This is a genomic window from Sphingomonas sp. QA11 (genome assembly GCF_028473665.1).
GTDB lineage: Bacteria > Pseudomonadota > Alphaproteobacteria > Sphingomonadales > Sphingomonadaceae > Sphingomonas > Sphingomonas phytovorans.
On record NZ_CP098774.1, the window covers coordinates 278,913 to 336,583 of the forward strand.

At 66.3% G+C, this 57,671-nt stretch carries 47 protein-coding genes; 19 read left to right on the top strand and 28 right to left on the bottom strand.

From position 1 onward, the window contains the following. The first annotated feature begins 84 nt into the window (after positions 1–84). The 5 genes from NDN01_RS01415 to NDN01_RS01435 all read left to right on the top strand — a co-directional run bounded on the left by NDN01_RS01415 (position 85) and on the right by NDN01_RS01435 (position 4,863). The gene (locus NDN01_RS01415) at positions 85–852 is read left to right on the top strand and encodes a class I SAM-dependent methyltransferase (protein WP_272625358.1); all 768 of its coding nucleotides are present in this window, start codon (positions 85–87) and stop codon (positions 850–852) included. Positions 853–992: 140 nt separating this feature from the next. Beyond that, on the top strand, positions 993–2,345 hold the full coding sequence (locus tag NDN01_RS01420; protein ID WP_272625359.1) for a M48 family metalloprotease: 1,353 nt from the start codon (positions 993–995) through the stop codon (positions 2,343–2,345). Further along, positions 2,342–3,088: a DsbA family protein gene (locus tag NDN01_RS01425; protein ID WP_272625360.1), complete on the top strand. Its 747-nt coding sequence runs from the start codon at positions 2,342–2,344 to the stop codon at positions 3,086–3,088. The genes NDN01_RS01420 and NDN01_RS01425 overlap by 4 nt, the downstream gene beginning before the upstream one ends. Positions 3,089–3,154: 66 nt before the next feature. Beyond that, positions 3,155–4,090, top strand: coding sequence for an ABC transporter ATP-binding protein (locus NDN01_RS01430; protein WP_272625361.1), 936 nt, complete (start codon positions 3,155–3,157; stop codon positions 4,088–4,090). Then, positions 4,087–4,863 (top strand): ABC transporter permease, encoded by a 777-nt coding sequence (locus tag NDN01_RS01435; RefSeq protein WP_272625362.1) that lies wholly within the window; start codon positions 4,087–4,089, stop codon positions 4,861–4,863. The genes NDN01_RS01430 and NDN01_RS01435 overlap by 4 nt, the downstream gene beginning before the upstream one ends. Positions 4,864–4,895: 32 nt before the next feature. Here the strand turns inward: NDN01_RS01435 and NDN01_RS01440 are convergent, their stop codons facing one another. Both NDN01_RS01440 and NDN01_RS01445 read right to left on the bottom strand, forming a co-directional pair. Continuing rightward, on the bottom strand, positions 4,896–6,770 hold the full coding sequence (locus tag NDN01_RS01440) for a CocE/NonD family hydrolase (protein WP_272625363.1): 1,875 nt from the start codon (positions 6,768–6,770) through the stop codon (positions 4,896–4,898). Between the two features lie 315 nt (positions 6,771–7,085). Continuing rightward, complete coding sequence (locus NDN01_RS01445) at positions 7,086–7,748, bottom strand: FABP family protein (RefSeq protein ID WP_272625364.1); 663 nt, start codon at positions 7,746–7,748, stop codon at positions 7,086–7,088. Positions 7,749–7,977: 229 nt separating this feature from the next. Between NDN01_RS01445 and NDN01_RS25930 the strand changes: the two genes are divergently transcribed. Continuing rightward, positions 7,978–8,733 carry a glycine zipper 2TM domain-containing protein gene (locus tag NDN01_RS25930; protein WP_443025184.1) on the top strand — a complete coding sequence of 252 codons (756 nt, stop codon included), beginning with the start codon at positions 7,978–7,980 and terminating at the stop codon, positions 8,731–8,733. A 136-nt stretch (positions 8,734–8,869) separates the two neighbouring features. After that, positions 8,870–9,826, top strand: coding sequence for a hypothetical protein (locus NDN01_RS01455; protein WP_272625365.1), 957 nt, complete (start codon positions 8,870–8,872; stop codon positions 9,824–9,826). Between the two features lie 72 nt (positions 9,827–9,898). Here NDN01_RS01455 and NDN01_RS01460 read toward each other — a convergent pair whose 3' ends face one another. Continuing rightward, positions 9,899–10,123 carry a hypothetical protein gene (locus tag NDN01_RS01460; protein WP_272625366.1) on the bottom strand — a complete coding sequence of 75 codons (225 nt, stop codon included), beginning with the start codon at positions 10,121–10,123 and terminating at the stop codon, positions 9,899–9,901. A 160-nt stretch (positions 10,124–10,283) separates the two neighbouring features. Between NDN01_RS01460 and NDN01_RS01465 the strand changes: the two genes are divergently transcribed. From NDN01_RS01465 to NDN01_RS01485, 5 genes are all read left to right on the top strand, one after another. Beyond that, the gene (locus NDN01_RS01465) at positions 10,284–11,015 is read left to right on the top strand and encodes a response regulator (RefSeq protein WP_272625367.1); all 732 of its coding nucleotides are present in this window, start codon (positions 10,284–10,286) and stop codon (positions 11,013–11,015) included. Next, positions 11,012–12,331, top strand: coding sequence for an ATP-binding protein (locus NDN01_RS01470; RefSeq protein ID WP_272625368.1), 1,320 nt, complete (start codon positions 11,012–11,014; stop codon positions 12,329–12,331). Before NDN01_RS01465 ends, NDN01_RS01470 begins: the two co-directional genes overlap by 4 nt. A 97-nt stretch (positions 12,332–12,428) precedes the next feature. After that, entirely contained in the window at positions 12,429–13,127 is a 699-nt protein-coding gene (locus NDN01_RS01475) for a carbonic anhydrase (RefSeq protein WP_272625369.1), read from the top strand. Next, the gene (locus NDN01_RS01480; protein ID WP_272625370.1) at positions 13,124–14,632 is read left to right on the top strand and encodes a SulP family inorganic anion transporter; all 1,509 of its coding nucleotides are present in this window, start codon (positions 13,124–13,126) and stop codon (positions 14,630–14,632) included. Before NDN01_RS01475 ends, NDN01_RS01480 begins: the two co-directional genes overlap by 4 nt. A gap of 156 nt (positions 14,633–14,788) precedes the next feature. After that, on the top strand, positions 14,789–15,604 hold the full coding sequence (locus tag NDN01_RS01485) for a TorF family putative porin (protein ID WP_272625371.1): 816 nt from the start codon (positions 14,789–14,791) through the stop codon (positions 15,602–15,604). 46 nt (positions 15,605–15,650) lie between these two features. Here the strand turns inward: NDN01_RS01485 and NDN01_RS01490 are convergent, their stop codons facing one another. From NDN01_RS01490 to NDN01_RS01515, 6 genes are all read right to left on the bottom strand, one after another. Next, positions 15,651–17,348, bottom strand: coding sequence for a hypothetical protein (locus NDN01_RS01490; RefSeq protein ID WP_272625372.1), 1,698 nt, complete (start codon positions 17,346–17,348; stop codon positions 15,651–15,653). Between the two features lie 183 nt (positions 17,349–17,531). Next, positions 17,532–17,897 carry a hypothetical protein gene (locus NDN01_RS01495; protein ID WP_272625373.1) on the bottom strand — a complete coding sequence of 122 codons (366 nt, stop codon included), beginning with the start codon at positions 17,895–17,897 and terminating at the stop codon, positions 17,532–17,534. 60 nt (positions 17,898–17,957) lie between these two features. Beyond that, the gene (locus NDN01_RS01500; RefSeq protein WP_272625374.1) at positions 17,958–18,713 is read right to left on the bottom strand and encodes a hypothetical protein; all 756 of its coding nucleotides are present in this window, start codon (positions 18,711–18,713) and stop codon (positions 17,958–17,960) included. Then, a complete protein-coding gene (locus NDN01_RS01505) occupies positions 18,710–19,594 on the bottom strand; it encodes a S8 family peptidase (RefSeq protein ID WP_272625375.1) in 885 nt (294 codons plus the stop codon). Before NDN01_RS01505 ends, NDN01_RS01500 begins: the two co-directional genes overlap by 4 nt. 27 nt (positions 19,595–19,621) lie before the next feature. Then, the gene (locus NDN01_RS01510) at positions 19,622–21,826 is read right to left on the bottom strand and encodes a JmjC domain-containing protein (protein WP_272625376.1); all 2,205 of its coding nucleotides are present in this window, start codon (positions 21,824–21,826) and stop codon (positions 19,622–19,624) included. A gap of 239 nt (positions 21,827–22,065) precedes the next feature. Further along, positions 22,066–22,527: a hypothetical protein gene (locus NDN01_RS01515; RefSeq protein ID WP_272625377.1), complete on the bottom strand. Its 462-nt coding sequence runs from the start codon at positions 22,525–22,527 to the stop codon at positions 22,066–22,068. A gap of 390 nt (positions 22,528–22,917) precedes the next feature. Here NDN01_RS01515 and NDN01_RS01520 point away from each other — a divergent pair, with 390 nt between their 5' ends. Then, the gene (locus NDN01_RS01520) at positions 22,918–24,117 is read left to right on the top strand and encodes a GGDEF domain-containing protein (RefSeq protein WP_272625378.1); all 1,200 of its coding nucleotides are present in this window, start codon (positions 22,918–22,920) and stop codon (positions 24,115–24,117) included. A 34-nt stretch (positions 24,118–24,151) separates the two neighbouring features. Here NDN01_RS01520 and glpX read toward each other — a convergent pair whose 3' ends face one another. From glpX to NDN01_RS01540, 4 genes are all read right to left on the bottom strand, one after another. Further along, positions 24,152–25,117 carry a class II fructose-bisphosphatase gene (glpX, locus tag NDN01_RS01525; RefSeq protein WP_272625379.1) on the bottom strand — a complete coding sequence of 322 codons (966 nt, stop codon included), beginning with the start codon at positions 25,115–25,117 and terminating at the stop codon, positions 24,152–24,154. A 96-nt stretch (positions 25,118–25,213) separates the two neighbouring features. Further along, on the bottom strand, positions 25,214–25,969 hold the full coding sequence (locus tag NDN01_RS01530) for a glutaminyl-peptide cyclotransferase (protein WP_272625380.1): 756 nt from the start codon (positions 25,967–25,969) through the stop codon (positions 25,214–25,216). Then, a complete protein-coding gene (gene dapD / locus NDN01_RS01535) occupies positions 25,966–26,790 on the bottom strand; it encodes a 2,3,4,5-tetrahydropyridine-2,6-dicarboxylate N-succinyltransferase (protein WP_272628451.1) in 825 nt (274 codons plus the stop codon). Before dapD ends, NDN01_RS01530 begins: the two co-directional genes overlap by 4 nt. Beyond that, the gene (locus tag NDN01_RS01540) at positions 26,790–27,452 is read right to left on the bottom strand and encodes a pyrimidine 5'-nucleotidase (RefSeq protein WP_272625381.1); all 663 of its coding nucleotides are present in this window, start codon (positions 27,450–27,452) and stop codon (positions 26,790–26,792) included. Before NDN01_RS01540 ends, dapD begins: the two co-directional genes overlap by 1 nt. Positions 27,453–27,665: 213 nt before the next feature. On the opposite strand from NDN01_RS01540, the gene NDN01_RS01545 reads away from it, so the two are divergent. Next, the gene (locus tag NDN01_RS01545; protein WP_272625382.1) at positions 27,666–28,664 is read left to right on the top strand and encodes an LLM class flavin-dependent oxidoreductase; all 999 of its coding nucleotides are present in this window, start codon (positions 27,666–27,668) and stop codon (positions 28,662–28,664) included. A gap of 21 nt (positions 28,665–28,685) precedes the next feature. Here NDN01_RS01545 and NDN01_RS01550 read toward each other — a convergent pair whose 3' ends face one another. From NDN01_RS01550 to NDN01_RS01560, 3 genes are all read right to left on the bottom strand, one after another. Then, entirely contained in the window at positions 28,686–29,993 is a 1,308-nt protein-coding gene (locus tag NDN01_RS01550) for a sensor histidine kinase (protein WP_272628452.1), read from the bottom strand. 155 nt (positions 29,994–30,148) lie between these two features. Further along, positions 30,149–30,814, bottom strand: a complete 666-nt coding sequence (locus NDN01_RS01555; protein WP_272625383.1) for a response regulator transcription factor — start codon at positions 30,812–30,814, stop codon at positions 30,149–30,151. Positions 30,815–30,848: 34 nt separating this feature from the next. Then, positions 30,849–31,154 (bottom strand): PepSY domain-containing protein, encoded by a 306-nt coding sequence (locus tag NDN01_RS01560; protein WP_272625384.1) that lies wholly within the window; start codon positions 31,152–31,154, stop codon positions 30,849–30,851. A gap of 138 nt (positions 31,155–31,292) precedes the next feature. Between NDN01_RS01560 and NDN01_RS01565 the strand changes: the two genes are divergently transcribed. After that, entirely contained in the window at positions 31,293–33,074 is a 1,782-nt protein-coding gene (locus NDN01_RS01565) for an ABC-F family ATP-binding cassette domain-containing protein (RefSeq protein WP_272625385.1), read from the top strand. 82 nt (positions 33,075–33,156) lie between these two features. Here the strand turns inward: NDN01_RS01565 and NDN01_RS01570 are convergent, their stop codons facing one another. Continuing rightward, positions 33,157–35,103 (bottom strand): lipoxygenase family protein, encoded by a 1,947-nt coding sequence (locus NDN01_RS01570; RefSeq protein ID WP_272625386.1) that lies wholly within the window; start codon positions 35,101–35,103, stop codon positions 33,157–33,159. Between the two features lie 216 nt (positions 35,104–35,319). Between NDN01_RS01570 and NDN01_RS01575 the strand changes: the two genes are divergently transcribed. After that, positions 35,320–36,468 (top strand): GGDEF domain-containing protein, encoded by a 1,149-nt coding sequence (locus tag NDN01_RS01575; RefSeq protein ID WP_272625387.1) that lies wholly within the window; start codon positions 35,320–35,322, stop codon positions 36,466–36,468. A 111-nt stretch (positions 36,469–36,579) separates the two neighbouring features. After that, positions 36,580–38,139 (top strand): methyltransferase regulatory domain-containing protein, encoded by a 1,560-nt coding sequence (locus NDN01_RS01580; protein ID WP_272625388.1) that lies wholly within the window; start codon positions 36,580–36,582, stop codon positions 38,137–38,139. 10 nt (positions 38,140–38,149) lie between these two features. On the opposite strand, the gene NDN01_RS01585 is transcribed toward NDN01_RS01580, so the two are convergent. The 6 genes from NDN01_RS01585 to NDN01_RS01610 form a co-directional block, all read right to left on the bottom strand. Beyond that, positions 38,150–39,166, bottom strand: a complete 1,017-nt coding sequence (locus NDN01_RS01585; RefSeq protein WP_272625389.1) for a sensor histidine kinase — start codon at positions 39,164–39,166, stop codon at positions 38,150–38,152. A 68-nt stretch (positions 39,167–39,234) separates the two neighbouring features. Further along, positions 39,235–40,047 (bottom strand): ATP-binding protein, encoded by an 813-nt coding sequence (locus NDN01_RS01590; RefSeq protein WP_272625390.1) that lies wholly within the window; start codon positions 40,045–40,047, stop codon positions 39,235–39,237. 58 nt (positions 40,048–40,105) lie between these two features. Then, positions 40,106–42,262, bottom strand: a complete 2,157-nt coding sequence (locus NDN01_RS01595) for a tetratricopeptide repeat protein (protein WP_272625391.1) — start codon at positions 42,260–42,262, stop codon at positions 40,106–40,108. Next, positions 42,255–43,619, bottom strand: coding sequence for a PEP-CTERM-box response regulator transcription factor (gene prsR / locus NDN01_RS01600; protein WP_272625392.1), 1,365 nt, complete (start codon positions 43,617–43,619; stop codon positions 42,255–42,257). The genes NDN01_RS01595 and prsR overlap by 8 nt, the downstream gene beginning before the upstream one ends. Beyond that, positions 43,616–45,676, bottom strand: a complete 2,061-nt coding sequence (prsK, locus tag NDN01_RS01605; protein WP_443025185.1) for an XrtA/PEP-CTERM system histidine kinase PrsK — start codon at positions 45,674–45,676, stop codon at positions 43,616–43,618. Before prsK ends, prsR begins: the two co-directional genes overlap by 4 nt. 4 nt (positions 45,677–45,680) lie before the next feature. Continuing rightward, a complete protein-coding gene (locus NDN01_RS01610) occupies positions 45,681–47,069 on the bottom strand; it encodes a TIGR03013 family XrtA/PEP-CTERM system glycosyltransferase (RefSeq protein WP_272625393.1) in 1,389 nt (462 codons plus the stop codon). A 273-nt stretch (positions 47,070–47,342) separates the two neighbouring features. Between NDN01_RS01610 and NDN01_RS01615 the strand changes: the two genes are divergently transcribed. Then, complete coding sequence (locus NDN01_RS01615; protein ID WP_443025274.1) at positions 47,343–48,329, top strand: mannose-1-phosphate guanylyltransferase; 987 nt, start codon at positions 47,343–47,345, stop codon at positions 48,327–48,329. A gap of 93 nt (positions 48,330–48,422) precedes the next feature. After that, positions 48,423–49,397: a bifunctional helix-turn-helix transcriptional regulator/GNAT family N-acetyltransferase gene (locus NDN01_RS01620; RefSeq protein ID WP_272625395.1), complete on the top strand. Its 975-nt coding sequence runs from the start codon at positions 48,423–48,425 to the stop codon at positions 49,395–49,397. Between the two features lie 564 nt (positions 49,398–49,961). On the opposite strand, the gene pepF is transcribed toward NDN01_RS01620, so the two are convergent. The 5 genes from pepF to groES form a co-directional block, all read right to left on the bottom strand. Beyond that, positions 49,962–51,830 (bottom strand): oligoendopeptidase F, encoded by a 1,869-nt coding sequence (gene pepF / locus NDN01_RS01625; RefSeq protein ID WP_272625396.1) that lies wholly within the window; start codon positions 51,828–51,830, stop codon positions 49,962–49,964. A 115-nt stretch (positions 51,831–51,945) separates the two neighbouring features. After that, positions 51,946–53,583, bottom strand: coding sequence for a DUF6311 domain-containing protein (locus NDN01_RS01630; protein WP_272625397.1), 1,638 nt, complete (start codon positions 53,581–53,583; stop codon positions 51,946–51,948). 63 nt (positions 53,584–53,646) lie between these two features. Then, a complete protein-coding gene (locus tag NDN01_RS01635) occupies positions 53,647–55,296 on the bottom strand; it encodes a DUF6311 domain-containing protein (RefSeq protein WP_272625398.1) in 1,650 nt (549 codons plus the stop codon). A gap of 337 nt (positions 55,297–55,633) precedes the next feature. After that, a complete protein-coding gene (gene groL, locus NDN01_RS01640) occupies positions 55,634–57,277 on the bottom strand; it encodes a chaperonin GroEL (RefSeq protein ID WP_272625399.1) in 1,644 nt (547 codons plus the stop codon). A 58-nt stretch (positions 57,278–57,335) separates the two neighbouring features. Further along, positions 57,336–57,623 carry a co-chaperone GroES gene (gene groES / locus NDN01_RS01645; RefSeq protein WP_272625400.1) on the bottom strand — a complete coding sequence of 96 codons (288 nt, stop codon included), beginning with the start codon at positions 57,621–57,623 and terminating at the stop codon, positions 57,336–57,338. Positions 57,624–57,671 lie beyond the last annotated feature (48 nt).

Sequence of the window (57,671 nt, forward strand, 5' to 3'; positions counted from 1 at the left end):
TCCCGGATTTCAGCCGGCGACTATGGTCGAACCATCCGAAATCGACAAAGCCGTCGATCGCAGACTGAAGGGAACGCAGCGGCCATGCCGATCCATGACAGTGCATCGAAAGGATATGAGGCAGGCGCGAGCATTTATGTGAGTGGCCGTCCCGACTATCCGCCCGAGGCGCGCCGGTGGCTTGGCGAGGTCCTCGGTGTCGGTCCCGGTCGCTCGACGCTTGAGGTCGGGGCGGGCACCGGCAAGTTCCTCCCCTTGCTGGAAGACTGTGGCGGCCACATCCTGGCGCTCGAGCCGGTCGAGGCGATGCGCGACCTGCTCGCCCGCGATCATCCCGGCGTGAAAGCGATCGCCGGAACGGCAGAGGCAATCCCGCTGCCGGACGCCAGCATAGACGTGGTGGTCTGCGCGCAGGCCTTTCACTGGTTCGCGAGCGCCGCCGCCCTGGCCGAGATACGCCGCGTGCTCGTCCCGGGCGGCATGCTGGGGCTCGTCTGGAACGTCCGCGACGAAAGCGTCCCCTGGGTCGCGGCGCTGTCGGCGATCACCGATCCATGGGAAGGAAACACGCCCCGATACCGGACCGGGGAATGGCGACAGGTTTTTCCTGCTCCGGGCTTCGTCTTCGCCGGAGAGTGCCGCGCCGCCAATAGGCATGTCGGCAAGCCGGAGCAGGTGATCGTCCAGCGCACATTGTCCGTCAGCTTCATCGCGGCCCTGCCGGCCGGGCAGCGGGAGGAGGTGGCGCGCAAGGTTCGCTCCCTGATCGCCGCGACACCGGAACTGGCGGAAAGCGAAACAATCGCCTTTCCGTACGAAACGCGAATGTTCGCCTATCGCAGGACGGAGTGACTCGGCCCGACTCTCCGGCGTGATGCTGTTTGCCGTGGAAAAGGGCTGGGTGCGGCCTTCACCGGCCATTCACCCCGCGAACGGCAGTGCCTGCCGTCACTCCAATTGCCTGTGAGGGATTTCTCGGCGATATGTCGTCCATGAAGCGGCTCATCGCGCTGTTCGCGGTTTCCATCCTCCTCTGGGCTCAACCGGTCGCGGCGCAATCGATCCTGCGCGACGCCGAGACCGAGGCGATGTTCAACGACATGTCGCGCGGCCTGATCCTGGCGGCGGGGCTGTCGCCCAACAACGTCCGCGTCGTGCTGATCAACGATGATTCGATCAACGCCTTCGTCGTCGGGGGGCAGACCGTCTATGTTCATTCGGGCCTGCTCCAGGCGGCGGACAACGCCAATGAGGTCCAGGGCGTGATCGCGCACGAGCTCGGCCATATCGCCGACGGGCATGTCATCCTGCAGGGCGCCGGCACCAGGCCGGCGATCGGCATCACCCTGCTCAGCATGGTGCTCGGCCTCGCCGCGATGGCGGCTGGCGCGGGGGATGCGGGCGCGGGAATCATGGCCGCCGGCCAGGCGGCGGGAATGGGCAAGTTCCTTGCCTTCACCCGCGTGCAGGAAGCGACGGCGGATGCCACCGGCGCGAAATTCCTGCGCGAGGCCGGTATTAGCGGGCGGGGCATGCTGAGCTTCTTCAAGAAGCTGCAGAGCGAGGAATATGCCTATGGCCTGGCCAATATCGATCCCTTCGCGCAGAGCCACCCGCTGAGCGGCGCGCGCATCGCCAATCTGACCGGGGACGTCATGTCCTCCCCCGCCTGGAACAAGCCGAACGACCCTGCGCTGGAGGATCGGTTCCGTCGGGTGAAGGCCAAGCTGCGGGGCTATGTCGCGACCTATCAGCAGACGTTGAACGATTTCCCGGAGCACGACCAGTCGATCTACGCGCATTACGCCCGCGCCTATGCGTGGCATAAGGCCGGCTATCCCGACAAGGCGGACGCCGAATCCGAGGCGCTGGTGAAGGCAGTGCCGCACGACCCCTATTTCCTCGAGATCAAGGGCCAGATCCTGCTCGAGGCGGGCAAGCCCAACGAAGCGCTTGGCCCCCTGCGCGAAGCGACCGAGCTGTCGCGCAACGCGCCGCTGATCGCCACGACCTTCGGCCATGCGCTGATCGCGACCGACAACAAGGCGAACTATCCGGAGGCGATTAAGGTCTTGCGCCAGGCGGTGGCGCGCGACGACGACAATCCGTTTGCCTGGTATCAGCTCGGTACTGCCTATTCACGGTCGGGCGACGAACCGCGTGCCCTGCTCGCGACGGCGGAGCAGGCGAGCCTGACCGGCGATGTCCGCACCGCGGCCTATGCCGCGCGGGGTGCGATGCAGGGGATCCCGCCCAACAGCAGCGACTGGATTCGCGCGCAGGACATCGCCATGACCGCGCAGAACGAAATGGACGACAACCCGAAGAAGTATAAACGCCGATGATCGAACGCCTGTCGAAAAATCCGCTGGCGCTCGCCGCGCTGGCGCTGGCCGCTGCGTTGGTCGGCGCGGGCGCCCTGTGGCTGGTCCAGCTCGCCGCGCCCTCCTCGCTCGCCAGTGCTGATCAGGCGCGTGTCGAGCGTGTCGTGCACGATTATGTGCTCGCCCATCCCGAGATCATCCCCGAGGCGATGGACCGCCTGCGCGCGCGGGAGACGGGCAAGGCGATCGCGGCGAACAGCGATGCCATTCTGAAGCCGTTCGGCAGCGCCTGGGCGGGCAACCCGAACGGCGACGTCACCGTGGTCGAATATTTCGACTATAATTGCGGCTATTGCCGCGCCAGCCTGCCCAATGTCGCGCAGCTCATTGCGTCCGACCCCAAGGTGAAAGTGGTCTATCGCGAACTGCCGATCCTGGCCGAGACAAGCGCCGCCGCCGCCAGGCTGAGCCTTGCCGCCGCCGACCAAGGGAAGTTCACGGCATTCCATGACGCGCTGTACGCCGCCGGGCAGGTGACGCCGGAGAGCATGGCGGCCGCGGCGAAATCCGCTGGTATCGACATGCAGCGCGCCGCCGCGTTCGCACCGCGCGCGGAGGCGGAGATCGCCAGCAACCTCGCGATCATGCGGCAGCTCGGCATGACCGGCACGCCGAGTTTCGTGATCGGGAATCATGTCGTCTCCTCGGTCCTCTCGTTCGAGGAGCTGCAGAAGGCGGTGGCGGCTGCGCGTGCCGCCAGCTGAGTTTTCGCGGGGCGGTTGTTCCGCCCCGATGGCGACATTATTTGTGCCCCAACGAAAAGGGGCTCCATGGAAACCATCCTGTCCGTAAAGGGCGTCTCCAAGACTTATGCGTCCGGCCATCGTGCGCTCGAACCGGTCGATCTCGATATCAGGAAAGGCGAAATCTTCGCGCTGCTCGGGCCGAACGGCGCCGGCAAGACGACGCTGATCAGCATCATCTGCGGGATCGTCACGCCCTCGTCGGGCAGCGTCACGGTGATGGGGCATGATGCGCTGACCGATTATCGCTCGGCGCGCCGGCTGATCGGGCTGGTGCCGCAGGAGCTGTCGGTCGACATGTTCGAGACGGTGCTGGCGACCGTCCGTTTCAGCCGCCGCCTGTTCGGGCGGCCCGGGCACGATGCCTATATCGAACAGGTGCTGCGCGACCTGTCATTGTGGGACAAGCGCAAGTCGAAGATCATGGAATTGTCGGGTGGCATGAAGCGCCGCGTGCTGATCGCCAAGGCGCTGTCCCACGAACCCGACATCCTGTTCCTCGACGAGCCCACGGCGGGCGTCGACGTGTCGCTTCGCCGCGACATGTGGAAGCTGATCCACCGGCTGCGCGAAAAGGGCACGACCATCATCCTGACCACTCATTATATCGACGAGGCGGAGGAGATGGCGGACCGGGTCGGCGTGATCGACAAGGGCAGGATCATCCTGGTCGAGCAGAAGGCCGAGCTGATGAAGCGGCTGGGCAAGCGGCAGATGCTGATCTCGCTGCAGGAGCCGATGACGAGCGTGCCGGCCGCGCTGGGCGAATGGCAGGTCGAACTGGCCGATGAGGGCCGCACGCTGACCTACAGCTTCAACGCGGAGGACGAGCATATCCCGGCGCTGCTGGGCAAGCTCGGCGAGCTCGGTATCGGTTACAAGGACCTGGAGACTCACAAGAGCTCGCTCGAGGACATCTTCGTCGACCTTGTCGAACACAAGCCGGCGGAGAAAGCGGCATGAGCGGGGCGGGTATCAACACCCATGGCATCTGGGCGATCTATCGCTTCGAGATGGCGCGCGCGCTGCGCACCTTGTGGCAGAGCCTGGTCACGCCGGTGATCACCACGTCGCTTTATTTCGTGGTGTTCGGCGGCGCGATCGGATCGCGCATGCAGGAGGTTGGCGGGGTCGGTTACGGCAGCTTCATCGTGCCCGGTCTCATCATGCTGTCGCTGCTGACCCAGAGCATCTCCAATGCGTCTATCGGCATCTATTTCCCCAAATTCACCGGCACCATGTTCGAACTTCTCTCGGCGCCCGTCTCGGCGATGGAGATGGTGGTCGGCTATGTCGGCGCGGCGGCGACCAAGTCGATCGTGCTGGGGCTGATCATCCTCGCCACGGCGGCGCTATTCGTGCCGCTGCACATCGCGCACCCGCTGGCGATGCTGACCTTCCTGGTGCTGACCAGCGTGACGTTCAGCCTGTTCGGCTTCATCATCGGCATCTGGGCCAAGGGGTTCGAGCAGCTGAGCTTCGTGCCCGCGCTGCTGATCACGCCGCTGACCTTCCTTGGTGGCGCCTTCTACTCGATCGACATGCTGCCCGAGCCGTGGCGCACGGTCAGCCTGTTCAACCCGGTCGTCTATCTGGTCAGCGGATTCCGCTGGGCGTTCTTCGACAAGGGCGATGTCAGTGTCGCGGTGAGCCTTGGCGTGACGGCGCTGTTCCTGGTGGCGTGCCTCGTGCTGGTCGGGTGGATCTTCAAGACCGGCTGGCGCCTGAAGAATTGATCCAAATCCTCCCCGGAACGGGGAGGATCTGATCACATCACCGGCAGCGTCACCTTCGACCCGGCGCACACCTTTTGCGTCGCCTTCACGAAATCGCCGGCCCTGGCGCGGGCGATGTTCGGCACGAATTTCTGCGGGTTGCGGTCGAGCATCGGGAACCAGCTCGACTGGACCTGCACCATGATGCGGTGCCCCTTGAGGAAGACGTGGTCACGCTCGTGCAGCGGCACGTCCCAGGCCATGACCTTGCCCGGCACCAGCGCCTGGGGCGCCGTGTCGCTGGCGAGGAAGCGGCCGCGACGAACGTCCATCGCGATCGGGAGCTGATAGCCATTCAATGACCTGGCATAGTCGCCGGGCTGAAATTGTTCGGGCGCCTTCACATAATTGTCGGGGAAGACGTCGATCAGCTTGACCACGAAATCGCTGTCGGTGCCGCTGGTCGAGGCCATCAGCCTCGCGGCGACGCTGCCGGTGACGGTGAGGTTCGCGGTCAGCGGCGCGGTCATGTAGCTCAGCACGTCGGGCCGCCCGCCGAGGAAGCGCTGGTCGGCCGCTTCCCACCAGCGCCAGTCGGGGCTGAGATAGGTGCCCGACATCGGCCGCTGGCGGAACGGCACCGGGTTCGCGGGATCGGAGACATAATCGCGGCACGCTTCGCCGGCCGGGGGCGCGGTGAAGGAGAGCGAACCGTCGGCGTGGAGGAACAGGTCCTTCGCCCTGGCGCCGGTCGCCGGCCAGCTTTTATAGTCCTGCCATTTCCAGCTGCCGCCCTGGAAGCTCTTCACGCCAGCTTCGGGCCGCTTGCCCTTGCCGTGGAGCCAATAAGCGAAAAAGGGCGCCTCGATCTGGTCGAGGAACTGCTGGCCGCTCGGCACGCCATAAGGGATGGGGCCGAGGGTGTCGTTGGACGTGCGCCAGGTACCGTGCGCCCAGGGGCCGGCGACCATCGACACGAGCCCGTCGGGATCGTTCTGCTTCTGCTTGAAATAGATCTGCCAGGAGCCCCAGGGGTCCTCCTGGTCCCAATAGCCGGCGACGTTCAGCGTCGGCACCGTCGCCTTGCCGAGCGTGTCGCTCCAGCGCTGGCTCGTATAGAAGCTGTCGTGATTGGGGTGGTCGAGCAGCGACGTGAACATCGGCACCCGTCCCTTGAAGTACCGCTTGTCGATATTCTCGACAGGGCCGATCTTCAGGAACCAGTCATAGGTGTCGTAGCTGTCATAGTCGAACGCCTTGTTGTCGTTCTTGTCGATCTGGAGCCCATAGACCCAGTCGGTCGCATAGCTCAGCCGCAGCGCGCCGTTGCGGTGCAGATCGTCGTTCATCCAATAGTCGATCCACGCCGCCTGCGGGCTGACCGCCTTCAGCGCCGGATGCGGATGGGCGAGCGCGACCGCCGCGGCGAAGCCGGGATAGGAGACGCCCATCATCCCGACCTTGCCGTTATTGTCCGGCACGTTCTTCACCAGCCAGTCGATCGAATCATAGGCATCGGTCGCCTCGTCGATCGCCTTGGGATCGTTCGGATGGACCGCCGTCGACAGGGTGAAGACGCCATCGGACTTGAAGCGCCCGCGCATCGATTGCGAGACGAAGATATAGCCGTCCCTGTCCAGCGCGGCCCAGCCCTTCGGCACCGACGACGGTGCGGTGAGGCTGAGGCCATAGGGCGTGCGCGAGAAGAGGATCGGCAACGGGCCGGTCTGGTTGCGCGGGCGAAGGATGACGGTCTGCATCCTTGCGCCGTCGCGCATCGGCACCATCACCTCCTGGAGGATATAGGGCGATTGGGTGGTTTCGGCCGGGGCGGGAAGGGGGGCCGCCTGGGGATGGCCGGCGATCGCGGGAGCAGTCGCGCCGAGCAGGAGCGCCACGACGGCGCAGGCGGATTTCAGGTGATGCACGAAAGTCTCCCCGGCTTGATGCCCGCATCCTGCGGCCGGACGGGCGGAAGTCAATCGTTGCGCACGGATACGACCCGCTTGCCTGGGCGGTTCGACATTCAGAACCGGCCCGTCGGCGGCCCAAAGAGGATGGTTCGCGCGGAGGCGCGGAGGACGCGGAGCAGCTGCGGCCGGCAGCTCGGGCGGTTTGCGGTGATAAGTACGTCCACAAACACGCAGCTTACCAGCGCCCGATGATCGAGCTCATATCAGCTCAGCGCCCTCCGCGCCTCTGCGCGAACCCTTCTCCTTGCTGCAACCGCGCCAACGGGCTGGTCACGCATCCTTGGTCGCGTTCCGCTTCGCCAGGATCGCGGCCAGGGGATTGGGCCTGGGTTCCCCGACTTTCTTCAGGGTGTTCTGGTCGCGGTGTGTGAACGGTGCCTCGCGGCCATGCACCAGGAGGACGGTATCGGTGACATAGCTCCAAGTGCCATCGGCATTGAAACTGATCTCGATGCGATAGTTGTCAGTCCGGAACGCATATTCGAGAAAGGCGGTCGAGCAGATGCCATAGCCGGTCTCGCCACGGGTCGCGGACACCACCAGGCTGTCGGCGTCGGCAGTCGACTGGCCGGAAGCGAGCGCCACCTGGCCGCGCGGAATCGCCAGGGTCTGGAGAACGAGGCCGGTCGCGGGCTCCCACAGCCAGTAGCCGACCTGGTCGTGGAAGGTGATGTCCTCTTCCTCGGTCGTGATGTGGATGTGGTAGCGGAGCCCGTAGAAGAGCTGCGGCCCGTTCGCCTGCGGGTCGATCGGATCGAAATCGATATGCTCGATGAAGACACGGCGTTCGGGTCCGTCCGCCTTTGGGTTCAGGTCGACGCCCTTGCGGGCGCGCCAGCGCCCCGCCAGCCGCCGAAGCGGCCCCAGATTGGCGAGCGTATCGGGATCGACGTCGCTTGGTTCGGTGAAGACGTCTTCCGGGAAACCAATCATCGGAGATCCTTTCGGGTTGAACGGCAAGGGAGCAGGTCGAGCGGGATTTTCAAAGCCCGATTTCGTTTCGGAAGCGTGTGGAAAGGGTGGCCTGGCTTGCGGTTCGTGGCGTTAATCGGGACGGTCGGCTGATATTCGTCGAATAATGCGGCCGGAATGGCACTTATTCGTTCATGAGGGGTTTCGGTACGCAATCGTATCAAAAACGATGTAACCTCAGGAGCAGAATATGAAGATGATCACCCTGTGCAGCGCGCTGGCGCTGGCCGCGATCGGTTGCGCACCGCTTTCTGCCCAGCAGCCGCAGGATTGGCGCGGCAATGGCAGTTCAGGTTGGGACCGCGATTCATTCTGGCGCGGTGCGCCCGCCGGCCCGCGCGAGCGGATCACCTTCCTGCAGCAGCGCATCGATCGCGGCGTGGCGGATCGCAGCCTCGACCGGGGCGAGGCACGCCGCGCGCAATATCAGCTCAACAGCATTCGCATGGATCTGAACCGTGGCCGCATGACACCCGATCGCCGCGACATGATCCTCGGCCGGCTTGACGATCTGAGCCGTTCGCTGCGCTGGATGCGCAACAACGACCGGGGCGGGTATCCGAACGGCCGTGACGGGTATCAAAACGGCCGTGACGGCTATCAGAACGGCCGTGACGGCTATGGCGGCCAGGTCGTGACGCGCGAGGATGATCGCCGATTCGCGACCGACTATGACGCCTCGCGCGATTATCGCGACGATCCCCGCTATACGGAGCGTCGCCTGTCGTCGAACGACCAGGTCTATCGCGGTTCCGACGGGCGCTATTATTGCAAGCGCAATGACGGCACGACCGGCCTGATCGTCGGTGCCATCGGTGGCGGCATCCTCGGCAACATCATCGATGGTGGCCATAACCGGGCAGCGGGCACGCTGATCGGCGGTGCGCTGGGCGCGCTGGCCGGCAAGTCGATCGACCAGAAGAACAGCGACGTCCGTTGCCGCTGATCGGCGGGGATCAATCTCTCGATAGTTAAAGGAGGCCCCGTCGACGAACCGGCGGGGCCTCGTCGTTTGTGCGCGGTGCGTGCGGGCGCCGGGTAGACGCCGTATGGTCGATTCGATCGGCCCCGGGGAGGGAATCATGGCCAGTTTCATCATCTGCCGGCAGGCTGCGCGTGTGGCCGCGGGGCTTGCGGTCGTCGCGGCCGGCACCGCCTTTGCCGAGACCATCACGATCAGCGGACATTTTCCCGCGCGGAACCGCGAGGCGAGTTATCTGCAGCGGCTGGCGATCGACCAGTTCCGCGGCCGCGATGGCGCGCAACTCTCCAACGCGATCGGCGATGCGCTCGCCGAGGCCCGGAACGGGAGCGGACCTCATTTCATGCTGCTCGGCGATCCCGGCACCCGGGCTGACGGCGTGCTGAGCGGATCGGCAACGTCGGACTGGGAGGAGCACAGGGTGCAACTCACGCGCAACCGCTGCGTCGAGCGTGCAGAGCCGGAGCCGGGGAAAAAAGGCGACGGCAAATGCACCAGACATGAAGACGTGCCGGTCCCGTGCATGGAGCGCACGACGAGCCTGACCGCGTCGCTGCGCATCGTGCGCACGCGAGACGGCGCGATCGTCTATAGTTCGACCAAGCCCCGCAGCGAGACGATAAGCTGGTGTCCCGGCGAAAGCCCTTCGCGCAGTGCCGAAGCCACGATTGCGAGCATGATCGACGATATCGCCGGGGAGACGCGCGGCGATATCGCGCCGAAAGGCGAGACCTACAAGGTCCGGTATCGGGAGGATCGCACCGGCCTGTCGAAACACTTGGCTGAGCAGTTCAAGGCAGTGCTACGGCAGACCAAGACCGATGGCCCGGGCGCCTGTGCCGGCTGGGCGTCGATCGCTCGCGAGCAGCCTGGCCAGCACGCGCTCCTCTTCAACATGGGGCTGTGCACCGAGGAACGCGGGGATTATCCGGGGGCGATCGATCTGTACCGCCAGGCCGGGGCCGCGAAGCATGGGGACGACGTCAAGGTGGCGATCGGCCGGGCCCAGTCGCTGATCGCGGGCGCCGAGGATGAGGCGCGTTTCCGGCGCCGCTAGCCCGAAAAAGGTCCGCCACGCCGAAAGCGGGTCCGACGTGGCGGTAGTAGGACAGGGTTAGAGACGAGAACTTTAGTTGCGCGCGACGGGGGCCTTGGCGGGCTGGTCGTTGCGGGCGATCTCGGGCGCCTTCGCGTCGCACTTGACGATCGGGGTGGTGATACCCTTGCCGTGCGGCGCGACGTGCTGGGCCAGGGCGCATTGGCGGGCGCCATCGGTACGCGGCGCATCCGACGCGGCGACGGCCGGGGCGGCGGCGCCCAGCAGCGCGGCAGTGAAAGCGATACGGACAAGCATGGACTATTCCTCGTAAATAATTGCGAGTATGCCCTATAGCCGCGTGGTCTTTGCTGGCCTTGCGCCGGTCGGTGACAAAGTGTTGCTGGCTGCGTTACGGCCATCGAAGCGATTGACCCTCACGGAGCACCTTCCTACCTCGCACTGCAACATGACAGCAATGAACAACCGCCCCAGCCCCGACGTCGCCCCCACGATCCTGCTGGTCGAAGACGACCCGGCACTGCGCACGCTGTCCACCCGCGCGTTGCAGGAGCATGGCTATATCGTTCGCCCGGCATCCGCCGCGCCCGAGATGTGGCTGGCGCTGAAGGCGGGGCCGGTCGATCTGGTCCTGCTCGACATCATGCTCCCGGGCACCAGCGGGATCGATCTCTGCCGCCAGCTGCGCAAGACAAGCGACGTGCCGATCATCTTCGTCAGCGCGAAGGGCAGCGAGACCGATCGGGTGATCGGGCTTGAGCTCGGCGCTGACGATTATCTCGCCAAGCCGTTCGGCACGCGCGAACTCGCGGCGCGAGTCCGGGCAGTGCTTCGCCGCGGGGCGCTCGACCGGCGCAGCGGGGAGCGCGAGCAGGGCGTGCTCAGCTTCGACGGCTGGACGGTCAACCTGCCGCGCCGCGAGCTGCTGTCCCCCGCCGGCGCGGTGGTCGAGCTGACCGGCGCCGAATTCGACCTGCTGACCAGCCTGCTCGATCATGCCGGCCGGGTCATCGCGCGCGAGCGGCTGATCGAATTGTCGCGCACCCGGCTGACCGACAGCTCGGATCGCAGCGTCGACGTGCTGGTCAGCCGGCTGCGGCGCAAGCTGACTCATGGCGATAAAGCGGCGCCGATCGTCACGGTTCGCGGTGTGGGCTATATGCTGAACACGGGCGTCATCCGTAGTTGAAGCATTTCGTGCGCCCGTCGATGGGCCTGCTCGGGCAGGTCGTCGCGATCCTGCTGCTCGTGGTCATTGTCGAATTCGCCGCGAGCACCATCTTCTACGAGCGCGCGAGCCATTTTTCGCTAAGCGGTGACCGGGCGCGGCGACTGGCCGAGCATTTGGTCATCGCCCGCCGCCTGGTCGCCGAGCTTCCCGCCGGCGAACGGCCGGCAATGGCGGCCGAGCTGTCGACCGATCACTATATGATGGCGTGGGAGCGCAGCCGCCCGCCGCCCCCGCCGCTCGCCCCGTCGCTCGACAGCATGCGCAAGGAGGTCGTCGCCTGGGAGCCGACTCTCGCGCCCACCGACCTCCGCTTTCGCGTGGTGTCGCTCGGCAGTTCCTCAGTGGTTGTCGGCGGCGTGACTCTTCCCGACGGAAGCTGGCTTCATTTCCAGACGCTGAAGCCGGTCGCCAATCTCGATTTCTCGCCGAGCCGGATCCTCATCGCGTCGATGCTGGCGATCGCCGCGATGCTGCTGGGCGGATTGCTCATCCGCCGGACGTTGCAGCCAATGCGCCTGCTGGCCGATGCGGCCGATCGCTTCGGCAGCCCGAACCAGACTCAGGTGCAGGAAGCTGGGCCGGGGGAAGTGCGCCGCGTGATCGGCGCGTTCAATCGCATGCAGGCGCGTATTCACCGGCTGATCGTCGATCGCACCCAGGCGCTGGCGGCGGTCGGGCACGATCTGCGCACGCCGCTCGCACGCCTCAGGCTGCGCGCCGACCGTGTGGTCGAGCCCGACCTGCGCGACACGATCCATGCGGATGTCGCCGAGATGGAGGCGATGGTCTCCTCCCTCCTCGCTTTTCTCGGCGGGGAACAGGATGCCGAGAAGCCGGTGCTGATCGACCTGGCTGTGCTGTGCGCGACGATCGCCGACAATGCCTGGGATGTCGGTCGCGACGCGCGGTATGTCGGGCCCGATCATCTGAACATGCTGATCAGGCCCTCGGCGATGCGGCGGGCGATCGGCAATCTCGTCGAGAACGGTTTGCATTATGGCAATGCCGTCGTGATCACGCTCACCGGCCGGGCTGAGCATATCGTCATTTGGGTTGACGATGACGGCCCGGGTATCCCGCCGGAATCGCTCGAGGCGGTGCTTGAGCCGTTCGTCCGACTCGACACCGCGCGCCGCCGCGACACCGTGGGTTTCGGGCTGGGGCTGTCGATCGTGGTGAAGGCGATCGAGAATGAGGGTGGCGCGCTCAGGCTGTCCAACCGGCGCGAAGGCGGCCTGCGCGCGGAAATCATCCTGCCAACCCGCCAGACATAATTCCTTACAGACATGCGGCATCGCAGCAAAACTGCGATCCTAGATACCCTCCCTAAGCCGCGTCCGAAATGTTGGACGCGGTATCAGGAGTCCAACAGTGAACGACCTTATTGGCCGCGTCATCAGTTTCGAAAAGCAGGTGTTTCCCAATCATAGCGCGCTCTTCGCGCAGCTCGTGAGCGACGGGCAGAGCCCCAAGGCGCTGATGATATCCTGCGCCGATTCGCGCGTGGTGCCCGAGCAGATCCTCCAGGCCGGCCCTGGCGAGCTGTTCGTCTGCCGCAATGCGGGCAACATCGTCCCGCCCTTTTCCAATCACAATGGCGGCGTGTCCTCCACGGTCGAATATGCCGTGATGGCGCTCGGTGTGCGCGACATCATCGTGTGCGGCCATGCCGATTGCGGCGCGATGAAGGCGCTGATGAACCCCGCCGGGCTCGAGCGCATGCCCAATGTTGCTGCATGGCTGCGCCACAGCGACGCCGCATGTTCCGTGGTGAACGACTGCTATCCGTCCGACATGGAGGATGCAGAGCGTGTCCGTGCCGCCGCGCTCGAGAATGTCGTCGCCCAGATCGCGCATCTGCGCACTCATCCGTCGGTCGCCTCGGCGATCGCGCGTGGCGAACTGGCGCTGCACGGCTGGTTCGTCGACATCCGCGAGGGCGTGATCCTTGCCCTTGACGGCGAGACCGGCCGTTTCGCCACCATCGCCGACGACCGTCCCATTCCGGTCGCTCTGGTGGCGGCGCAGCGCCTCGCCGCCAGCTCCCACGCGCTGGAGGCGGCGGAATGAAGATCGCCGGTTTTGAGATGCCGTCGTTCGGCGTCATCTCGCGTGACTTCACGGCCTCGATCGTTGTTTTCCTCGTCGCGATGCCCCTCTGCATGGGCATCGCGGTCGCCTCCGGCGTGCCGCCCGAAAGAGGCCTGATCACCGGCATCATCGGCGGTGTCGTGGTCGGTTTCCTCGCCGGATCGCCCCTTCAGGTCAGCGGCCCCGCCGCTGGCCTCGCGGTCATCGTGTTCGAGCTCGTGCGCGACAAGGGCCTCTCTGCGCTTGGCCCGATCCTGATTCTTGCCGGCATTATCCAGGTCATCGCCGGTATCGCGAAGCTTGGCGGCTGGTTCCGCGCGATCTCGCCCGCCGTGGTGCACGGCATGCTCGCGGGCATCGGCGTGCTGATCGTGGTCGGCCAGTTCCATGTGCTGTTCGACGCGACCCCGCTGTCGAGCGGCCTCGCCAACATTGCGGCGATGCCGGGCCGGCTGCTTGGCCTGTCGTTCGACGTCTCGGGGGTCGAGCGTGCCTTCGCGATCGGCCTGCTGACGATCCTAACTATGCTTGGCTGGGAGCGCTTCCGCCCCGCGGCCCTGAAGCAGGTACCCGGCGCGCTGCTCGGCGTGCTGGCCGGTACGCTGGTCGCATTCAGCCTCGGCCTCGACGTGAGCCGGGTCAACGTACCCCAGTCTATCGCCTCGGCGATCGCGCTGCCGGGCCCGGACCTGCTACAGAAGTGGATGGACCCGTCGATCCTGGTGGCGGCACTCGCCATCGCGTTCATCGCCAGCGCCGAGACGCTGCTGTCGGCTGCCGCGGTCGACAAGATGCATGATGGCGTCCGGACCAACTACAACAAGGAATTGCGTGCCCAGGGCATCGGCAACCTGCTGTGCGGCCTCGCCGGCGCCCTGCCGATGACCGGCGTGATCGTGCGCAGCTCGGCCAACGTGCAGGCAGGCGCTAAGACGCGCCTGTCGACCATCCTTCACGGTACCTGGATCCTCGGCTTCGTCGCGCTGCTGCCGTGGCTGTTGCGTGAGATCCCGATGGCGGCGCTCGGCGCCGTGCTGGTGGTGACCGGCTGGCGTCTGGTGGGCATCGCGCATGTCCGCCATCTGTTCGGCAGCTACGGCATGTTGCCCGCCGCGATCTGGGCCATCACCCTGATCCTGGTCGTGGTGGAAGACCTGCTGACCGGCGTGCTGGTCGGTATCGCGCTCTCGCTGCTCGAACTGATCCCGCATGTCCGCCGCCTGCGCCTGAAGGTCGCATCGGAGGACGGGGGCAGGGCAGTGCAGCTTTCGGGCAGCGCGACCTTTGTGACCCTGCCCAAGCTGTCGGACGCCCTGGAAGGGCTGCCGTCAGGGGAGAAGGTGCGGCTCGACGTGTCGAAGCTGTCGACCATCGACCATACGTGCGCCGAGTTGCTCAAGGACTGGCTGGTCCGCCGTCGTGCCGCCGGCCATCCGGTGGACGTCGTCGGGGCTTCCCCCAAGTTCGCGGGGTTAGCCGCTTGAGCAATGATTCGTTACGAAGCGGCAACCTAGACGAGGTGGCCGCCAGATAAAGCAGGAGTGTCCGGACCGACCGTTTCCGATCCTCATTCCCCAGGAGGATGAGAGAAATGGCGGTCCGGGCCGCAGTAGGGACCCTATCCAAAAAAGGGGTGTCCCATGAAAACTCTCTATTTCGTCAGCGCTGCCATGTTCACCATGGTCGCCGTGCCTGCCGCCGCGCAGGACACCGCGCCGCCGCCACCCGTCACCGTCTCCGGCAGCGTCGCGCTCGTTACCGACTACAGGTTCCGCGGCGTATCCCAGTCGGACAAGGAAATGGCCATCCAGGGCGGCATCACTGTCGCGCATGAGAGTGGTTTCTATGCCGGCGTTTGGGGATCGAACCTCGCCGGCTGGGGCACGTTCGGCGGCTCCAACATGGAGCTCGACCTTATTGGGGGGTATAAAAGGTCGTTCGGTGGCGCCACGGTCGATGTCGGCCTGACCTGGTACATGTATCCGGGCGGCGCCGACCTGACCGACTTCGCCGAGCCCTATGTGAAGGTCAGCGGCACGGTCGGCCCCGTCAACCTGCTGGCCGGTGTCGCCTATGCGCCCAAGCAGAAGGCGCTGGGCAATTTCTCCAACACGCCGCAGAGCCGCGGGCAGAGCGAGGACAATCTGTACCTCTGGGGCGATGTGAGCGCCGGGGTCCCGGGCACGCCGATCACCGCGAAGGCGCATCTCGGCTATTCGGACGGCAATCCCGGCCTTGGCCCGAACGGCACCAGCGTGGCCCCGACCGGCAAATATGTCGATTGGCTGCTCGGCGTCGATTATGTGCTGGGGCCGGTCACGCTCGGCGCCGCCTATGTGGATACCAATATCGGCAAGGCGGAGGCGGCCTATCTTCAGCCGAACTTCTCGAGCACGAAGGACGGATCGTCGATCGCTGGCAGCAGGGTCGTGCTGTCGGTAACCGCAGCCTTCTGACGCCAGGGGAAGCGCCGCCATGGCTGGTCCATGGCGGCGCCTCCCGTTATTGCTTCGGCTTGGCGGCCACCGATTTCGCCGGGGCAACCCCGCCGGCATAACTGGCCTTTTGGGCAAGCAGCCAGGAGAAGTCGGCGCCCAGCTGGCCGGATTGAGTGCCTTTGCCGGTCGCCGGATCATAGCTTGTCCAGATATTGGCCGAGCTATGGCAACCGGTGCAGCTTTCGGTGATGAACGACAGGGTGTTGATGCCCGGCTTCACTGGCTTGCCAAGCTTGTTCAGCGCGCTGTTCCACACCGGCGGTTCGACCGCGCCGGTCGGGCAGGTGAATGAATCCGGCGTCTCCTCGCTCTTGCAGGCGGGCTGGTTGCCCTTCTGGAAATAGGTTTCCATCGTGATGTTGGTGAGGAAGGTCGGGGTTGGCCGTCCGCCGGGCTTGTTGGTCACCGCGTCGGGCAGGCCGCCGTCCCAGGCGGACGGCGCCGCGCCCGGATCGGTCGGCCACTGGGTGTCGATCAGCTGATAATATTGCCAGACGCTGCCCATCTTCTTCAGCGCAGCCTGCGCCTGCGCGTTCAGCGCGACCTTGTCACCGGGAATCGGGATGGCGCGCCATGCCTGGGTTGGGATGCGCGGATAAACGCCACCAACCTTCTGCGGGAGCTGGTTGACCGCGCAACCCGGGCAGTTCGTGTCGACGAAGGATGGGCTCAGCTTCGGATGGGCGACCGGATCGACATCGAGATTGTCGACCTGTTCGAAGGTCGACCAGATCCATTGCGGCGAGGTTGAGCTCTTGTGGCCGATATGCATGCCGACCATGCCGACCGTCACCTTGCGCTCGACCTGGGCACCGTCCGCCCCCTGGTCGATCACCACGGCGGGCATGGTGTAGAAGCGGCTGAAATCGTCCTTGCCCTCCTTCAGGATTCGCCAGGCGAACTTCAGCTCGGTCGAGCCGCTCCAGTCCTTGTCCGGCGTGCCGAACGGCATGCCGACCTTGCCGCCGCCCTGGGTGAAGGCGACCTGTCCGTTGATGTTGTACAGGCGGTTCGCGCAGAGATAATCGACCTCGTTCGGGTCGATCACGATCTCATAATAGACGAACTCGCCATTCTGATCGATCAGCGGTCCCGAGAATGCCTGCTGGATGTCGCCGAGGTTCGAGGCATTCAGTTCGCCCACTGCCGAGATCACGCCGAGGAAGCGTGTCAGGCGCGGATCGGCATTTGCCGTGGCCTGGGCGGAAAAGGCCTTGAGGCCGCGGCTGACCGGCTTGCTCAGGTCGCGGCGCAGCACGAGGGTGCGCTCGCCGGTCTTCAATCCGCAGGCGGCCGGGGTCGCGCCATCGGCCTGGAAGATCGAGCTCGAATTATGCCACAACGTCCAGCGCGGCGCACCGAAACCGGTGTCGGTGATCTTCGGTGCTGCCTTGCCTGCATTGTCCGTCGGCCAGTTCAGCGCAACGAACATCTGCCAAGAATAGAGATCGAACTCGCGCTGCACCTCGGCGAATTTCTTCTCGCCTTCGAGCTTCTTCTTGAGCGCGATGTCGACATCGCCCGGGAATTGTGCCGTCACTTCCGGCGCGAAATCGGGGAAGGCGGCGAGATAGGATGGCCCGGACGGTCTTGCCGGCGTTACCGTGCAGGCGGCAAGCAGGCCGATCCCGGCGATCGTCGCCATCGCGGCGGCCGCGCCACGCCGGCTGACCCGACGTCCCTTGATCGAAAATCTCATCATCGTCCCCTCGTTTTCGAATTCCGGTTCGAAATTCGGCGACGGTGACGCTGTCGCCGGCATGGCGCCGCCCGCGGCACAAGGCAGGGGCGCGACAGCCGGACGATATGGCCGAAGGGTGTTTATGCAACGGGAGACGAAATCGTTTCGGTTGCAAATCGGTCCGTGAGGCAGGCAGCTGCCCGCTTATAGCGCGCCCGGCCGGACGATGCTCATCATGCCGCCGGGCTGGAGCACGACGACCCAGTCGAGCGCCCGCAGGTCCTTGTCGGCTGCGCAATGCGCGATCCAGGCATGGCGGCCCTTCACCGGCGCATGCGCCGACGACCCCGTTACCGCCGAACATTCGCCACCCGCGTCCTTGATCGCCTTGAGCAGCACGGAGTCGCGCTGCTTGTCGGTCAGTGCGTTGATTCGATCAGCGTAATAATCCTTTTCGGCGGGCGGCGCGGGTGATGCCGCGGCGGTGACGGCGTTGTCCGGCGCCGGTGCCTGCTCGCATCCGCCGAGCGCGAGGAGGATCAGCGCGGAGGTCAGGGCCTGGGTCTTCATTGATGCGAACTCCGATTGGGCTGGCTTTGTCTAAACCCGGCCGGTCGCAAATCCAAACCTTCAGGTCCGGCGTTTCGCGCGCGCCGGCTGCAACAGGGTCCGGTGGCGTTCGAACAGGGCGATATCCTCGGCGAAGAAGCGGGTCAGGTCCGCCACGCCGTAGGGTGACCCGGGACGCTGGGGACCGGCATTGACCTTCCTGTCGTTGACGATTCGCGTGCCGAGCCCGGCGTTGAGCAGGTCGAGCGACCTGTCCATCGCCTCGACCACGCCGACCATGTCGTACCGGTCCAGATCTTTCGGCAGGAAGAACATCTCGTCGATCGGCCCGAAGGCGCCGCCGTCGCGGTCGAACCTGATCCGCCCGCCGCAATCGAGGAAGCGCCGGACAAACGCCTCTATGTCGAGACTGAACATCTCGACCATTTCCGGATAGCGGTCGCGGTAGCGCACGATGCCGGTGCCAACGTCCGACTGCCCCTCCACGAGGTGGTGGCGCCCGTAATAATAGGTCGAATAGAAGCGGTCGACCGGGTGGCGGATGAAGGTGAAGAGATAATCACCCTCTTCCCGCTCAAGCTTCTCGGCCCCGAACACGCCGAAGGAAATGTCCACCTTGCGCAATCGTTGAAGATCGAACCGGCACAATTTCTCGCCCGGCGGCTCGAACAGGATCGGAAGCCGGCCGGGCGGCTGGGCGGTGAAGAGCTGCATCGGCTCGTAATATTGACGGGCGTACCGGCGCCGGAACTCGCCGAGCAGCTTCATCGTGAGGAAACGTCGCGCCGCCTTGGGCAGGCTGTGGAAGACGATCATGCTGCCGAACGCTCCGTCGGATGCCGCGCCTGAAGCCAGGCGAGGCTGGCGGCTGCGTCGAGCGGTGGCGGCACGATGCTGCGCGCCCGGCGCGGTTCGAGCAGCAGTGCCTCCCGGAGGCGCGCCGCTGGAAGTCGCGGGTAGAGCGACCGTAACAGTGCCAGGGTGCCGGTGACGAACGCCGTGGCGACGCTCGAACCGCCCATGATGCCCGCTTTGTCCGGCGCGAGCGCGCCGCGTATCCCGGCGGCAGGGGCGGAGAGGCCGCGACGGCCGATGCCCGGCCCGAGGTTGGAACGCAGGTCGATCGATCCATCCGCCAGGCTGGCGGCGACCGGGATCACCCAGTCGTCAGCGAACAGCCATACCGGCCCGAGGCGCGCCTGGTTGCCCGATGCGGCGACCAGCAGCGTGCCCGCCGCCCGGGCGCGGGAACAGGCATCAAGCATCTCGGGAATGGCTCGGGGACTGCCGGCTGCGATGCCGACGCTGAGGTTGATCACGTGAATACCTGTATCGATCAGCCGGTGGATGGCATCTGCCAGCGCCTCCGGCCGGATGGAGGGGATAGCGCCCGGCCCCGGCAGCTCGGCGAAGACGGGCAGGCTGACCAGCGTCGCATCGGGGCAAATGCCACGAATCCCCAGCGCGCCATTGCCGACCAGCAGGCTGGCGAGGAAGGTGCCGTGCCGGCAGCCGAGGCTGTCGGCGCGCATGCAACGCGCCGCGCCGTCGCCACCGGGCGTCTCGATCAGCGCCGTGGCGAGCGCCGGATGGCCGCCCTCCACCGCGCCGTCGATCAGCCCGACGCGCACCCCGGACGCGCGCGTTCGCGTCATGAGGGGATCGAGCTGGGCCAGGTCGAACGGGTCGGGCGTCACACCGGCTTCCCCGCCATGCCAGGCATGTCAGTCCTTTTCGAACACGGGGCGCAGCGGCGTGACCATGAAGGGGAACATGCCGGTGACGTCGACTCGCGCGGCATAGAGCTCACGCACATCGGTCTTGCGGCTGACGAAGCGAAGCGTGATGTCGACCAGCCGGCGCTGCGACCGGGTCGAAACAGGGCTGATGCCGACGCCCTGCAGGCTCTGGTCGCGGCCGTAATTGTCGATCACCAGGCTGTAGATCGCGGGATAGCGCATCGCGAGGTAATTGACCGCGCGGTGCTCGTCGAGATCGCCGACATTGTCGATCAGCTGGGTGATGCGGTTGAGCAGGTCCTGGCCGGCGGCGACCTGGCCCTTGTCGAGCGGCAGGGCCTTCACGAATTCGTCGACGCTGAACGAATAGATCTTGCTGGCGAGGACCGTGGGCAGGGAGAGCCCGCCACAGGCGCTGGCCGGCAGCGACAAGGCGGACCGCGAGCCGATCAGCACATTGGTCCCGCCGGGCTGCGAGCCAAGAGCGAGCGAGCCGATCAACTCGGCCAGCTCGATGCCGGATTTCGGCACGACCGTGAACGTCTCTACACCGCCCACGCTGAACACCCAGCACATCTCGCGGGCGATATAGGCGTTCTCCGACTGGCTCAGCACCTGGTGGAGCACTTCGCGGTCGGTCAGGTTCACGGTCTCGGCGGAGCGCACGACCTGGGCCAGTTCCTTCTCGATGTCGATCGAGGGGAAGCGGGCATTGATCCGGCCGATCGCATAGACATAGCCCGGTCCGGCGGCTGACTCGGCGCAACTGGCGCAGCCGCAGCCGCCCGAATCCGCATGGCCGGCGGGACTTGCCTCGTCGCGGGTGGCGCTCATCGGCGCGATAGTCGTTCCGGCCTCCTGATTGGCATAGGTCATGGATTGTCCTCCTTCGGAAATATGGGCTGTGGCTGGAATGGTCGCCGGGGTGGCGGTGACCGGGTCTTTACGGGGACGGTCGGGCTGGCGCGGGATCGTCAGGAAACCCTTTCGAACGAGCTCGCGGGCGAGGTCGGCACGATCGTCGGCCGATCCGTCGCCGGGGATCGCGCCGACGGCGAAATCGCCGGCGGTGGCGAGGAATTCGAACGCCGGCAGCGTCGCGAGCGGCCGTCTCACATTGTCCTCCATGAAGCGGAGCACTGCCTGGTCGCCGACGGTTTCGGCGATCGCGACAAGGCCGGTGCGGCGGCGCACGATCGTCATGTCATTCAGTGCGGGGAGATGGTCGAGCACTGCCCAGTAACCGTCGGGGATCGGCTCCTGGCCGCTGCGGTACCGCCCGCGCCAGAGATCGACGCCGCGGCCGAGATCGACCTGTGCACCGATCCGCGTCACGGCGTCGGGAGCCGCCGCGAGGTCGTGGCGGCCCGACCCGTCTTCCGCCAGCACCAGCGGAATCGCGGCGCGCAGGGTGTCGGATTCCAGCGCATCGCGGGCCAGTGCGTGCTCGGCGGCTTCGAGCCAGGTCAGGCCGTGCAGCGCAACGGTGAGATGCAGCGAGGTCTCATCCCGGTTCACCACTTCATGCCCGAAGCCGCGCGGGACGTAGAGCAGATCGCCGGGGCCAAGATCGAATTCCTCGATGAACGGCCCGGAGTCCCAGCTTCCCAGGGCCGGCAATGCCTTTTCGGCCAGCTCGATCAACTGGCGCAGCGGCTTGATGCGGTTGCCCGGCTCGAACAGGCGCCAGCGCTTCGCCCCGTGGATCTGGAAGATGAAGAAGTCGTGGGTGTCGTAATGCTTGGGATAGGCCTGGCCGTCGGGCGGCGAGAGATAGGCATTGGTGGTGACCGGGCAGACGAGCGCGCGTTCCAGCTCCCGCGTCACGAGCGCCATCGCCGGCAGGCGCCTGTGCAGGCCGTGGATGACAATCGACTTGCCCTGTTCGAAGGCGCGGTAGAATTCGTTCACCGGCGGCGGCTTGTTCATCTCGTCCCGCCCGCGGAACTGGAGATCGACGCCTTCCTCGCTGTCGGAGAGGCGATATTCCCCGGGGCGCAGGCGGCCCGTGAAAAGCAGATTGTCCACCGCGGCGAGCGAGAAGATCTGCCGGTAGAAGAGCGGCTGGCCGCGCCGGATGAGCAGCGGCCTGGTGCCCCAGTAGCTGGCGAGGAAATCGACGGGCGCAACATCGTGCAGCAGGCGCTGCAGCGTCATCTCCTCGGGCGCCGGGCTCGGATCGCCGTTCATCCGGGCGATCCTTTTCCCGATGTCGCCCTTATGCTCCTGCCATCACCGCGTCGCGGATCATCGGGCGATGCGATGACGTGCATTGTTTCATCCGCGAATCATGGGTGGCGAGCTTCCCGCTGCGCCGATCTGGAGGCCGTCGTCCGGGGGGGGGCGGGACGCGGCGGGGAGGGCGGGCAAGCTCATTTCTCATCTCCCCCTTGTCTCGTCCGGCGAGTGCCTCGCCGGGTGCGACGGGGTCAGGTACCCTTGCACACGTCGTTGAGGATATTGCCGGTATTGCCGCCTTCGGAGCAGACCTTCTGCATCAGCGGGTAGAAGGCGGAGACGACCGTGCTGCACTTGATCGCGCCGTCAGGGCTTGTCCTGTTCGATTCGATGCATTTCGTGAGCATCTCGGCATAGCTGGCGTTCGGGCTGCGGCCATTGCATCGCGCGAACATGCCGATCCAGGAGCTGCAGGCGAAACCGCGCTGCCCTTGCCCGTTCTGCATATTGCTGATCGCGTCGCTCAGGCCGCTGATCGCCGCGCGTGCGGCGGAGGACAGGGCATCGCCGATCGATTCGATGGCTTCCCTGATGAAGTCGAGGAATTGCGGTTCGACCATTCCGTCGGAATCGATGAGCAGGCTGGCGCCGCCATAATAGGCGCCCGCGGTTGGCGTGAGGCTGTTGGTCGCGGTGAAGCCCGGCATGCTCATGTCATCGCTCCTTTGTTGCATTTTTCCGTTTCGCCCCGGGGTGGCCCTGGGAAACGGGAGAGAGGCGCGACGATCGGTCTTCTCCCGCAGGGCGATGCGATATGGCCGGCGGGATTCCCCCGCAACAAACGGTAGTGCCAATGTGGTGTTATTTCTAGGATCAACGCGAGCGTCGTGTAAAATTATCTAAATAATTCAGTCTTGTAGCGAAGGTGCAATTATTATTGCCGCTAAACTGCTTACCAGGATGGTTACTTTGAATGCTTGGATCGGCAGGGCTCGCCAGTTGATCGACGCGCCCGTCGATCGGGCTCGGCCGCCTTCACCTTTTCTTTCCTCAACCGGCTCTACGGTTGCGTGCCGGTGGGTTGCGCATGAGGGAAGGACAGCATGAACGGAGCCGTTTTCGCGTTGGCGGTCAATGCCGGCATGGCGTTGCTGTTCGCCGCGAGCTTCGCCGTGATCGCCCTGTCGTATCGCGCCCAGCGCAGCGCGCTGTGGTTCTGCGCCGGCTTTGCCATGGGCGCGCTGACCCCCGTCAGCGAGTTGCTGGTGCGGTTCAGCGATGCGCCCGATCCTTTCGTCGTCACCAGCTACGCCACGTTCCTTGCCTCGCTCCTGCTGATGACCGCCGGACTCCAGTCGTTCCATGGCCAGCGTCGCGCCTGGGGCGTCATTGCCACCTTGTTCCTGCTGGGCATGGCGCTTCGCGCGGCGATCTGGGGCGGGGCGCGCAACACGATCGCCTATGAACTGGTCTTTCAGGTGCCGTTCGCCATCGCGGCGCTGCTTGCATCCCTGACCGCCTTCCGCGTCGGGCGCTCGAAGCCGCTCTATCTCATCTTGTCGGCCAGCTATGGCCTCATCGCCCTGCATTTCGCGACCAAGCCGTTCTTCGCCGTCGCGTTCGGCTCGGGCAGGACGGCGCAGGAATATTCCACCAGCACCTATGCGCTGTTCTCCCAGGCCTGCACCGGAATCCTGATGGTGGGCACCGGGCTCCTGCTGCTCCTGCTTGTCGTGCAAAAGGCGGTGGCTCAATCCCAGCTCGACGCTGAGACCGATCCGCTGTCCGACATCGCCAACCGGCGCGGGTTCGACCGGCAGGCGCAACAGGCTTTTGCCCGGGCCGACCGGCTTGGCCGCCCGCTGTCGGCGGTGATGTTCGACCTCGATCACTTCAAGGGGATCAACGATACGCACGGTCACGATGTTGGTGACCAGGTGATTGCCGCCTTTGCCGGCTTGTTGCAGCGGGCGGCGCCGCAATCTGCCATCGTCGCGCGGATCGGCGGCGAGGAATTCGCCATGCTGCTTGAGCGGACCACCGCCGAAAGCGCCTGCCTGAGCGCCCAGGCGATCCGCGTCGCGACCGCCGATCTCGCGACCGGCGGGCTGCCGCCGGTGACCGTCAGCGGCGGCGTCGCGGAGAGGCGGAAAGGCGACAGCCTGGCCGATCTGATGCGCCGGGCCGACCGGGCGTCCTACCGGGCCAAGGAAGAGGGCCGCAATCGAATCTGCATCGCCCGCGACCTCATCGAGCCGGCGCTCGGGCAGAATGTCGTCACGCTGAACGTCCGGCGCGCATAGCACCGGCCGTATCGTTGTGGCGGAGGCGCCGCCGTCAGATCCGGTGTTCGCCCTTAACCCAGCGGACCGTTCCCGAGCTTGCGCGCATCACCACGCTTTCGGTGGTCATCACGGTCGCCTTGCGCTTCACCCCGGCGAGCAGCGAGCCATCGGTCACGCCGGTCGCGGCGAAGATGCAGTCGCCCTTGGCCAGTTCGGTCAGGTCATATTGCTTGTCGAGATCGGTCACGCCCCATTTGCGCGCGCGGGCGCGCTCGTCGTCGTTGCGGAACAGCAGCCGGCCCTTGAACTGGCCGCCGACGCAGCGCAGCGCAGCCGCCGCCAGCACGCCCTCGGGCGCGCCGCCGGAGCCGAGATAGATGTCGATCGTCGTATCGGGGTTGGTCGTCGCGATCACGCCCGCGACGTCGCCGTCGCCGATCAGCATGATGCCGCAGCCAAGCGCGCGCAACTCTGCGATCAGCTTCTGGTGGCGCGGGCGGTCGAGCACGCAGGCGATGATGTCTGCGGGCTCGACGCCCTTGGCGGCGGCGAGCGCCTTCACATTCTCGGTCGGGCTCCGGTCGAGATCGATGATGCCCTCGGGATAGCCCGGGCCGACCGCGATCTTGTCCATATAGACGTCGGGCGCGTTGAGCAGGCCGCCCTGTTCGGCGATCGCCAGCACCGCGAGCGAGTTCGGTCCGGCCGTCGCGCAGATCGTCGTGCCTTCGAGCGGATCGAGCGCGATGTCGATCTTAGGACCCTTGCCGATCGCGGAGCCGACCTTCTCGCCGATGAACAGCATCGGGGCCTCGTCGCGCTCGCCCTCGCCGATCACCACGGTACCGTCCATGTAGAGCTCGTTCAACGCCTCGCGCATCGCCTCGACGGCGGCGGCGTCGGCTGCCTTCTCGTCGCCGCGGCCGACGAGCTTCGAGGCGGCGATGGCGGCGGCTTCGGTGACGCGGACCATTTCGAGCACGAGAACGCGGTCGAGGACCTTGCTGGCGGTGGTCATTGGCGGTGATTTCCCCTCGGATGTTGCGGGCGGGATAGGAGCGGGGTGTGACGTTGTCGAGACGCTAGCTGAGGAGAAGCCCCACTCGGCCAGTGGTCAGCCCTTGGGTGGCTTGATCTCGAACAGGGTCGGCCACAGCTTGCCAGTCACGTAGAGATGGCGGCCCCTGGCGTCCCATGCGATGCCGTTGGGAACTGCTTCTGGGTCGGTTTCTCCCACTGCGGTGATCAGGGCCGACAGGTCGATCCAGCCGATGACATGGCCGTCCGCCGGATCGATCCTGGCGATATATTGCGTGCGCCAGATATTGGCGAGGATCTCGCCGTCGACGAATTCGAGCTCGTTGAGTTGATCGACCTGGCGCCCGTTCGCCGTGACGGTGATGCGCCGCTGTTCCTTCAGGGTGGCGGGATCGAGGAAACGCAATTGGGCGGTGCCGTCGGACATGACGACCGTCCGGTCGTTGCTGGTGAGCGCCCAGCCCTCGCCGGGATAGGAGAAGCTGCCCAGCTTGCGGAAGCCGTCGAGCGTCCAGCGGAACCCGGTGTGATGCTGCCAGGTGAGGCTGACGATCTGGCTGCCCACGGGCGCGATCCCCTCGCCGAAATAAGGCGACGGGATCGAGACGCTCCTGATCACCTTCCCGGTTTCCAGCTCGACCTTGCGGATGCTGGACTCGCCGACCTGACCGGTGCTCTCGTAGAGATGGCCTTCCCGGTAGAACAGGCCCTCGGTGAAGGCGTCCGGGTCGTGCGGCAGGGTGCGCACGACCACGGCCGGAGCGACCGGGAGCGCTGGCGGCGCCGGGGCGGCCGCCAGCAGCAGGACCAGACAGGCGAGCTTGCGGATCAATCCCGCAGCAATTCGTTGATGCTGGTCTTGGACCGGGTCTGCTCGTCGACTCGCTTGACGATGACGGCGCAATAGAGCGCCGGCTTGCCGTCTCCGCCGCCCATGCTGCCGGGCACCACCACCGCATAGGGCGGCACCTCGCCCCGGAAGACCTCGCCGGTCGCCCGGTCGACGATCTTGGTGGAAGCGCCGAGATAGACGCCCATCGACAGCACCGCGCCTTCGCCGACGCGAACGCCCTCGGCCACCTCGGCGCGCGCGCCGATGAACGCGCCGTCGCCGATGATGACCGGATCGGCCTGAAGCGGCTCCAGCACGCCGCCGATGCCGGCCCCGCCCGAGAGATGGACGTTCTTCCCGATCTGCGCGCAACTGCCGACCGTGGCCCAGGCGTCGACCATCGTGCCCTCGCCGACATGGGCGCCGATATTGACGAAGCTCGGCATCAGGATCGCGCCTTTGGCGATGAAGGCGCCGCGCCGCGCGACGGCGCCCGGGACGACACGGATACCGGCAGCGCGGAATTCCGCCTCGCCCCAGCCGGCGAATTTCGAGGGGACCTTGTCGAACGCGGGCGCGCCGGCGGAACCGCCATCGACCAGCGCATTGTCGTTGAGGCGGAAGGACAGGAGCACGGCTTTCTTGAGCCACTGGTTGACGCGCCAGCCGCCCTGGCCGTCAGGCTCGGCGACACGGGCCGCGCCGGAATCGAGCAGGCCGAGCGCGGTCTCGACGGCGTCACGCACCGCGCCGGTGGTGCCGGTGTTGACCCCGTCGCGCGCATCCCATGCCGCGTCGATCGTGCCCTGCAATTCGCTCATCATGCCTCCAATATGCTTTCCAGCCAGTGCCGGATATCGTGTGTCGTGAAATCGATATAGCTGCGGTCCATGTCGGCCGCCTGCTCGGAGCCGTTGTCGACCCAGACCGTGGTCATGCCGATCGCCTTGGCCGGTTTCAGGTTGCGCGCCATGTCCTCGACGAACAGGCTCTCGACCGGATCGATGCCGAATGCGGCGCACAGCCCGGCATAGGCCGACGTCTGGGGCTTTGGCTTCAGGTCCATCGCATGGATATCGTGCACCGCCTCGAAGCTCGCGCCCAGGCCGAGCCGGTCGAGCACGCGGCCCGCATAGGGCGTATCGGCGTTGGTGAAGACGATCTTGCGCCCCGGCAGCCGGGCGATCGCGGCGGCGAGGGGCAGGTTCTCCTCAAGCACGTCCATCTCGATATCATGGACGAAATCGAGGAACTGGTGCGGATCGACGTGATGCTCGGCCATCAGCCCGGCAAGCGTGGTGCCGTGGCCGAGGAAATAGCCTTTCTGGATACGGCGTGCCTCAACCAGGTCGCAGCCGAAACGATCGGCGATATAGGCGCCCATCTTCCGGTCGATCTGGTCGAACAGCCGGGCGCTCGCCGGATACAGCGTATTGTCGAGATCGAAGATCCAGTTCCGGACGGGGGCGAGGCGCGCGAGCATGGCGCGAGGCTCTAAGCGGGCGACGCCCCCGGGGCAAGGCGGGACGGGCGCGGGAGGGGGGGCTCGGCCCTTCGCCCGACAGCCGATTGCGCGATGCGCTGGGAGCCGCGGCACCATGGACGCAAAGATTGTGTGCGTGCCGATAGCTTTGCTTGCCGCCGCGCGCCGCCAAAGGGCTTTTACCGGCGGGCGGCGTACCCCATCTTGCCAGTCATGACAGCTTATTCCCTGCTCGATCTCGTTCCCGTCACCGAAGGCGGCAGCGTCTCCCGCTCCCTGGCCAATGCGGCCGATCTCGCCCGGCATGTGGAGAGCCTGGGGTTCAGCCGCTACTGGGTTGCCGAGCATCACGGCATGACCGGCATCGCCAGCGCCGCCACCGCGGTGGTGATCGCCCATGTCGCTGCCGCAACGGACAGCATAAGGGTCGGGGCAGGTGGCATCATGCTGCCCAACCACGCGCCTCTGGTGATCGCCGAGCAGTTCGGGACGCTCGATGCGCTGTTCCCGGGGCGGATCGACCTTGGGCTGGGGCGCGCGCCGGGATCGGATCAGATCGTCGCGCGGGCTCTTCGCCGCACGCTGGAAAGCGACGCGAACGCCTTTCCGCGCGACGTGGTCGAGTTGCAGAGCTATTTCGCCGATGACGGCCAGACCGGCATCCGCGCGACGCCGGGCGCGGGGGCGGACGTGAAATTGTGGATCCTCGGATCGAGCACCTTCGGCGCGCAACTCGCTGCGATGCTCGGGTTGCCTTACGCCTTCGCCTCGCACTTCGCACCCGACGCGCTCGACCAGGCAATCGCGATCTATCGTCGCGACTTCCGGCCTTCGGCGGCGCTGGCCAGGCCGCATCTGATGGCTGGATTCAACGTGTTCGCGGCCGATACCGATGCCGAGGCCGAACTGCTGGCCAGTTCGCAGCAACAGGCCTTCGTTGCGCTGCGCACCGGCAATCCGGGCAAGCTCAGGCCGCCGGTGCCGGGCTATCGCGACAGCATCGGGCCGCAGGGCGCGCGTATTCTCGACCATGTACTGCAATGTTCGGCGGTAGGCAGTCCCGCCACGGTCGCGCGCGGGATCGCCGCGTTCGTCGAGCGGACCGGGGTGGACGAGCTGATGATCGCGAGCTCGATCTACGATCACGCCGCGCGCAAACGCAGCCTGACGATCACGGCCGAGGTGATGCGGGAGCTGACGGTGGCTGCCTGATCCTTCCCTTTCCGGGGGGAACTAATTGGCCGCCGGAAGCCTCAGGCGCGCGAGGAGGCCGCCAAGGTCCTCGCTCTCCTCCAGGCTGACCGTGCCTTCGTAGATCTCGGCCACGTCGCGGACGATCGCCAGCCCGAGGCCAGTCCCCGGCTTGCCCGTATCGAGCCGCACGCCGCGATCGAAGATGCGCAGGCGATCCTCCTCGGGGATGCCGACGCCGTCGTCCTCGATCAGGAACTCGACGAAGCCGGCCTGGGCGCCGACCGTGACGAACACGCTGCCGCCGCCATATTTCGCGGCATTCTCGATCAGGTTGCCGAGCATCTCGTCGAGATCCTGGCGTTCGACATGGACCTGAAGGTTCTTCGGCCCGGTCACGTCGATACGGACATGGCGGTAAAGCCGGCCGACCGCGCGCTCGACCGATTCGAGGCTGGGCCATACATCGGCGCGGCTATGCGCCGAGCCGCGCCGGCCGACCGCGCGAGCCCGGGCGAGATGGTGGTCGACCTGCCGGCGCATCGTCCGCGCCTCGCGGATCACGGTCTCGCCGAGATCGTCGGCCTGCGCGGTCGCTGCGTTCATGATGACGGTGAGCGGCGTCTTGAGCGCATGGGCGAGGTTGCCGGCGTGGCGGCGCGCTTCCTCGGCCTGCTTCTCGTTATGCTCGATCAGCGCGTTCAGCTCCTCGACCAGCGGCGCGACCTCGTTGGGCATGGCGCGCTCGACCTGGCGCGACTTGCCGGCGCGCATCCGGGCGATCTCCTCGCGCACCCGGCGCAGCGGCCACAGCCCGTAGAAGGTCTGCAACGCGGCCATCACGATCAGCCCGAGCGCGAGCAGCAGGAAGCTGCGCACCAGCGTCTTGCGCAGCGCGCCGATCTGCGCGTCGAGCCCGTCGCGGCTCTGCGCCACCTGGAAGCGCCAGCGTGTCGGGGAGCCGGGCAGCTTCACGTCGCGTTCGAGGATGCGCAGCCGCTCGTCGCCGAACTGATGGCTGTCATAGGCGTGCACGCCCAGATCGGCATGGTTGGTGCCGAAGGCAAGGCGCCGGTCCCAGAGCGAGCGCGACGGGAAAGGCTCGCGCCCGGTGGCGCTGACCTGCCAGTAGAGCCCCGAATAGGGTTCGAGGAAACGCTGGTCGGCGGGCTCGCGGTTGAACACGACCTCGCCCTCGGGGCCGATCTCCGACGAGACGATCAGCGCGGTCAGCACATATTCGAGCTGGTCGTCGAAGTTGCGCGTGACCGCGGCGGTGAGCACCCGGTCGAGCGCGAAACCGCCGCCGGTCAGCAGCAGCAGGATCCACCCGGCCGCGATGAAGATCATCCGCCGGCTGAGCGAGCCGGTGGTCTTTTGCCTCGCGGGATAGATGGTCGGGGTCGGGGCCGGCCGGTTCTCCTCGACCGGCTGCGCGGGCGCGGGAGTGGCGCCGGCGGCCGGGGCAGCCTCGCTGTCAGCCATGGGACGTCATGGGAACGGGATCAGGCATCCGGATCCTCGAGGCTGTAGCCGAGCCCCCGGATGGTGGTGATCACGTCCTGTCCCAGCTTCTTGCGGATCCGGGTGACGAACACTTCGATCGTGTTCGAATCGCGGTCGAAATCCTGGTCGTAGATATGCTCGATCAACTCGGTACGGCTGACCACCTTGCCCTTGTGGTGGAGCAGGTAGCTGAGCAGCTTATATTCCTGGGCGGTGAGCTTCACCGGCTCGCCGGCCAGCGTGACCTTGCCCGAACGGGTGTCGAGGCGGACGTCGCCAGCGGTCAGCTCGGACGAGGCATTGCCCGAGGCGCGGCGGATCAGCGCGCGGAGGCGGGCGATCAGCTCCTCGGACTGGAAGGGCTTGGCGACATAATCGTCGGCGCCGGCATCGAGCCCGGCCACCTTGTCCGACCAGCTGTCGCGCGCGGTCAGCACCAGGACCGGCGCGGTGCGGCCTTCCTTGCGCCAGCGGTCGAGCACGGTCAGCCCGTCGATCTCGGGAAGCCCCAGATCGAGCACGATCGCATCGTAATTCTCGGTCGAGCCGAGGAAATGGCCTTCCTCGCCATCGGTGGCGAGATCGATGGCATAGCCGGCGCCTTCGAGGGTATTCTTGAGCTGCTGGCCCAGGCTGGGCTCGTCCTCGACGATCAGAACGCGCATAGGTTTATCCCTTCAGACGACGCCTTGGAGGCGTTCAATTACCGTCCTGGCCGATGACCTTGCCCGAACGGGCATCGACATAGACCCAGATGACAGTTCCCTTACGCACGAACTTGAGCGTGTAAACACTTGTGGCGCTGTCCAGCTCGACACCGAGATATTGCGCGCCGGTCATGCGCGGCAGGACGCGCGATTCGATCTCGCGCAAAGGCATGATCCGGCCCTGGCGGAGCTGATCGAACGCTTCCTCCTGGTCACGCCGCTGGATCGGTTCCGCGGGGGCGGATACCGGGCCAAGCGCAGCGAAGGCGGATAACGCAAGCGGTACGAGCATCTTCATGGCGTCTCGCATAGGGAGGCGGGCTTGAACAGCCTGTGAATACTTCCGTCAGGCAAGGGTAACGTATGGGGCAACATACGGGGTGCAACTTTTCGCGGCAACTTGCCCACCTGCGCCTGCCGCCCTAACGGGGCCCGCATGGCAGCCCCAATCCTCGCATATGAAAATCTCGGCATCATCCAGGGATCGGGATGGTTGTTCCGCGGGCTGGACATCCATGTCGGCGCGCGCGACCGGCTCGCGCTGATCGGGCGCAACGGTGCCGGCAAGACCACCCTGCTCAAGCTGATCGCCGGCAAGATCGATTCCGACGAGGGACGGCGGACGATCGTACCGGGCACGCGGGTGATTCTGCTCGAGCAGGAGCCCGATCTCTCGGCGCATCCGACCTTGCTCGACTATGTGCTCTCGGGGGAAGACGCGCCGGCCCCGCATGAGGCCGAAGCGATCGCCGACCAGCTTGGCATCGACCTGTCGCGCGAATCGGCCAGCGCCTCGGGCGGCGAGCGCCGCCGGGCGGCGATCGTTCGCGCGCTGGCGCTGGAGCCCGACGTGCTGCTGCTCGACGAGCCGACCAACCATCTCGATATCGCCGCGATCGACTGGCTGGAGGACTGGCTGAGCCGGTTCCGCGGCGCGTTCATCGCGATCAGCCATGACCGCACCTTCCTGACTCGCCTGACGAAGCAGACGCTGTGGCTCGATCGCGGATCGATCCGGCGCGCCGAAATCGGTTTCGGCGGATTCGAGGCCTGGACGGAACAGGTCTATGCCGAGGAAGCGCGCAACGCCGAACGGCTGGACGCCAAACTCAAGCTTGAGGAACATTGGCTGCTGCGCGGCGTGACGGGCCGGCGCAAACGCAACCAGGGCAGGCTATCCAAGCTTCACGAGATGCGCGCGGTGCGCGCCGCGATGATGGGACCGCAGGGCACGGCCAACCTGTCGATCGGCAGCGACGATGTCCGCACCAAGGTCGTGATCGACGTGAAAGGCGTCTCCAAGAGCTTTGGGGAGCGCACGATCATCAAGGACCTGACGCTCCGCATCACGCGCGGCGACCGGATCGGCATCGTCGGCGCGAACGGCGCGGGCAAGACGACCCTGCTCAAGCTGCTGACCGGGGAGCTCGCGCCCGACGAAGGGCATATCCGGCTCGCCAAGACGCTCGACCGGATCGTGATCGACCAGCAGCGCAGCCTGATGGCGCCCGACAAGACGGTGCGCGAGGTGCTGGCCGATGGCGGCGACTGGATCGAGGTGCAGGGCGTCAAGAAGCACGTCATCGGCTATCTCAAGGAATTCCTGTTCGAACCTGGGCTGGTCGACGCGATGGTCGGCACGCTGTCAGGCGGTGAGCGGTCGCGGCTGCTGCTGGCGCGCGAGTTTGCCCGCCCCTCGAACCTGCTGGTGCTTGACGAGCCGACCAACGATCTCGACCTGGAGACGCTCGACCTGCTGCAGGAAGTGATCAGCGACTATGAGGGGACCGTCCTGATCGTCAGCCACGATCGCGACTTTCTCGACCGGACGGTGACGATCACGCTCGGGCTTGACGGCTCGGGCACGGTCGATGTCGTGGCGGGCGGCTATGAGGATTGGGAGAAGCGCCGCAGGCTGCGCGCGTCGGGCGGCAAGCGCCCCAATCCGCGCAAGGCGGAGCCGACCGCACCGCCGCCGGCCAGGGTCAAGCTGACCTACAAGGACCAGCGCGACTATGAACTGCTGCCCAAGCGGATCGAGGAACTGGACAAGGCGATTGCCCGGGACGAGGCGGCTTTGGCCGATCCCGATCTCTATGCGAAGGATCCCGCCGCGTTCGATCGGCTGATGAAAGCGATCGACAAGGCTCGCGAGGAGAAGGACGCGGCCGAGATGCGCTGGCTGGAGCTGGCGGAGATGGCCGAGGCTTTGGGGTAATCCTGGCGCATTCGCGGATAGCGGGTTGCCGGGAAGACGGAGTGGAAGCCCGGCCGCACGCGACGCAGCCGGGCCATGCGGTTCAGATATTGACGCTGGTCGGGATCAGGCTCGGCTGGAGATACGGATAGGGATATTGCCGCTCGGCATTGCGGGCGACGATGCGGGCATCGACCGCGCGAAGCGATGCCTGGAATCGGGCCAGCGGCCCTTCGGCACCGATGATCGCCGGATCGCGGAACCACTCCAGATAGGGGAAGTCGTTGCTGCGATAGTCGCCCAGCGCCCGGTAGTGCACCGAGCCCAGCAGATACAGCACGTTGAGTTGCTCGAGCGCCAGCGAGACGGGCGGCAGGTAACCAAGCCATTCAGCCTTGTCATGGCCGGTCTGGCCCATCGGTGCCGCCGTCCAGCCAGCGCCGGTGACGGCGGGGGCGAACGACATGATGTCCTTTTGCGGGAAATTCACCGCGGCATGCTGGGCGCTCGCGGTGAACAGGATCATCGTGCACACATCGGCAAGCTGGGCGCGCGTGACGATCGGCCTGAACCCCTTCAGCTTGCCGTCCGAGGCGAGGGTGGCGACCCAGGCGGCCAGCTCGGTATCGCCGGTCACGGCCGCGTCATTGGCATAATAGATGTCGATATATTGAGTCGCCCATTCGTGGATCGCCTGCCAGACCAGCAGGGCATCGTCGCGATAAGGATAGTCGGGCAGCGCCGCCGTATCGGCGACGTTCCGCGCGACGAGATCATGGTGCAGCATCTTGCCGTAGAAATCGAACGCCAGCCGGTCGCTTGCCGCGGCGAGCTGGCTCGACGTGATCGTGCCGCCGAAGATATGGTCGATCGGCCCGTTGGCGGCGATCAATGAGGTCGCCGCCTGGTTGTTGATGAACAGCGATCCCTCGAAATGCGGCACCAGCAGCGCCCAGAGCGGATGGACGGCGGCAAGCTCGCGGTGAGTCGCGACCGCGCACGCCTCCATCACCAGATGGGTGCGCGCCAGATGCACGAACAGCTCGTGATAATTGCCGTCGGCGACCTGGACCACGGTCTTGGCGATCTCCCAGCCCCAGGATTCGGCTGCGACCACCGTCGGGGTGAAGATCGGATGCTCGTCGCTGTCCTGGCCGCACTGGATCGCGACCGGCTTCAGCGCCGATCCGCCCGGCGGCACCGCGAACAGGGCGAGCGGTTGCCAGACATATTTGGCCAGCCCCTTCCACACGCCGGGCACCAGCACGGCAAGCTCGGCATAGTCGGACAGATAGACCCGGCCCTCGGCCAGCGCTCTCTCGAGCGTGTCGCCAAGGCCGATCGCCGCTTCATATTGTTTCGCGGTGACCGGAAAGTTCGCGGGCAGGGCGCTGATCCCCTGTATCAGCATCGCATTCGGCCCGGCCACGCGCAGCCGCGCGAACTGGTCATTCTCCTCGAAGATATAGGCGAAGCCGGGCACCGGGATCGTGTCGAACAGCGCACGATAGGCATCGAGCGACGCCGCCGCGGTGCCGTCGATACCGAGCCTTTCGTTCCCGCTCAGCGCCGCGATGTCGCGCAGCTCCGCTGCATAGTTCTTCAACTGTTCGAGATGGGCGTCATGCTCGACATATTCGACCGCGATCGCCGCATCGGCCGCGCCGCGCGCAAGGAACGAACTGCCGGTCTGGACGGTGTGATGCTGGGCGATATGCGTCGCCGATGCCTCGATCGCATCACAGCGGGCCAGGGCGTCGGCCAGCCCCTGGGGCGCGCTGTCGAGCTGCCCCTGTCCGAGGCCGGCCAGTTTCACCGCGATCACGTTGCGCGCGATCTTCAGGCCGACGGCGATCAGGATCAGGAACCATGGAATGGTCGGCTCGTCACTGGCCGGGACGGTCGCGGCCAGCGGCACGCCCGGCAGGGTCGGGACATCGGTCGTCCAGACATAGCTGGCGCAGGCGGTAGCGATCTGTGCCTCGCGCGCTGCCTTTTGCGCCGGGGTGTCGTTCTGGGGAAGGCTGGGATGGATGGCCGCGCGCGTCATCTGCTGCTCCTGTGGTGGTCGTTCGTGCGAGGCGCGGTGCTATGGAAACATGGTTAACAACTGATGGCCCCGTCGCCGGGAAACAGGACCGAATCCGGATTTATCTTCCCCATCGTGGCTCTGGGGGCACGCCGTCGCGGCCGGCGGCGGGGCGCGAAATTCTGGTTCAGGAACAGGGGTAACGGTCGATTTACCTTGGGCTGCTAGCCCGGCCCGATGAGAGCGACGATCAAGGCTTTTTGGCGGGCTGCCTTTCCGCCGGTTCCCGAGGTGATCCGGGACGATTTCACCTTGCTTCGCGCGGCGCGGCTGCAGAGCCAGATTCCGCTGCTCTATCTCACCCTGCTCCTCACGATTCCAACTGCGATCTACGGGTCGAGCGAAGGCGCCTCGCCGATCATCCGTTTTGGTATCCCGGTCTTCATGGGCGGCGCGTGCCTGCTGCGCTTCTTTGCCTGGATGAAGAAGCGCGCGATGATTCTGGATGTCGCCCGTGCCGCGAAGATGATCAAGGCAGCGACATGGGTATCGGGCTCGCTCGGCGTGCTGTGCAGTACCTGGTGCGTGATGAGCTGGTTCAGCGCGCCGCCGGAGATGCGGATCTATTATCCGATGATCATGGCGATGGGCTCGCTTGCCACTGCCTATTGCCTCTCGACCATCCGCTCGGCGACGATCATCAACCTGGCGATCGGCCTGTTGCCTATCACCATCCTGCTTCTCTTCACCGGTCACCGGATGGACGTTGCCGCCGGCACCAGCCTCGCCGTCGCCAGTGCGTTCCTGCTTCGCATGATCGCGCAGCAACATGTCCAGCTCGTCGACCTGCTGATGCTCCAGCGCAAGATGCGGGATCTTGCCAACACCGATCCGCTGACCGGCCTGCTCAATCGCCGCGCGCTCGACGCCCGGCTGCAGCAGGAGATTGCGGCGGCGGGTCCGGAGACATGCTTTTCGGTCGCGCTGGTCGATCTCGACGGCTTCAAGCCGGTCAATGACTGCCACGGCCACGCCGCGGGCGACGTGCTGCTATGCGAGGTCGGGGAGCGGCTGCGCGGTGCCGGTGGTGACGATGCCGTGGTGGCGCGGCTGGGTGGCGATGAATTCGCGATCCTGGTGCCCTGCGGCTCGGCGATCGCGACCCACGCCATTGCCGGCCACATGCTGTCAGCCCTGGTGCCGCCGCATCACATTTGCGGTTATGACATTCGCGTCGGTGCCAGCATCGGCGTTGCGACCTGGCCCATCGACGGCCGCACCGCCGATGCCCTGTTCGATACCGCCGACCGGGCGCTTTACGTTGCCAAGGCTGAAAGCAGGCATCCGCCCCGCGGGCAGGAGGCCGGGCGGTCGGCGGCGGCGTAAGCTCCGGTCCTCGTCGAGCGGCTGGCAGGCGCGTTCTTCGCGCCCGCGACATTGCAATATGGTCGCGGTTCCTGAACAGGTGTGCACGGGCCTGCATGAAGGGGCAGTGACATGGCCATGGGCGGGACGACGGAGATAGGGGACAGCCTCGCGCGTACCGCGCGGAACTACGATCGGCTTCCCTATGAGTCCCGGGCGTTCGCGGCGAGCCAGCCCTCCCGCATCGGGGGTATCGCACGGGCCTTCGGGCTTGAAGCAGCGCCGCTGGTGACAGCGCGGGTGCTCGAACTGGGCTGTGCCTCGGGCGGCAACATCATTCCCCATGCCCTGCGCTATCCGGATGCCAGGTTCGTGGGCATCGACTTGTCGTCGGCTCAGGTCGAGGCGGGGCGTGCCCGGATTGCCACGCTCGGTCTCGACAATATCGACATCCGTTGCGAGAGCCTGACCGGGATCGGCGCGGAACTCGGCGTCTTCGACTATATCATCTGCCACGGCGTCTACAGCTGGGTGCCCGAGGCGGTGCGCGATGCCATCTTCCGGGTCGTCGGCGAGCGGCTGTCGCCGATCGGCATCGCCTGTGTCAGCTATAATGTCCTGCCCGGCTGGCGGATGATCCAGCCGGTCCATGACGCCTTCAGGCTCGATGCGCGGGGCGATCCCGATCTGCCGGACCGCGTCGCCAGGGCACGGGAACTGCTCGACTTCCTCGCGGCGGCGACGCCCGACCGGGGCCCTTATGGCGATGTATTGCGCGGCCGCGCCGCGGCGATGGCGGGGTTGCCCGACGACTATGTCGCGCACGAGTTCCTCGAGGAGATGAGCCACCCCACCACGGTCCGCGCTTTTGCCGCGGAGGCGGCGCGGGACGGCCTCGGCTACCTCGCCGACTGCGATCTCGGCCTGTCGACGCTCGACAATTACGGGCCGGATATCGCCCAACAGGTGCGGGCACGGGCGAAGGACGACCCGGTCGAGGTAGAGCAGTATCTCGATATGCTGACCGGCCGCACGTTCCGCCAGACCATCCTGGTGTCGGCGGGTCGGCTGGCCGGCGCGAACCGCTCGGTGGTCCGGGAATGCATCGCACCGTTGCATTTCCTGACTGATGCCGGGCTTCAGCTGTTGTGGAATGGCAGCGAGCCAGTCCTGGCCGACGCGGGCGGGCGGCTGCTCCCGCTTGGCTCCGCCGCTGTCGCCGATGGGATAGCGCGTCTCATCGGGCAGTTTCCCTCCACCTCCAGTCTCGCGACATGCTCCGCGACCGAGCGCGAACGGCTGTTGGAGGTGCTTCATCGAATGGTCCTGGCCGGCATGGCCAGCCTTTCGTCCGAGCCTTTGCGTGCCGGCCGCGCTGACGATCGGGACAAGTCGCGGGCGATCGCGATCGCCCGGGCGGATTCGGCGGAAGGGGCCGCCTCCACCACCAATTTCCGCCACGAACCGGTGATGCTTCAGGAGATGTCGCGGCTGCTGCTATCGGCGCTTGACGGCAGCCGGGACCGTGATGCCCTTGCCGAACTGCTGACGGAACAGGTGATGGCCGGGCGCTTCGCCTTCACGCGGGATGGGGTTCCCGTCACCGACATCGCCGCCGTCAGGGAAATGGCCGCGGAACGCGTGTCCGCGCTGCTGGTCGGTTTCGCGAATGCTGGCCTGCTGGAGGCGTGATCAGCGCTGATCAGGACTCCAGCTTCATCACCACGCGCGTACCGCTTTCGTCGCTTTCGGTCGACAGCGTGCCGCCGGCCTGACGGGCGAACGCCTCGACCAGCCGGCTGCCGAGTCCGCTGGTTTTTCCGGGCAGCGCCGCACCCTTCGGCATGCCGACCCCGTCATCGGCCACGGTAACTCGCCAGCCGCCCTCGGCCTTGTTGCGCAGGGTGACCGTGATCGTGCCGAGGTCGCGCCCGGGAAAGGCGTGCTTGGCGGCATTGGTGACAAGCTCGTTGACGACCAGCCCGATCGAGACGGCGCGGTCGCGCGGTACGGCCGCCTGGTCGCTATCGCACGAGAGGGTGATGCCGCCCTGCAGGAACAGCGATTCGGCGAGCGCCGCGCAAAGATCGCTGAGATAGGCGCTGATCTCGACGGTGCCGGGCTGGCCGGTGCCGCGATAGAGATGGCGATGGGCCCGGGCGATGCTGTCCACCCGCATCTGCGCCGTCTCCAGCGCCTGGACGGTCGCCGGGTCGCTCGCGCGGCGCTTCTGCAGGTCGAGCAGTCCGGCGACGATCGCGAAGTTGTTCTTCATCCGGTGATCGAATTCGGCGAGGAACAGGTCGCGGTCGGCGATCTCGCGGTCGCGTGCCTGGGTCGCGCGGCGCGCGGTGCGGCGGAACAGCTCCGCGATGGCGATCGTCATGATCGCGGTGACGATCACGATGGCGACGGCGAAGGCGTTCGCGCTCGTCGCGAAGCGGAAGGACCGCTCGACCGGATAGATGAAGTACCAGATATAGACGATCATGATCGTCGCCGTGAGCGTGCCGGCAAAGGCGCGCGCGAACAGGGTCGCGAGCATGATCGCCGGGTAGATCAGCGCGAACGGTGCCGCGCCGCCGGCGACGATGTCGAAGACCAGCCGGACGATCTTCGCGCCAAGCACGGTCAGCAGGGCGACGCCGACCTGAGTCACCCAGACGGGTATGGCCGGCGACAATCTCTCACACAGATCAAAGTCGCCGATGCGGGTCATGGCTGACGTCACCGCGCGGGGCCCGCCAAGTCAAGCCGCGTTCGTGCAAAGATGAGCCAGATCAATGACTATCTCAGCGATCTTCCATTCCGGCCAGCCAGATCGACGATGTAATGCCAGGCGACCCGGCCCGAACGGCTGCCGCGCCTGGTGGCCCAGCCAACCGCCTCGACCGGATCGAAGGGCAGGCCGTACGCATCGGTATAGCCCTGGACGATCGCCAGGTAGGAATCCTGGTCGATCACGTGGAAGCCAAGGCTGAGCCCGAACCGGTCGGCGAGGGCGAGCTGATCGTCGACCGCGTCGCGCGGGTTGATCGCGCTTTCCTGCTCGGCGATGTCGCGCGGGACGAGATGGCGGCGGTTGGAGGTGACGATCAGTCGGGCATTGGCGGGTCGCGCCTCGGCGCCGCCCTGAAGCATCGATCGCAGCGCGCGCGCGTCGCCGGCTGCGTCGAAGCCGAGATCATCGATGAACAGGACAAAGGCACGGGGCACCGACGCGATGGCGGCGAACAGCGTAGGCAGGGTTTCGAGCCGGGTCGTCACTACCTCGATCAGCGCGAGATTGCCGCCCGACGCCTGGATATGGGCGACCGCGCTCTTCACCAGCGCCGACTTGCCGGTGCCGCGCGCGCCCCACAGCAACGCGTCGTGCGCCGCAGAGCCGCTTGCGAGCCGCTCCAGATTGTCTACCAGTGCCGTCTTCTGGAGATCGATGTTGCGAAGCTGGTCGAGCGGGAGGCCGGCGAAATCGCGTGCGGCGGTCAGCGTGTCGCCGCGCCAGACATAAGCGGGGTGCGCGAGCGGGTCTGCGGCCGGTGGAGTGGGTGGGGACAGCCGGTCGAGCGCGTCGGCAATGCGGATAAGAGGGTCGGTCATACCCGGCCTGTTACAACCACCGGCCTTCCAGGCAATAGCCTTCGCCGGGAAGGAGGGGTCAACTGCCCAGCGTCTTCAGCACCGCCTGCGCGGCATCCCGATCCTGGAAACTCGAATCCCCCAGCGCTGCCTTGATCTCCGCCGCGGCCTCTGCCTTCCGGCCGAGATCGGCATAGACCTGCCCGAGATGCCAGCGCAGCACGGCATGCCCGGGCGCGATCGAAACGGCCTTTTCGAGGAGCTGAACCGCGCCGCCGTTCCTGCCCGACTGGTAGAGCGCCCAGCCATAGGCGTCGGTCGTGGCGGGGTTCATCGGGGCGAGCGCATAAGCGGCCTTGGCGTAGACGAGACCGGTCTCGGTGTCGTCGGCACCGACATAGGCATAAGCGAGTTCAGCCAGCAGCGCCGCGTCACGGTTGCCGATGCGCTGGCGCAGGCCCTCGAGCGTCTCGATCGCCGTGTCCCATTCGCCAGCGGCGATCTGCCAGTGCGCGGCAAGGCGCAGGCCGGCGACGTTCTGCGGATTCTGCGACAGGAACACCGCCAGGACGTTCGCGGCGTCCGGACGGCGTCCGGCGTGATCGAGCGCATCGACAGCGCGCAGCATGGTCGGCTCGTCGAAATGGATGTCGGCGGCGCGGGCATAAGCAGTTGCCGCGTCGCCATAGCGGCCCAATACCATCAGCGTGTCGCCGACCGCGAGGTGCGCCGCGGGGGCCCCGGGATTGTCGCGGGCGAGCGCATGCGCCTGGACAAGGGCGTCGCCGGCATTGCCCGAATCGATCAGGCCGCGCAGATAGCTGACCCGGCGCACGGGATCGTCGGGCTCCTCGTTCGCGGCGGCGGTCAGGATCGGCAGGCTGTCGTCGGTGCCGAACGGGCTCGATCCCTCGCGCGACGGCCAGGCGGCGCGATCGAGGAAGCGGCCCGACCAGTCGCGTTCGCCGGTCCTTTCGAAGGCGCGCGCGACAAGGGTGAGCGTATAGCTGTCCGCATCGCCGCGCAGCGCCACCGGGCGGAGCATATCAAGCGCGCCCTTCGCGTCGCCGGAACGCAGCAGCGCGGCGCTGAGCAGGCGGCGCGCGGTGATGTTCATCGGCTGGCGGCCGACGAGCTGGCGGAACTGCTCGATCGCCTGTTCATAGGCGCCGGCCTGATAGGACAGGGTGCCGCCCAGCAGCAGCGCGCCGGGCATGCCGGTGACCTTGCCGGCGGTGCGGTCCATCAAGGTGCGGGCAAGATCGAAATTGCCCGCGCGTGCGGCGAGAACCGCCTGGAGATAATAGGCCTGGGGGCTGCCGGGCTGCGCCGCGAGCGCCTTGCGCGTCGCCAGCAGCATATCGCCATAACGGCCGACATCGCCGAGCGTACCGGCATATTCGATCAGCGCCGGGTGGAAATAGGCGTCGCGCCTGAGCGCCTCCTCGAACCAGGGCAGCGCCGCGACCAGGCCGTACTGGCCGCGGACCAGTTCGCCCCGCAAGGTCAGTGCCTCGATATTGTTGCGGTCGAGCGCGATCGCGCGGGTCGCCGCGTCGATCGCGCCGGCGAGGTCGCCGCTGGTGTAGCGGACCCGGCCCAGGTCCGACCAGGCCGCGCTGTCGCCGGGCGTGGTGGCCAGGACCGCCGCGAGCATGCGCTGCGCACCGGGCAGGTCGCCCTGCGCCGCGAGCGCGCGGGCGGCGACACGGGCGGCATAGTCCGCATAGCGCGGCTGCGCCTTGCCAGCCTCGGCCAGGGCACGCTTGGGGTCGCCCTGGAGCAGCCAGGCATGGGCGTAGAGCTGATGCGCCCGGTCACCGTCGAAGCCGACCGCCCGCGCACGGCCGAGCTCGCCTTCAGCCGCGACGCCGTCGCCGAGCGCGAGGAAGACGCGCGCCAGCACGGCATGGGCGAGGCCCCAGTCGGGGTCGGCCTTGACCGCCGCCTGGGCATGCAAGCGCGCAGCGCTGATATTGCCGAGCTTGAACAGGCCGAGACTCTCGCCGAGCTCGACCCGGGCGCTGGCGGGGTCGATGCGCGCAGGCCGGGTCACCGCGAAGGCGAACAGCAGGACGCAGAGCAGCGCCGCGCCACAGGCGGCGAGAAACACGCCCCAGCGCCGCGCGCGGCCGGATCGGCGACGACGACGTCCTCTTGTCCGCGTTTCGGGAAGCGCCGGTGCCTCGACCGGCTCGGTACGAACGGAGAAGGCGGATGGGGATCGTTCAAGCATGGAGGTCATAGCTTTTCAGCAGGTCGTACAGCGTCGGCCGGCTCACCCCGAGCAGCTTGGCGGTGTTCGAGATATTGCCTTCGGCCCTGGTCAGGGCGTGGCGGATCGCCTTGCGATCGGCGGTCTCGCGCGCGGCGCGCAGGTTGATCGGGGTATCGTCGGCGCTCTCGGCGAGATCGAGATCGGCGGCGGTGACGAGCTTGCCCTCGGCCATGATCACCGCGCGCTTCATCCGGTTCTCCAGCTCGCGGACATTGCCGGGCCAGCCCCAGGCGTCGATCGCCGATCGCGCATCGGGCGACAGGCCAGTGACCGCGCTGTTCATCGACTTGGCGTATTTCTTGAGGAAATGCCGCGCGAGCAGGCCGGCGTCGCCGGTACGCTCGGCGAGCGATGGGATTCGCACGACGATCTCGGCGAGGCGGTAATACAGGTCCTCGCGGAATCGCCCGTCGGCGACCATCGCATCGATATCCTGGTGGGTGGCGCAGACGATGCGGGTGTCGACGACAATCGCCTTGCGGCCACCGATCCGCTCGATCACGCGCTCCTGCAGGAAGCGCAACAGCTTGACCTGGAGCGGCAGCGGCACGTCGCCGATCTCGTCGAGGAACAGCGTGCCGCCATCGGCCTGTTCGATCTTGCCTTCGGTCGTCTTGACCGCGCCGGTGAAGGCGCCCTTCTCATGGCCGAACAGCTCGCTTTCCAGCAGCGTGTCGGGGATCGCCGCGCAGTTGATCGCGACGAACGCGCCCTTCGCCCGGCGGCTCGAATCGTGGAGGCCGCGGGCGAGCAGTTCCTTGCCGGTGCCGCTCGCGCCGAGCAGCATCACCGAGACATCGGCCCCGGCGACGCGCTCGATCGTTCGCGTCACCTTAAGCATCTCGGGGCTCGACGTGATCATCCCGCCAAGCGCCGTCTCGCCATCCTGGCGTTCGGCGAGCCGGCGATTCTCCGTCTCGAGCGCGTGGACGTGGAAGGCCCGCGCGACAATCAGGCCGAGCGCGTCGATGTCGATCGGCTTGGCGTAGAAATCCCAGGCACCGTCCCCGATCGCCTTCAGCGCGCTTTCGCGGGCGCCATGGCCGGAGGCGACGATCACCTTGGTGTCCGGCTTGAGCGCGAGGATCGCCTCAAGCGTGGCGAAGCCCTCAGTCACTCCATCGGGATCGGGCGGCAGGCCGAGATCGAGCGTGACGACCGCCGGTTCCTCGGCGCGGATCGCGTCGAGCGCGGATGCACGGTCGCTCGCCACGATCACTTCATAGTCCTCATAGGCCCAGCGCAACTGCCGCTGCAGGCCGAGATCGTCCTCGACGATCAGCAGCTTGGGCCTGGGGGTACCTGCGGCGCTCATGCGGCCTTCCCGATCAGGGTGTCGCGCGCGGCGGGCAGGGTGACCCGGAAGCGCGATCCTTCGCCCTCGCGGCTGGTCACCTCAAGCGTGCCGCCCATCGCCTTGGCGAGCTGGAGGGCCTCGAAGGCGCCGACGCCGAAGCCGCCGGTCTTTGACGAAACGAAAGGCTTGAACAGCTTTTCGCGCAGGAAGGCCGGCGACATGCCGCAGCCCTTGTCGATCACGTCGATCTCCACTCGTGTATCTTGTGCCGTCGCCGCGATCGTCACGGGCTCGGCCGGACTGCTCGCTTCGATCGCGTTCTGGACCAGATGGCCGAGCAATTGCTCGAGCCGCGCCGGATCGGCGAGCGCCACCGCCTCGCCGTGCGATAGGGTCGCGATCGGATGTTGCGAGCGCCGCCGCGCGGCGACCCGTTCGAGCAAGGGCGCAACCTCGACCGCGCGCAGTTCCTCGGCGCGGCCTGAATGATGCTGCGACAGGCGGGCGAGCAGATCGTTCATGCGCCCGGCGGAATCCTGGAGCGTGGCGATCATGTCGGCGCGGAACTCGGGGTTATGGGCGTGGCGTTCGGCGTTGCGTGCGGTCAGGGTCAGCTGGCTCACCAGATTCTTGATGTCATGCATGATGAAGGCGAAGCGGCGATTGAATTCGTCGAAGCGCTGCGCGTCGGACAAGGCCTCCTGAGCGCGCGCCTCGGCGAGGTAGCTGGCAACCTGCCGGCCGGCGATGCGGAGCAGATCGAAATCCTCCCAGTCGAGCGACCGGTCGACCGGGGGGCGGGCAAGCAGGATCGCCCCTTGCAACCGGTCGAGATGGACCAGCGGCACCAGCGCCCAGGCATTGGCCTCGTCGGCCATCCACAGCGGCACGCTGGCCAGTTCACCCGGCTCGGCGATGTCGCCGCGCACCGAATCGAGCTCGACGATCCGGCCGGTGGTCGCAAGATAGGTGACGAGCGCTTCGTCGCTACCTGCTGAGGGCAGGCCGTCGCGCGCCCAGTTCCACCCCGCGCCGATGCCCAGGCCGGTGCCTTCCGGCACAAGCAGCAGTCCGGCCGGAGAATCGGTGAGGTCGGCGACCGCCTTCACGATTCGCTCGTCGAGCGGCGCGGCACCCTCGCCGGGCTTGCCCAGCGTGTCGGTGAACCGGGTCCATTCAGCGCGGTAATCGTAGCGGTGACGGAACAGATGCTTGGCCACCTTCACCTTGGCCCAGGCCTTGACCCAGGGGGAGGAGAGGACGGTGAGCACCGCCGCGGTCGACCCGAAGACGAAGGCGGTCTGCAGCACCCGCGCATTGTCGCCGCCGAACGCTGCGATCGCGCTGGTCGCGGCCAGCATGATCACCGCATAGAGCAGGGTAACGGCGAAGGAGAGCGTCTGCCACGCGACCGTACGCGAAAGCTGCAGCGTCCAGTCGCCGTTGCGCTGCACCGCGAGCGCGAACACGGGCGCGGCCAGGACCATCACCACGCCGCGACCGGCGATCAGGTCGTTCGGGGCATGGCCGGTAAGATAGGTGGTGGCATAGAGCAGCAGGTCGACGCTCCACATCGCCGCCAGGGCGATCACGGCGAGCGAGATGTCGCCGCGCGCGCGGGGCGCGACGGCCGAATAGAGATGATTGACCAGGACCAGCGCACTGATCGCGACCATGGCGCGCAGCAGCACCCGGACCGTGACCAGCGCGGGCACCACATTCGGCCCGATTGTCTCGTCGGTGACGGCCAGGGCGGCGCTGATCATCACCAGCACCATGACGACGCCATAGATGATCGCGACGGGACGTGCCTCGGGGGCGCCGCCATCGCGGCGGACCAGCGCGAACATGAAGCCGAGCCAGGCGATGTTGCGCGCGCTTTCGGCTACGCGCGTCACCAGGTCGAAAGGGCCGATTCCAGCCACGGCGAGCGCCCAGAGCGCGGTAACGCCAAGCGCGACGACGAAGGTCAGGCGCGGCAGCGCGCTGCCCGCATCGCGCAGCCGGGTCAGCGCGACGCCCGCGAAGAGCAGGGCGGCGAGCGCATGGCTCCAGAGGACGGCCGTTATCGGCACGGGATCAGCGCGCGCCCTCCGGCCACAGCACGACGCGGATCGTCTGGAGCAGGATCAGCACGTCGAGGAAGGGTGAATAGTTCTTGGCGTAATAAAGATCATATTCCAGCTTCTGCCGGGCATCGTCGATCGACGCGCCATAGGGATAGTTGATCTGCGCCCAGCCGGTGATGCCCGGCTTCACCATGTGGCGTTCAGCGTAGAAATTGAGCTGCTGCTCAAGGTCCTCGACGAATTGCGGGCGTTCGGGGCGCGGGCCGACGAAGCTCATCTCGCCTTTCAGCACCGACCAGGTCTGCGGCAGTTCGTCGATCCGCAGCTTGCGGATGATCCGGCCGATCCGGGTGATGCGCGGATCGTCCTTCTCGGCCCAGACCGCCTTGCCGTCGACCTCGGCATCCTGGCGCATCGAGCGCAGCTTGATGACGTCGAAGCCGACGCTGTACAGGCCGACACGGCGCTGCCGGTAGAAGGCGGGCCCCTTGCTCTCGAGCTTGATGGCAAGCGCGGTGATCAGGATCAGCGGCAGGGTCAGGATCAGCAGGACAAGGCTGGCGGCGATGTCGAACAGCCGCTTGAACAGGCTGGACAGCATCCGGCCGGAAGAGAAGCCGTCGGAGAAGATCAGCCAGCTCGGATTGACGCTCTGCAGGTCGACTCGCCCGGTCTCTCGTTCGAGGAAGGTCGAGATCTCGTTGACGTGAACCCCGGTGGTCTTGATCCGCAGCAGATCCTTGAGCGGCAATGCGTTGCGGCGTTCCTCTAGTGCCAGCACCACTTCGCTCGCGTTGAGCAGCACGACATGGTCGGCGAGGTTGTAGATCGCGTCGCGGGCGATCGCCTCGGGAATGATGCGGGCCGCTTCGCTCATCGAGACATAGCCGACCACGACGAAGCCGGCGCCGGGGGTCGCGGCGAGTGCCTTCAGCCGCACGGCACGCGCGCCGGCGCCGAGCACGACGATCCGGCGCTTGAACACCTGGCCACCCAGCGTCTTGCCGAGCAGGATGCGCAGCGCGATGAGCATGCCGATCGCGATGCCCATCGAGTAGAGCAGGTTGGAGCGCCAGAAGGTGATCGTGGGCAGCAGGAAGAAGAGGACGCTGAGGAAGATCACCCCCAGCGACACGGCGACGAGCAGCCGTGCCGCGGCGAAGCGCAACGACTGGAGCGCGCTGGCGCCATAGACGCCGACCGCGATCATCGCGAGCTCGACCGAGGCAGCGAAGGTGAAGAGCTGGGGGACTCGGTTCTCGATCGGATCGACCAGGCTGCCGATCTGATGGATGCGGAGCGAATAGCCGAGCTCGCCCGCGACGACCAGCAGGACAACGTCGAACAGGCCGAGCAACAGCACGGCGTTGGGAATATAGTGCTTGAACAGCCTGATCATCGTTCCAGCCCTTGACGTCCCCGCGTGTAAACAAAACCGACACGCAGCATGGGCTGTCGCAGAAATTGACAAACAAAGGTTGAACGCCAGCTCGCCTCTCTCCGCAATGCAGGGGAAGATGGGAGGGAACATGGACCCCGATTGATCCAAGGCAGTTTCTATGCCGCGTCTCCCGGGGTAAGGGGGCGCCTTACGGGAGATTCAAGAATGCCGCTTTCCAAGCCGATCGTCCCTGTCATCCTGTCGGGCGGGTCGGGCACGCGCCTGTGGCCGATGTCGCGACCTGACCGACCCAAGCAGATGCTGGCGCTGACGGCGGAAGACACCATGCTTCAATTGACCGCGCGCCGTGCGTGCGGGGAGCGTTTCACGGCGCCGATCGTCGTCGCCAATGCGCAGCATGCCGACATGGTCGAGGAACAGCTCGAGGCGGTCGAGGCCGCGGCGCGGGCGCTGATCCTCGAGCCGATGGGTCGCAACACCGCGCCGGCGATCGCGCTCGCCGCGCTGGCGGCCGGGGGTGGTGCCGATCCGCTGCTGGTGATGCCGTCGGATCACGTCATTGCCGACGTGCCGGCTTTCCACGCAGCGATCCATGCCGCGATGCCGCTGGTGGCTGAAGGATGGCTGGTGACCTTCGGGATCGATCCGCTCACGCCGGAGACCGGCTTTGGCTGGATCCATGTCGGCGAGGAGATTTCCGGGGGTGTCCACCGAGTCGCGAAATTCATCGAGAAGCCGCCGCGCGACAAGGCGGAGGCGATGCTGGAGGCGGGCGACCATGCCTGGAACGGCGGCATCTTCCTGTTCCGCGCCGACATCTATCTCGGTGCGCTCGCGACCTATGCGCCTGACATGCTGCTCGCATGCCAGCGCGCGATGACCGCGGCGCACACCGAGGGGTGTCGTATCTACCCCGATACGGATGCTTTCGCTGCCTCGCCGGCCGATTCGATCGACTATGCCGTGATGGAAAAGGCGGAGCGGGTCGCGGTGGTGCCGGTCAGCATGGGCTGGAGCGACGTCGGAAGCTGGGACGCGCTGCACGAGATCAGCCAGGGCGATGCCGCGGGAAATGTCCATCATGGCGAGGTGATCGCGATCGACACCGCCAATTGCCTGGTACGCAGCGACGGCGTGCGGATCGCGCTGGTCGGGGTGGAGGACCTGATCGTCGTGGCCAGCGGCAACGACGTGCTGATCCTGCCGCGCGGGAGATCCCAGGAGGTGAAAAAGCTCATCGAGGCAATGAAGGGATAGGCGGATTCGTTCCGCCCGACTGGCGAATCAGATTTCGCTTGCGGATTAAATGCCGCGTTATATAACTCGTTATGCGTATTCGAGGAGCGACGCATGACGAGTGATATAGTTGCCGAACTTGGTCATCTTTTTCTCGGCACGCGGTTGAAGCGGCTGGCCGAACGCATGCAAGCCGATGTGCAACAGGTCGCGGCCGACGCAGGCCTGCCGATCCAGCCAAGCCACTATCCGGTGCTGGCCGTCATCGAACGTCACGGTGCGCTGACGGTGGGCCAGATCGCCGAGGCGCTGGCCATCAGCCAGCCCGGCGTGACGCGCAACGTGTCGCGCCTGGTCGAGCTTGGCCTGGTCGGGGTGGTGCGGGAAGGGCGGGACCAGCGCCAGAAGCCGCTGTCGCTCACCCCGGCGGGGCAGGCTGCGATGGAGATATCGAAGCGCGAGGTGTGGCCCCGGATCGATATGGCGGTGGCGGCACTGTGCGAGGAACTGGGCGGACCTTTTCTCGACCAGGTCTCCGCGATCGAACGCGCGCTTGACGAGAGGCCGCTGGATCGGCGCGCCGCCGATCTGGGCCTGTCGATCCTGCGCTACTCGGATTCGGTGGCCCGGCATTTCCATGACATCAATGCCGAATGGATCGAGGCGATGTACCGGCTTGAACAGACCGATCGCGACGTGCTGGAAAATCCGCGCGAGCGGATCATCGATCCGGGCGGCGACATCCTGTTCGTCGAGGCTGACGGGCTCGGCATCGTCGGTACCTGCGCCTTGCAGAAGACCGGGCCGGGGCAGTTCGAATTGACCAAGATGGGGGTGCTGGCGTCGGCGCGCGGTCGCAAGGCCGGCGAATTCCTGCTCCGCGCCGTCATCACGCGCGCCGCCGACATGGGGGCGGAGACACTCTATCTGCTCAGCAACCGCAAGAGCGAAGCGGCAATCCATCTCTACGAGAAGCTCGGCTTCGTCCATGACGCCGACATCATGCGCGATTTCGGCGCCCGCTATGAGCGGTGCGACGTCGCCATGCGGTACCGGCTGAGTCCATCCGGCATTGGCGGCACTGTATGATCAATCTTCAATATTGAAGTAAGCCACCGCCTCGGTATCGGGCCAGGTGGCGCAGGTGCCTGTGCCGGTCACCGTGATGCGCTTGTGCAAGCTGTAGGCGGTCAACAGGGTTGCCGCCATTGTCTGTCCTTCCGGTGTGCTCACATTGATCACCCATCGATCCAGAGATGCACAGGTTGGTCTTGTCGACCTCGGCCCTGTGTGGTTGAAGAATAGCCCGCCTGGACTGGTGGGGTTAACATTGACAATATTGCCCAAACCGGCGCCGCTCGCGGCCGCGAACGCAGCTGTCGGTAGCATCATGCATGCCATCGTCATGACGAAGCGCGATATGAATCGGTTACGGAGCCCGGTCTTTCGCATATTTACACCCCTCGATGTCTCTCTGGCCAATGCCTCCGTTTCCGATTTTTGAAAAGGGTCGTGATGACGCAGTGGCTCAATCTGTCGGCGGTTTAAGAGCCATCGCCGTAGTCGCTACAGCACGACAGCAAGCGCCAGAACGCAACGATTTCGTGGTTCGGGCTCGTTCCAGCATCCGGGCGGCCCGAATGGCCGCGCCCGTCAGCCCATCAGCGCCTCGACCTGATCGAGCGTGTCCTTGAACGTCGCGACGACCGCCTGGTACGGGGCGGGGCTGGCCATATCGAGGCCGGCGCGCTTCAGGATCTCGACCGGATAGTCCGATCCGCCGGCCTTCAGCACGCTAAGATAATTGTCGCGCTCCTTCGCGCCGCCCTTCAGGATCGAGCGGGCGAAATAGGACGCGGCCGAGATGCAGGTCGCATATTGATAGACGTAAAAGCTCGAATAGAAATGCGGGATATAGGCCCATTCGGCGGCATAGGCCGGGTCGATCGCCACCTTCGGACCGTGGTAGCGCTTCAGCAGGTCGAGATAGATCGCGGTGAACTTCTCGCCCGACAGACCCTCTCCGGCCTCGGCCTGGTCGTGCACGGTAAGCTCGAACTCGGCGAACATCGCCTGGCGGTAGAAGGTGCCGCGCATCGCCTCCAACTGCTGGCCGAGATAGAAGAGCTTCTCCTCCCTGGTTTTCGCCTGCTTGACCATATAGGCGGCGAGAAGCTGCTCGTTGCAGGTCGAGGCAATCTCGGCGAGGAAGATCGGATAGTCCGACTTGTCATAGACCTGGGTCTTGTTGGCGAGCAGCGTATGCATCGCATGGCCCCATTCATGGGCGTAGGTGGTCATCCCGTCGTAATTCTCGCCGAGATTGAGCAGCAGATAGGGATGCACGTCATAGGCAGCGCCCGGGTTCATATAAGCGCCGGATTTCTTGCCGGGCCGGGGCAGCGGGTCGAGCCACTTCGCCGCCGTCGCCTTGGCGAATATCGCGCCATATTCGGGGCCGAGCGGCTTCACCGCCTCGATCACGGTGGTCCGCATCTCCGGCACGGTCACCTTCTTGTCGAGCTGAACCAGCGGCGGATAGATGTCGTAATAGGCCATATCGGGCAGCTTCAGCATCCGGCGGCGCAGTTCGAAATAGCGGTGGAGCTGGGGCAGGCCCTTATTGGTCTCGGCGACAAGCGACCGGTACACTGCCTCGGGCACGTTGTTGCCCGACAGGAACATCGCCAGCGAGGTTGGATATTTGCGCGCCTTTTTCTGGAAGATATCGGCCTTCACATGGCTGAGATAGGCGGCGCCGAGCGAGCTCTTGAACCGACCATATTCGGCCCAGAAAGTGTCGAACACCAGCTTGCGGTCGGCACGGTTGGGCGCGTCGCGGTTGAGCGTATAGGCCTGGTCGTCGAGCCGGACCTGCTTGCCGCTGGAAAGCGTGACGGTCGGCCAGGGAATGTCCGAGGCGACCAGCTGCTCGCGGATGTCACGCGCGCCGGAGAAGGGCGAGGACGTGCCGGCGAGGAGGATTTCGCCTTCCGGTGAAAGGATGTGTTCGGTCTGGCGCACGATGTCGGCGAGGTAGAAGTCGAAGCGGCTCCTGAGTATTTGGCTGGCGGCGACGAAGCCGTCGATCTTCCCTTTGCCGAGCGCGAGCAGCTCTGGCGCGATCCAGGACGTGGCTTCGCCGAACGCGGTGAACATGTCGCTCGCCTGGGTCTGCCTTTCCTGGTTGGCCGCGAAGCGCAGATCCTCATCGGCCTTCAGGCTGATATAGGTATAGACCCGGCCGGCGACCCGGCCGAGATCGGACTGCGCGACCAGGGCGGCGGCAAGCGCGTCGGCGCTGGTGCCGAGCGTGCCCTTGAACTTGAGCAGGCCGGGGATTTTCGCGAGCACGTCCTTGCGCGCCGCGTCCCATGCGGCGTCGCTGGGATAGAGTTCGCTCAGGTCCCAGGCGGCGACGTCAGCGGGGGTGCCCTTGTCCTGCGCCCAGGCGGGCATGGCGGCGGCGAGCGTGGTGACGGCGGCGGCGGCAAGTGCCTCGCGGCGCGAAAGATCGGTCATGTGACGGGCTTTCCCCAAAAGTGTCGATTGCAACTACATTGCGTGCTTCGCCCTGATTGGGAAGAGGGTGTGTCAATAAACTAACGCACTTCGGGCCGCACGATGACGGGCCGGCTCAGCGGCAAAGCGTCGGCGGCGCGGCCGATGTCGCGGGCGGGATGAAGGCGATACCGTCGAGCATCCGGACCCGCGGCGCTAGCGCTGCGGGCGCTGTCTCGCCCTGATAGAGGATGTAGAGCCGCGTCGGATCGATCCGGCCGGCGAGAAAGGCGCGGCGATCGGCGTCGATCCGGTGCTGGGCCGACTGCGGCACGCGCGATACGTACATGTGGCGCATCGGGCGGCAGGCGAGCATCGCGCGCCAGCCGATCTCCTCGATCAGCTTCAGGTTGCGGAACGGGTCGGGCGGTTGCATCTCGATGGCGGAGGCGCTGGCGATGACCTGGTCCCAGCGCGGATCGCGGGTGAGCTGATAGGTGCCGGGCTGCGCAGCGCGGGCGGTGAGGCCCCTGAGCGCGACGAGCATCGGCGTCATGTCGGCGATCTGGAGCACCAGCGCGGCGGCAAGCAGGAGGGTGCGCCGTTCGAGCCGGTAGGCGAGCAGGATCGCGACATAGATCAGGGTATAGGCCACCGGCCAGAACAGCCGGCCCGAGGCACGGACCACGTCGAGCAGGTCGATCAGCGCGCGCGGCAGCGGCACGAATAGGACTTGCTCGCCCTGGAAGAGCACGCCGTTGGTGATCGCGAGCAGGGTGAGCACGGCATAGGTGGGCAGTAGCCAGCGAAGCTCGACGGTCGGAATCGCGATGGATGATGCAGGCAGCGATCTCTTCCGGCCGATGATCGCGCTGACCATCGCGACGACGACTAGCAGGATCAGCCCGGCCCCGAGATACTGATAGCCTTCGAAGCCCCGGCCCTGGTCGTTGGGGGTCGAGGGAAAGAACAGGCTGTAGCCCGGATTGGCGGGGTTGATCAGCGCGTCGAGCGCCATCGGGAAGGCACCATAGGTGCCGGTGGACATGGGTGGATCGGCCAGCCCGTGCAGCAGCGCGAGACCGGCCACGCCGGCCGTCACCACGCCGATCAGTCCCGCGGCCCGGCGACGATCCGGCCCGGTCCCGGTCGCGATCTCGCGCAGCATCGCGCTGCCCCAGATCGCGCCGACCAGCAGCAGCATATAGCTGTGGACCAGCCCCGCCACGCCGATCACCGCCAGCCATTGCGTCCAGCGTCGCGACCGGTCGCGATCGAGGAAGATCCACAATGCCCACAGGATCAGCCAGTGCGAGCAGAGATTCGAGTGGACCGAGCGGTTGTACAGCGTCGGCAGCAAGGTGAGCAACGCGGTGCCGAGCCACGCGCTGGAGAAATCCGGCGCCCTGTCGCGCAGCAGCAGCCAGGCGAAGCGCACATGCAGGGCGAGGCTGATCAGCAGCCACCAGCCGATGAACTGCACCCCCGCCGGCAGGAACGGCGCGAAGGGTTTCAGCAGCAGCCCCAGCAGCGGGTTGCTGTCCATCATCAGCAGATGGATTCCTTCCGGCGCGAGGACCAGCGGCGTGCCGGTGCCGGGCCAGTTCCCCGCACGCAGATAGGCGGCGAGCCCGAGCGCGTTCGGCCCCCAGTCCTGGCCGCTCAGCACCCAGCCGACATTGGAAATGTCCAGCGTCGCCGGGTTGATCCAGGCGAGGAATGCGCCCGCGACGATCGCCGACAGGGCCAGGAATCGGAGAAGCGGAGCGGGCATTGGCTGCTTCTGCCCGATCAGCGCGACCATATGGTTAACGCAGGGGCCGGCCGGCGCCCGGCATCATCGCGCGGGGCCGGGCGGGATGATCGAGACGCCGTCGAGCTTTCGCACACGGCTGGCAAGCGCCGGCGGCGGCATGCTGTCGAGCAGCACGTAAAGCCGGTGCGGGTCGGTCTGGCCCATCACGAACGCGGCGCTATCCATCCTGAGGCGGCGCCGCACCGCGACCGGCTCGCGCGAGGCGTAGAAGAAACTGACCGGCTTGCCCGCGACGATCGCGCGCCAGGTGATTTCCTCGAGCAGCGCGAGGTCGCGATACATTTCGGGCGGCTCGAACTGTACCATGTCGGCCCGGGCGATCAGCGCGTCCCATCGCGGATCGAGCGTGCGGCGATAGGGGCTTGTCCGCTCGGCAGCCGCCCCGCTGCCCCGCGCCGAGGCGAGCAGGGGCACCATGTCGACAACCTGGAGCAGGAGCGCGCCCGCCAGCAGCCATGTGCCGAACCGCATCCGCGCGACCACGACGATCGCTGCGAAGGCGAGGGTATAGAGCACCGGCCAGAACATCCGGCCTGACGCGCGGATCGGATCGAGCGCTGCGGCCGCCCAGTCGGGCAGGGGCAGCGTCGCGATCACCGCGCCGCGCCAGATCAGGTGCGGCGCAACGGCGACGAGCGTCAGCACGGCGAAGGCCGGCAGCAGCCAGGCGAGGCGATTGAACAGGCCGTCGCTCCGGAGTTCCGAGTGGCGGCGGATGCCATGGAACAGCGCGACGGCGACGAGGACGATCAGGCCCGCGCCCAGATAGTTCATCCCCTCAAGCGCCTGCGCCGGGTCGAGCGCCCGGGCGGGGAGAAGCGCCGAATAGGTGCCCGTATTGGGATTCCACAATGCGTCGAGCGCCATCGAGAAACCGCCATAGCCGCCGACCGCGACGGTCGGCTCGCTGACGGTGCCGATCAGCAGCGGGACGATCAGCAGCGGCGCCACCACGATAGCGACATCCCCGATCATCGCCGTGCGCGCGGCGCCGTCGGGGGCAAGCACTGCCTGGCGGAGCATGGCGCTTGCCCAGATCGCCGCGACCATCACCAGGATATAGGGGTGGATCAGGATCGCGGCGGTGATGACCGCCACCCACCAGCCCGGGCGTGCCGATCGTCCGGCGTCGACATAGATCCACAGCGCCCACAGGATCAGCCATTGCGCGCACAGATTGACGTGCCCGAAGCGCGCCAGCAGCACCGGCATCAGGGTCAGCAGCGCAGCGCCGATCCACGTCGCCAGCGGCGTCGGGGCGAAGCGCCTGACCAGCGCCGCGGCAAAGGCGGTATGGAGCAGGATGCAGGCAAGCAGCCAGAAGCCGAGATACTGGATACCGGCCGGCAGCACCGACGCGAAGGGGCGCAGCAGCAACCCCAGCAACGGATTGCTGTCGATCAGGGCGAGCGGGATTCCGTCGGGCGCCATCAGCATGGTGGAGCGGAGCGACGGCCAGGGCGGTGGCGATCGCAGATAGGAAGCGAGGCCGATGACAGCCTGGCCGTGATCATTGCCGTCGAGCAGCCAGGCGAGGCGCGTCGGGTTGAGCGTGGCGGCGTTCTGCCAGGCGAAGAAGACGGCCATGCTCAGGGCGAGCCAGGGCAGGATCCAGGTGAGCAGGCGGCGCATCTGCGGTGAGTCATGGCGGAGCGCAGGCCGAAAATCCATGCGCCTTGTTCCTCCCCCCGGGAATCGGGGGACCGCCCGCTTCTTCAGCGGGTGGTGGAGGGGGCTTGGGACTTGGAGTATCAGCCCCGTGCTCAAACCCCCTCCACCTTTCGCCGGAAGAGGCGAAGGGTCCCCCTTCTCCGCGGGGCGAGGGAGAAATAGAAAAAGGGCCGGAGGTTTCCCTCCGGCCCTTCTCTTTTTCCAGCCGGTGGGCCGGGAGGTCTGGATCGGCGCGGGCAAAGCCCGCGCTTTCGTCGGACGGGTTCGGCGGCTTGCCGCCGACCCGCCGTCCGTTCCGATTTCGTGTCGGGACCAGCTGCGCTGCTCCCGTCCGAAATCAGAAGTCCATGCCGCCCATGCCGCCCATGCCGCCGCCGCCCATGGGCATGGCGGGCTTGTCTTCCGGCAGCTCGGACACGGCGGCTTCCGTCGTGATGAGCAGGCCGGAGACCGAGGCTGCGTCCTGCAGCGCGGTGCGGACGACCTTGGTCGGGTCGATCACGCCGCTCTCGACGAGGTTCTCGTACTTGTCGGTCTGGGCGTTGAAGCCGAGCGTCGGGTCGTTGCCCTCGAGCAGCTTGCCCGAGATCACCGCGCCGTCATGGCCAGCGTTGGAGGCGATCTGACGGACCGGAGCATAGAGCGCCTTGCGGACGATATCGATGCCGCGGGTCTGGTCGTCATTGCCGCCCTTGAGGCCTTCCAGCGCCTTGGTGGCATAGAGGAGCGCCGTGCCGCCGCCGGGGACGATGCCCTCTTCGACTGCCGCGCGGGTCGCGTGGAGAGCGTCGTCGACGCGATCCTTGCGCTCCTTGACCTCGACCTCGGTCGAACCGCCGACCTTGATCACGGCAACGCCGCCGGCGAGCTTGGCGAGGCGCTCCTGGAGCTTCTCGCGGTCATAGTCGCTAGTGGTGTTCTCGATCTGCTGGCGGATCGCATCGGTGCGGCCCTTGATCGCGTCATGGTCGCCGGCACCATCGACGATGGTGGTGTTGTCCTTGTCGATCGTGACGCGCTTGGCCTGGCCGAGCATGCCAACCGTGACGGACTCGAGCTTGATGCCGAGGTCCTCGGAGATCATCTCGCCCTTGGTCAGGATCGCGATGTCCTCGAGCATCGCCTTGCGACGATCGCCGAAGCCGGGTGCCTTGACCGCTGCGACCTTCAGGCCGCCGCGCAGCTTGTTGACGACGAGCGTGGCGAGAGCCTCGCCCTCGATGTCCTCGGCGATGATCAGCAGCGGACGGCCCGACTGGACGACGGCTTCCAGGATCGGGAGCATCGCCTGCAGGTTCGACAGCTTCTTCTCATGGATCAGGATGTACGGATCGTTCAGCTCGACCGACATCTTCTCCGGGTTGGTGATGAAGTAGGGCGACAGATAGCCGCGGTCGAACTGCATGCCCTCGACGACGTCGAGCTCGAATTCGAGACCCTTCGCTTCCTCGACGGTGATCACGCCTTCCTTGCCGACCTTCTCCATCGCCTCTGCGATCTTCTCGCCGACGACGGTGTCGCCGTTAGCCGAGATGATGCCGACCTGGGCGATTTCCTTGGTGCCCGAGACGGGCTTGGAACGTGCCTTGAGGTCCTTGACGACTTCGACGACCGCGAGGTCGATGCCGCGCTTCAGGTCCATCGGGTTCATGCCGGCCGCGACCGACTTCATGCCCTCGCGGACGATCGCCTGGGCGAGAACGGTCGCGGTGGTGGTGCCGTCGCCGGCGACGTCGTTGGTCTTCGAGGCCACTTCGCGCAGCATCTGCGCGCCCATGTTCTCGAACTTGTCCTTCAGCTCGATCTCCTTGGCGACGGTGACGCCGTCCTTGGTGATGCGCGGTGCGCCGAACGACTTGTCGATCACGACGTTGCGGCCCTTCGGCCCAAGCGTGACCTTCACTGCGTCGGCGAGGATGTCCACGCCGCGGAGAATGCGCTCACGCGCGTCACGCGAAAATTTTACGTCCTTGGCTGCCATGTGAGGGCTACCCTTTCAGATTGGAAGTTGAGGAAGCTTGGAAGATCGAAGGCTGGGTTCAGCCGACGATGCCAAGGATATCGGATTCCTTCATGATCAGCAGGTCTTCACCGTCGATCTTGACCTCGGTGCCGGACCATTTGCCGAACAGGATCTTGTCGCCGGCCTTGACGTCCAGCGGGGTGATCGTGCCGTCGTCGGCGCGCGCGCCGGTGCCGACGGAGACGACTTCGCCTTCCTGCGGCTTCTCCTTGGCGGTCTCGGGGATGATGATCCCGCCCGCGGTCTTCTCTTCAGCCTCTACGCGGCGGACGAGGACGCGGTCGTGCAATGGACGAAAGGTCATATGCGCTAGTCCCTTTTCTTGGGGTCGTGATTGGTTGTTAGCACTCGC

Bases quoted from the DNA above. Each gene is read 5' to 3' on its own strand.
- NDN01_RS01415 (WP_272625358.1), top strand. From the start codon at position 85: ATGCCGATCCATGACAGTGCATCGAAAGGATATGAGGCAGGCGCGAGC.
- NDN01_RS01420 (WP_272625359.1), top strand. From the start codon at position 993: ATGAAGCGGCTCATCGCGCTGTTCGCGGTTTCCATCCTCCTCTGGGCT.
- NDN01_RS01425 (WP_272625360.1), top strand. From the start codon at position 2,342: ATGATCGAACGCCTGTCGAAAAATCCGCTGGCGCTCGCCGCGCTGGCG.
- NDN01_RS01430 (WP_272625361.1), top strand. From the start codon at position 3,155: ATGGAAACCATCCTGTCCGTAAAGGGCGTCTCCAAGACTTATGCGTCC.
- NDN01_RS01435 (WP_272625362.1), top strand. From the start codon at position 4,087: ATGAGCGGGGCGGGTATCAACACCCATGGCATCTGGGCGATCTATCGC.
- NDN01_RS01445 (WP_272625364.1), bottom strand. From the start codon at position 7,748: ATGATTGGTTTCCCGGAAGACGTCTTCACCGAACCAAGCGACGTCGAT.
- NDN01_RS25930 (WP_443025184.1), top strand. From the start codon at position 7,978: ATGAAGATGATCACCCTGTGCAGCGCGCTGGCGCTGGCCGCGATCGGT.
- NDN01_RS01455 (WP_272625365.1), top strand. From the start codon at position 8,870: ATGGCCAGTTTCATCATCTGCCGGCAGGCTGCGCGTGTGGCCGCGGGG.
- NDN01_RS01460 (WP_272625366.1), bottom strand. From the start codon at position 10,123: ATGCTTGTCCGTATCGCTTTCACTGCCGCGCTGCTGGGCGCCGCCGCC.
- NDN01_RS01465 (WP_272625367.1), top strand. From the start codon at position 10,284: ATGAACAACCGCCCCAGCCCCGACGTCGCCCCCACGATCCTGCTGGTC.
- NDN01_RS01480 (WP_272625370.1), top strand. From the start codon at position 13,124: ATGAAGATCGCCGGTTTTGAGATGCCGTCGTTCGGCGTCATCTCGCGT.
- NDN01_RS01485 (WP_272625371.1), top strand. From the start codon at position 14,789: ATGAAAACTCTCTATTTCGTCAGCGCTGCCATGTTCACCATGGTCGCC.
- NDN01_RS01490 (WP_272625372.1), bottom strand. From the start codon at position 17,348: ATGATGAGATTTTCGATCAAGGGACGTCGGGTCAGCCGGCGTGGCGCG.
- NDN01_RS01495 (WP_272625373.1), bottom strand. From the start codon at position 17,897: ATGAAGACCCAGGCCCTGACCTCCGCGCTGATCCTCCTCGCGCTCGGC.
- NDN01_RS01500 (WP_272625374.1), bottom strand. From the start codon at position 18,713: ATGATCGTCTTCCACAGCCTGCCCAAGGCGGCGCGACGTTTCCTCACG.
- NDN01_RS01510 (WP_272625376.1), bottom strand. From the start codon at position 21,826: ATGAACGGCGATCCGAGCCCGGCGCCCGAGGAGATGACGCTGCAGCGC.
- NDN01_RS01515 (WP_272625377.1), bottom strand. From the start codon at position 22,527: ATGAGCATGCCGGGCTTCACCGCGACCAACAGCCTCACGCCAACCGCG.
- NDN01_RS01520 (WP_272625378.1), top strand. From the start codon at position 22,918: ATGAACGGAGCCGTTTTCGCGTTGGCGGTCAATGCCGGCATGGCGTTG.
- glpX (WP_272625379.1), bottom strand. From the start codon at position 25,117: ATGACCACCGCCAGCAAGGTCCTCGACCGCGTTCTCGTGCTCGAAATG.
- dapD (WP_272628451.1), bottom strand. From the start codon at position 26,790: ATGAGCGAATTGCAGGGCACGATCGACGCGGCATGGGATGCGCGCGAC.
- NDN01_RS01540 (WP_272625381.1), bottom strand. From the start codon at position 27,452: ATGCTCGCGCGCCTCGCCCCCGTCCGGAACTGGATCTTCGATCTCGAC.
- NDN01_RS01545 (WP_272625382.1), top strand. From the start codon at position 27,666: ATGACAGCTTATTCCCTGCTCGATCTCGTTCCCGTCACCGAAGGCGGC.
- NDN01_RS01550 (WP_272628452.1), bottom strand. From the start codon at position 29,993: ATGATCTTCATCGCGGCCGGGTGGATCCTGCTGCTGCTGACCGGCGGC.
- NDN01_RS01555 (WP_272625383.1), bottom strand. From the start codon at position 30,814: ATGCGCGTTCTGATCGTCGAGGACGAGCCCAGCCTGGGCCAGCAGCTC.
- NDN01_RS01560 (WP_272625384.1), bottom strand. From the start codon at position 31,154: ATGAAGATGCTCGTACCGCTTGCGTTATCCGCCTTCGCTGCGCTTGGC.
- NDN01_RS01565 (WP_272625385.1), top strand. From the start codon at position 31,293: ATGGCAGCCCCAATCCTCGCATATGAAAATCTCGGCATCATCCAGGGA.
- NDN01_RS01570 (WP_272625386.1), bottom strand. From the start codon at position 35,103: ATGACGCGCGCGGCCATCCATCCCAGCCTTCCCCAGAACGACACCCCG.
- NDN01_RS01575 (WP_272625387.1), top strand. From the start codon at position 35,320: ATGAGAGCGACGATCAAGGCTTTTTGGCGGGCTGCCTTTCCGCCGGTT.
- NDN01_RS01580 (WP_272625388.1), top strand. From the start codon at position 36,580: ATGGCCATGGGCGGGACGACGGAGATAGGGGACAGCCTCGCGCGTACC.
- NDN01_RS01585 (WP_272625389.1), bottom strand. From the start codon at position 39,166: ATGACCCGCATCGGCGACTTTGATCTGTGTGAGAGATTGTCGCCGGCC.
- NDN01_RS01590 (WP_272625390.1), bottom strand. From the start codon at position 40,047: ATGACCGACCCTCTTATCCGCATTGCCGACGCGCTCGACCGGCTGTCC.
- NDN01_RS01595 (WP_272625391.1), bottom strand. From the start codon at position 42,262: ATGCTTGAACGATCCCCATCCGCCTTCTCCGTTCGTACCGAGCCGGTC.
- prsR (WP_272625392.1), bottom strand. From the start codon at position 43,619: ATGAGCGCCGCAGGTACCCCCAGGCCCAAGCTGCTGATCGTCGAGGAC.
- NDN01_RS01610 (WP_272625393.1), bottom strand. From the start codon at position 47,069: ATGATCAGGCTGTTCAAGCACTATATTCCCAACGCCGTGCTGTTGCTC.
- NDN01_RS01615 (WP_443025274.1), top strand. From the start codon at position 47,343: ATGTCGCGACCTGACCGACCCAAGCAGATGCTGGCGCTGACGGCGGAA.
- NDN01_RS01620 (WP_272625395.1), top strand. From the start codon at position 48,423: ATGACGAGTGATATAGTTGCCGAACTTGGTCATCTTTTTCTCGGCACG.
- pepF (WP_272625396.1), bottom strand. From the start codon at position 51,830: ATGACCGATCTTTCGCGCCGCGAGGCACTTGCCGCCGCCGCCGTCACC.
- NDN01_RS01630 (WP_272625397.1), bottom strand. From the start codon at position 53,583: ATGCCCGCTCCGCTTCTCCGATTCCTGGCCCTGTCGGCGATCGTCGCG.
- NDN01_RS01635 (WP_272625398.1), bottom strand. From the start codon at position 55,296: ATGGATTTTCGGCCTGCGCTCCGCCATGACTCACCGCAGATGCGCCGC.
- groL (WP_272625399.1), bottom strand. From the start codon at position 57,277: ATGGCAGCCAAGGACGTAAAATTTTCGCGTGACGCGCGTGAGCGCATT.
- groES (WP_272625400.1), bottom strand. From the start codon at position 57,623: ATGACCTTTCGTCCATTGCACGACCGCGTCCTCGTCCGCCGCGTAGAG.